Source organism: Polaribacter sp. WD7 (genome assembly GCF_003335085.1).
Classification (GTDB): Bacteria; Bacteroidota; Bacteroidia; order Flavobacteriales; family Flavobacteriaceae; genus Polaribacter.
Genome location: NZ_QPEJ01000018.1, coordinates 57,672 through 115,342, shown reverse-complemented (window position 1 = coordinate 115,342; position 57,671 = coordinate 57,672). Strand labels below are relative to the sequence as shown.

Here is a 57,671-nt window from a genome sequence, read left to right as displayed (position 1 = left end):
AGTCATCCTTGGAATAAAGATGAACTTTCTCTAGAGTTGTCTAAAGTTGTAGCATTAACTATAAATTTTTTAAATGCGTAACTACGACTTCAGTAAAATTTTCTTGTTTATAATACCATCTTTTGTTTTTAGCTGCACTACATAAACTCCTTTTTTAAGAGTATTTAGAGAAACTCTATCAGATTGAATATTCTCTTTTACTAAAGTTAGTTTTCCTAAAACATCATATATGCTTAGGTTGTATTTTGTTTTTAAATCTCCTAAAATAATTAGCTCTTTTTGATTGACATAAACAGATAAAGTATTTGTAAAATCGCTATCAGTACTCAACGATTTAGATTTTGTGTGTAAGTAAAAACGGCTTAAATTGTTCTGGGTTTCATTTATATCAAGAGTTATAGCGTTTAACTCATCCAGCTTTGTAAAAGAATTCTGCAACCTGTCTTCTAGATAAATGGTAATACCCTCAGGTTTATTAACCGTAGAAATAGAAAGAGAAATTTCTTTGTTAGCAACAATATGTAAAGGAACTTCTATTGTTTCTAATTTGGTTTTGGGTAAAGATTGAATAGCCAAATTTTTATCAGCTTCACCTTCCACTAGTTGACTGTAAATATCTAAGTCTGTGTTTTGGCTAAACTTAGAACTGTCAAAACCATTATCAAACTGCATTGTTGCGTTATCAAAATAAAAAACATCTGTAAATCGTGTTAAGTTATCTGTATTTGTAACAGAAAGCCGTATTCTAAATGGTTCTGTATTTGATTTGAAAAAAACTTCTGAAGTTTGATGACTTTGCCAATCTTCTAAAATAGTAAAAGCACCTCCAGAAGAAGTAGAACTCACAAAAAAACCTTGACTAGGAGCAACATAAAAAGCGGGAGAAGCATTGTTTATAGTTGCATAATCAGAGATAGTATTGTCCCAAAAATACAAAGTTTCTTCACTCAGTATACTTGTGTTGTTGCTTAATAGGTTATTTGCATTTGCATTACTATTTGCAGCAACATAAGATGGAAAAGGATTTCCGATTAAATTGTTAGGATCAGGAGTTATGTTTCCCATTGTACCCTCAGAGATAGAGATGGCACCATCATTAGTTGGCATTGTACCTGTAAAAGAAATATTACCCGCACTAATTTGTGTTCCGTAACCTCTAGCTGATTCAAAAGGACCTGTAGAAGTAGCTTGATAAAAAATAAAGCCAGAACCCGCAAAACCACTAGTTGTATTATTATTATAATAAAACAAGCCAATGTTACTATTGCTTCCTACAGATAAAGAGTTGTTAGTAATATAATTTTCTACTGTCTCGTTTCCAACAGGTGAAGCAACATTGTACCATTCGTTTACATTGGGTAAATCTCTATTGTAGGTTAAGTTTCCTGTAGATGTGCCTTCAACAATGATAGAGCCACCAGAATTTAGGATAAGACCATCGTTAGTTGTTAAATTTCCTTGTACAGTTAAACCACCCTCTATGGTTAAGGTAGCACCAGCATTTATGGTAACATCATTAGCCGTAAATATATCTGTTGCGTTTATTATAGGGTTATTTGTTGTGGTAGGTATTACAACATCTAAAATACAATCTGTATCGTAGCCATCTTGCCAATTCGTTGAGGTATTCCAATCTGTGTTGGTATCACCTGTCCAAACAAAAGAAGTCAATTCTCCTCCATCAATAAAAGTCCATCCATCAGATGCCATCATGTTAGCTCTTGCAGCAATAGCGGCAGGAGAACAGAATGTAGAACTACCAGCGTGTAAAGTTTCATTTGGTTGAAGTGATTGCGCATTCCAACCAATAAGAAGAGCATTGTAATTGCTAACAGATAACCTAGAATTAACAAACATATTTGTAAAATTAGTTACGTTAGATACATTCCACCCACCAATATCTTGATCAAAGGCATTATTATTATCTCTAAACATAGATCCCATGTTGGTAACATTAATGGTATTCCATCCACCAATATCTTGGTTAAATGCATCTGCATCTCTAAACATTCCATTCATTAAGGTTACTGCTCCAGTATTCCACCCACTAATATCTTGGTTAAAACTACTTGCGTTTCTAAACATATTCGCCATATTGGTAACATTAAGCGTGTTCCACCCACCAATATCTTGATTAAAACTAACAGCATTAAAAAACATAGAGTTCATATTGGTAACAGAAGTTACAATCCAGCTTCCTATGTTTTGATTAAAATTTGTTGCTTCTCTAAACATTCCAGACATATTAGTTACAGATAAAGGCGTCCACGAACTTATATTACCATTAAAGGGGGTGTTTCTAAACATTTCGCTCATGTTGGAAACGTTAGCAACATTCCAGCTATTTAAATCTTGATTAAAACTAGTAGCATTTCTAAACATTTCGTCCATATTACCTACAGAAGTAACTATCCATCCATCGATATTCTGGTTAAAATTTGTAGCATCTCTAAACATAAAACCCATAGAAGTAACTGCGCCAGTGCTCCAACCTCCAATATTTTGGTTAAAATTTGTAGCTCCATTAAACATTCTAACCATATTAGTAACTAAGGTTGTATTCCAAGAAGCTATGTTGCCGTTAAAAGCAGTAGCGCCTCTAAACATATTAGACATATTGGTTACACTAGCTGTATTCCAATCATTTAAATCTTCATTAAAAGAGGAAGCGTCTCTAAACATTTGAGTCATGCTTGTAATATTAGAAACGTCCCAATTGGTCCAATTAGTAGCTAAACCATTACCAATAGAAGAAGCATTTCTAAACATTCTTTGACAAGAGGTTGCTACAGATAGGTCTGGTACGTCAGATGCATTATTTACTAGATTTGTACAGCCTTCAAAAGCACGACTCATGGAAGTCCATAATCTTCCTACACCCCATTGTTCTATAGATTGTATTTTTTCTGGATTACCAGGGTAAGTATTTGCAATTCCATCAAAAAAGATTCTTCTAAAAGTTCCAGTAATGGTAACAGTATACGTTCCTGCAGCGGTATATATATGTGAAACATCTCCCGTAACTCCAGTATTATTAGGGCTACCATCTCCCCAATTTACATCATAATTTAAACCACCACCTGCGGTAGGAATAACAATTGTTTCATTAGGGGTTGTAGTTCTCCATGTTGTGATGAATTCTGTTTGTGAAAAACACAATAAAACACTACAAAAATTGAGCAAAATAAAAGGAAGAATTCTTTTGAGATACATTTTTTAATTTTTTTCTTTTTAGCAATGCAAAGGTAAAAAAAATATAGATTGTATTTTTATACAATGAAACACTCAAAACCTCCTTTTAGAAAAATTATTCATGTAGATATGGATGCTTATTATGCGTCTGTTGCACAATTGGATAATCCAGAATTAAGAGGTAAAGCTGTTGCTGTTGGTGGTGGAGGTGATAGAGGTGTGGTTTCTGCTGCGAGTTATGAAGCAAGAAAATACGGCGTAAAGTCTGCAATGAGTAATGTAATGGCAAAACAGAAATGCCCTCATATTATTTTTGTAGAGTCAGATTTTGCAAGATATAAAGAGTTGTCTGCTCAAATTCGAGAAATTTTTTATGAGTATACAGATTTAGTAGAGCCACTTTCTTTAGATGAGGCTTATTTAGATGTTACAGAAAATAAAAAAGGAAATCCGTCTGCAAACGATATTGCCAGAGAAATTAGACAGCGTATTTATGATGAAACAGGTTTGAGAGCATCAGCAGGAATTTCCATTAACAAGTTTATTGCAAAGGTAGCTTCTGATATTAATAAACCGAATGGGCAGAAAACCGTTCATCCAGAAGAGGTTATTAGTTTTTTAGAAGAATTACCTGTTCATAAATTTTATGGAGTAGGTAAAGTTACCGCAGCAAAAATGTACAATCTCGGAATTTTTGTGGGTAATGATTTAAAGCAAAAAACGTTAGAAGAGCTAGTTTCTCTTTTTGGTAAATCAGGTGCTCATTATTACAATATTGTTCGTGGTATTCACAACAGCCCTGTTAAGCCCAATAGAATAAGAAAATCTGTAGGAGCAGAAAGAACGTTTAGAGAAAACATATCTTCGGAAGTGTTTATGTTAGAAAAGTTACATGATATTGCAGATGAAATAGAAAAACGAATGGAAAAATCTAAAGCCAAAGGAAAAACCATTACATTAAAGATTAAATATTCTGATTTTACACAGCAAACAAGAAGTAAAACTGTACAACATTTTATGTACAAGAAAAAGGATTTTTTTCCCATAGTAAAAGAGTTGTTATATCAAGAAAAATTAAAAAACTCAGTTCGTTTATTGGGGATATCTTTTGGAAATTTAGATACCATTAAAAAAGACCCAGTTTGGGTACAGTTAAAATTTGAATTTTGACGAAAATACTTCTTTCATTAATTTGAACTTGTTTCAGAATCACATTATCATAATTATGAATTTAAAAATAATAAGAACCAATTCAGCAAATAAAGATTTTATCAACTTGGTAAAAAAATTAGATGCGTATCTTAAAATTACAGACGGAGACGAACATGATTTTTACAATCAATTTAACACTATTACTGTTTTAAAAAATGTGGTGGTAATTTATGCTGATAAAACGCCTATTGGTTGTGGCGCTATGAAACATTTTGATGATAAAACTGTAGAAATAAAAAGAATGTTTGTTGATCAATCTTACAGAAACCTGGGAATTGCAAAATTAGCCCTACAAGAATTAGAAAATTGGGCTAAAGAAATTGGGTGCGATACTTGTGTTTTAGAAACAGGGAAAAGGCAAATAGAAGCAGTACATTTTTATCATAAATGCAACTATAAAATTATACCTAACTATGGGCAATATATAGCTATGGAAAATAGTATTTGTTTTAAAAAAAATATATAAATGCAGCAAGTTAAAAACACCTCAAAAGATTTTGAAGTCATCATAATTGGTGGTGGTTTAGCAGGTTTGTGCAATGCTATTCATTTATCAAAATATGGAAAAAAAGTAGTATTGTTTGAAAAAAACACATATCCAAGACATAAAGTTTGCGGAGAGTATATTTCTAATGAAGTGTTGCCGTATTTAGATTTTTTAGAAATCAACCCTTTCCATTTTGGAGCAGTACATATAGAAGATTTTCAATTGTCTACAACCAATAACAAATTGATATCAGCAAAATTACCTTTAGGAGGTTTTGGTATTTCTAGATTTACATTAGATTTTCAATTGTCCAAAAAAGCACTTCAAAATGGAGTAACCATAATACAAGATACTGTAAAAAATAGTTTTTTTAAAGAAGATGTTTTTACGGTTACAACTAAAAAAAATGAAGCGTTTACAGCAAAAATTGTAATTGGTGCTTTTGGCAAACGATCTGGTTTAGATGTAGTATTACAAAGAAATTTTATTCAAAAAAAATCTCCTTATTTAGGTGTAAAAATTCATGTTAAAGGAGAGTTTCCTGAACAAAGAGTTGCGCTTCATAACTTTAAAGGAGGGTATTGTGGTGTTTCTAAGGTAGAAAAAGACGCTATAAATCTTTGTTATATTACTAACTTTTCATCTTTTAAAAAATATAAAAATATAGACGATTTTCAAGAACAAGTAGTGTATCAAAATACGTTTTTAAAAAAAATATTTAGAAATTCAACTCCTATTTTTAGGCAACCGTTAACCATCAGTCAAATTTCATTTGAATCTAAAAAACAAATTGAAAACCACATGATTATGTGTGGTGATGCAGCAGGAATGATTCATCCACTTTGTGGAAACGGAATGAGTATGGCTATACAATCTGCACAAATTGCATCTAAACTGATTCTAAATTATTTAGAAGGTACAATTTTAACAAGAACACAACTAGAAAAACAATATATTAGACAGTGGAAAAAAGAATTTGGTTGGCGTTTAAAAGCGGGTCATTTTATTGCAAAATTGTTTAGAAATAATACTATTGCAAATCTAATGTTACAAGTACTACAAAAACTACCCTTTTTATTGCCAATTATCATTAAACAAACCCACGGTAAACCCATAAAATTATAATGGATTTTATAGTAAGCACCAAACAAAGAACTGACAAAGAAGAAATTATGGACGATTTCTCTATTGGGGGCGATTTGTTAAGAGATACGTTAGATAAATTAGAAAACATAAACCGTTGGTTGGGTGGTAATAAAGTAACCGTAAACGGATTAAAAACTATTCTAAAAAACCATCCAAAAGAACAAGAAATTACCATTGTAGACATAGGTTGTGGTCATGGAGATATTTTAAGAGATATTGCCATTTTTGGTAGAAAAAACGGATACTTATTCCGTTTAATTGGTGTAGATGCAAATCCTACAGCAATAGCGTATGCAAAAGAACTGTCTGTAGATTTTTCTGAGTTAGATTTTAAAACAGAAGATATTTTTTCTGATGAGTTTAAAAACCGAAAAATAGATGTTGTTGTGGCCACCTTATTCTTACATCATTTTAAAGAAAAACAACTCATTTCTTTTTTAAAAAGTACGTTGCAACAAACTAAAATAGGTATTGTTGTTAACGATTTACATCGTCATAAATTGGCATATTATTTATTTATGTTATTGGCTTTTTTTATTAAAAACAAAATGATTGTTGAAGACGGATTAACCTCTGTTTTAAGAGGATTTAAACGACAAGATTTAGAGAAAATAGCATCAAAAATTAATATAAAACCACAAATTCAGTGGAAATGGGCATTCCGTTTTTTGTGGATAATAAAAAAATAAATGGCTGTAAAAATTATTTCAGTGGCAAAACAATTGCCAAAATATTATAAAGAAACCAAAGATATTATTCCGTTTGTACAATTATGGATGCAAGGTCAAGAGGAACGTTTTCAGCGCAAAGTCATTAAGCTTTTTGAGGGTGCAGGTGTAGATAAACGTTACTCTATTATGAATCCAGAAGAAGTCTTTACAGCCACATCTTTTGAAGAAAAAAATAACATTTACAAAAGAGAAGTCGTACAATTGGCAGAAAAATCGCTTCAAAAATCTTTAAACAAAGCAAATATAAAGCCCACAGATATAGATTATATTATTACAGTGAGTTGTACAGGAATCATGATTCCTTCTGTAGATGCATATCTAATTAATTCTTTAGGAATGAAACAAGATATTGTACGTTTGCCAGTTACAGAAATGGGGTGTGCAGCAGGTGTATCCGGTATTATTTACGCAAAAAACTTTTTAAAAGCAAACCCCAATAAAAGAGCAGCAGTTGTAGCTATAGAAGCACCAACAGCAACTTTTCAGCTTAACGATTATTCAATGACAAACATTGTAAGTGCTGCTATTTTTGGAGACGGAGCCTCATCTGTTATTTTGTCTTCTTTTGATGAAGATGAAGGCCCAACTATTGTAGATGAAGCAATGTATCATTTTTACGATGCTACTAAAATGATGGGGTTCAATTTGGTAAACACAGGTTTACAAATGGTGTTAGATAAAGAAGTACCACAAAAAATATCCGATCATTTTCCTGCAATTATACATCCATTTTTAGAACAAAATAATTTAAAAATTGAAGATATAGATCATTTGATTTTTCATCCTGGAGGAAAAAAAATTGTGCAAACTGTAGAAGATTTGTTTGGAGTATTAGGAAAAAATATAGACGATACCAAAGAGGTTTTACGCTTATACGGTAACATGTCTAGTGCAACAGTGTTATATGTTTTAGAACGATTTATGGATAGAAACCCTAAAAAAGGAGAACGAGGAATTATGTTAAGTTTTGGCCCTGGGTTTTCTGCACAACGTGTTTTGTTAGAATGGTAAAATCATAAAAATGAAATCATCAGAAATCGTAAAATATTTACCTTATCAAAAACCCTTTTTGTTTGTTGATGAAGTTATAGAAATATCAGAAAACGGAGTTATAGGAAACTACACATTTCAACAAAACGAATTTTTTTACAAAGGTCATTTTAAAGATAACCCAATTACACCAGGTGTAATTTTAACAGAAACTATGGCGCAAATTGGAGTGGTGTGTTTGGGTATTTACTTACTAAAAGATAAAATTTCAATCTCTAAAAAACCGCAAATTGCACTAACCTCTCAACAGGTAGATTTTTATTTGCCTGTTTTACCAAATGAAAAAATAACTGTAATTTCAACAAAAGAATATTTTAGGTTTAACAAATTAATGTGCAAAGTACAAATGATGAATGCAAAGAATAAATTGGTTTGTAGAGGTAGCATATCAGGTATGATCGTAACAAAATAAGATGAAAAATAGAGTTGTTATAACAGGTTTAGGCGTGGTTGCACCAAATGGAGTTGGGTTAAACGAATTTAACAAGGCAATACAAGAAGGTAAATCAGGAATTTCATTTCATCAAAATTTAAAAGATAAAGGATTTTCGTGTTGTATTGGTGGTATTCCTGAAATTTCAGAAGAAAAAATTGCCGAATATTTAACACCTTTACAGTTAAGAGGTTTTCATAGTACTTCTATTTTGTACGGAATTATTGCTGCAGTAGATGCATATAAAGACGCTGGTTTTGCGGTTCATGAAAACTCAACTTTAGATTACGATACTGGTTTAATTTTTGGAACAGGTACATCAGGAATAGAAAAATTTAGGGAAGCTATTTATAAGATAGATGACCAAAATGTAAGACGTTTAGGAAGCACCTCTGTTGTGCAAACCATGGCTAGTGGTATATCCGCCTATTTGGGCGGAATTCTAGGATTAGGTAACCAAGTAACTACAAACTCATCTGCCTGTACTACAGGTACAGAAGCATTATTATTGGGTTTTGAGCGTATTCAAAACGGAAAAGCAAAACGAATGTTAGTAGGTAGCTCTAGTGATAGTAGTTTATACACCTGGGGAGGTTTTGATGCAATGCGAGTAATGACCTACAAACACAATGAAACTCCCAAACAAGGCTCAAGACCTATGAGTGCCACTGCATCTGGTTTTGTACCCGGAAGCGGTGCAGGGGCTTTAGTATTAGAATCTTTAGAGAGTGCTTTAGCAAGAAAAGCTACTATTTATGCAGAAGTTTTAGGCGGAAACGTTAATTCTGGAGGGCAAAGAAATGGCGGAACGTTAACTGCCCCAAATGCTGAAGCTGTTCAAAAATGTATTACAGATGCAATTGCAGATGCAAAAATTAAATCGTCAGAAATAGAGGTTATAAATGGGCATTTAACAGCAACCTCAAAAGATAGTTTAGAAATAGAAAATTGGACAAAAGCACTGAAAAGAAAAGGGGTTAATTTTCCATTTATAAACTCGCTAAAATCTCAAGTTGGGCATTGTTTGGCTGCTGCTGGAGCAATAGAATCTGTGGCCTCTGTATTACAAATTAAGCATAACTTCGTTTTTCCTAATATTAATTGTGAAGATGTTCACCCAGAGATTTTAGAGTTAATTACAAAAGAGGTAATACCCACAAAAAAAATACAAAAAGAGATCACTATTTTAGCAAAAGCAAGTTTCGGTTTTGGTGATGTTAATGCTTGTGTTATCTTTAAAAAATATAAAGAATAGAATGACAAAAGAAGAAATTGTATCAAAATTAACCACTATTGTAAAACCATATGTTCAAAATGAAGAAGGTTTTAAAAAAATGTCTGAAGAAACAGATTTTATTAACGATTTAGAAATAAACTCTGCAAATTTGGTAGATATTATTTTAGATGTAGAAGATGAATTTGATATCCATATAGATAATGATTCAATGGAAAAAATGTTATCTGTAAAGGCAACTATAGCCATTATTCAAGAGAAGATGAATGCATAGTATTGGTAATGATATTGTTGATTTACATTTGGCAAAAACCCAAAGCAATTGGCAACGAAAAGGCTTTTTACAAAAGCAATTTACAGAAGAAGAACAAACAGTTATCTTAACTTCAAAAAACCCTTTTCTGCAAGTTTGGTTGTTTTGGTCTATGAAAGAAGCGGCCTATAAATGCTACACTCAAAAATATCAAAAACGTTTTTTTGCACCTCAAAAATTTTTGTGTAAAAATCTTTCAAATTCAGAAGGTGTTGTAAAAATTGGGTCAGAAGTTTATGTTATAAAATACAGTATAACAGATGGTTACATACATTCTATTGCGCAAAAGCATATATCAGAAAAAATGGTTTCAAAAATTATTTTTACTAAAAATTGTTTGTCATCCACCAAAATGATTACGCAAAGTGTGTTGTCTCATTTTTCTGCAGAGGTATCTCTCAAAAAAAATAAAATTGGTATACCTTATTTGTATCAACAACAAAACAAAATGCCTAATTCTATAACAATTTCACATCATGGAAATTATGGGGCTTATGCAATTATTGGTTAGGTATGGAAATTAAAGAAATATTGTACCAAAAATGTAAAGATTTTGTAGACAAACGTTTACAAACAGTTCAAGAAATCATATCATCCAATCAAAAAGCTTTACAATCAGAAACCAAAAGTTCTGCGGGTGATAAGCATGAAACAGGTAGAGCAATGTTGCAGTTAGAAATGGAAAAGGCAAGCCAACAATTGGTAGGCATTTCTCAAATGCAGCAAATCTTGTCAAAAATTAATATTACCAAAACTACTAAAAATGCGCATTTGGGCAGTATCATTAAAACCGATAAAGCAAATTATTTTTTAGTAATTTCAGCGGGTAAACTAGTTGCCTTTGACGAGGAGTATTATGCAATTTCTGTTTCATCTCCAATAGGTAAATTATTGTTAGGAAAACAAAAGGGAGACGTGTTAACTTTGAATGCCCAAACTATTGAAATTAAAGAAATCATCTAATTAACGTATGAAAAAAGTCCTTTTTTTATTCATAATTCTAGTATGTATGAATGTAAATGCTCAATCTAGTTTTAAAAGTTTTTTTGAACTATCGCCTCCAAAAAGAACTTGGGTATTGTTTCATCCTTTTAAAGCAAAAAAATCGTTAGCAATATCTAAAGAAACCAATAGAGTATCAGACTCTATTGCTAAAACAATTTTGTTAGATGGCGATAAATCTGGGGGTCAAGTAGATGCTTTTAGGCATGCATATTGGATGGCAAGGTTGCACCAAGAAATAGGAGAAAAAGCTGCCCGCTCTTTAGGAAAAGCTCATGAAAAAGAGAATTATTTGACCTTTAAAAAAAATAAATTAGAAGACGGAGTTGTGCCAGATGAAATTTCTTCAGAAATGGATTTACACAACAATGAACAAGGATTAAAATTGATCTCTAGAAATAGTGGTTTAACTAGAAAAGCGTTAATTTATAAGATTATAAACGCAATCAAGAAAGGAGAGATGAAAATTATCAAAAAAGATAAAAAAGGAAATTTTTTGACTTGTGAAGGTAAAAGAATAGCTAAGAGTCAATTAAAAGGGAAGTGGAAAAATAATAAATGTTTAACCAGTTCTAATAATACTTAGTAAAATACTTAAAAATATACGTATTTAAATACGTATATTTTTATTTATAACAATTCTAAATACCAAACAAAATAGTTCGCAAAGTTTGTTAAGCAAGTAGTTTAACCTTATTTTTGTGTAAAATTTTAACTACTTATACAATGAGCGGATTTTTTAAATCTTCTATCGGAAGAAAAGTGTCGATGGCTTTATCGGCCTTCTTTCTGATGATATTTTTGCTACAACATTTGGCAATAAATACTTTATCTGTTTTTAGCCCAGAGCTTTTTAATGAGGTTTCTCACTTTATGGGTACAAATCCATTAGTACAATTTGCGTTACAACCTGTATTAATTTTTGCAGTGGTTTTCCATTTTGTAATGGGTTTTATTTTAGAGCTAAAAAACAAAAAAGCAAACGGGGCAGGATATGCTAAAAACAATGGAGCTGCAAATTCTACTTGGTTTAGTAGAAATATGATTTGGAGTGGGCTTACCATTTTAGCATTTATAGCATTGCATTTTATAGATTTTTGGTTTCCAGAAATCAATACAAAATTTATTCAAGGAGATTGGTCTGGAACAGTACAAGGAGTAGAAGGGTACCGTTATCATGAAGAACTGGTGCACAAATTTGTAAATCCAGCAAGAGTTATAGCGTACGTTGTAGCGTTTGTTTTTTTAGGGTTGCATTTGGCACACGGTTTTACTTCTGCATTTCAATCTGTAGGAGCTGCCTCTTTAAGAAAAAAACTAGAAAAAGTGGGGGTAGCGTATTCTATACTGATACCTCTAGGATTTATATTTATAGCACTATATCATCACTTTAACCATTAATCTTAAACATTATGGCTTTAGATTCAAAAGTACCTCAAGGTCCATTAAAAGATAAATGGACAACTTATAAAGACAAAATTAACTTAGTAAACCCTGCCAACAAACGTCATATAGATGTAATTGTAGTTGGTACAGGTTTAGCAGGTGGTTCTGCTTCTGCAACGTTAGCAGAGTTAGGCTACAATGTAAAAGCATTTGCTTATCAAGATTCTCCACGAAGAGCACACTCAATTGCAGCTCAAGGTGGAATTAACGCAGCAAAAAATTATCAAGGAGATGGAGACTCTACCTATAGATTGTTCTACGATACAGTAAAAGGAGGAGATTACCGATCTCGTGAAGCAAACGTATATCGTTTGGCTGAGGTTTCTGCCAATATTATTGATCAATGTGTGGCACAGGGTGTTCCTTTTGCACGTGATTATGGTGGATTGCTTGATAACCGTTCTTTTGGTGGAGTTTTAGTATCTAGAACTTTTTATGCAAAAGGGCAAACAGGTCAGCAATTATTATTAGGAGCTTACTCTGCAATGAACAGACAAATTGCTCGTGGTAAAATAGAAATGTTTAACAGACATGAAATGTTAGACGTTGTTGTGGTTGATGGAAAAGCAAGAGGAATTATCGCCAGAAACTTAGTAACAGGAGAAATAGAGCGTCATTCTGCGCACGCAGTTGTTATTGCTTCTGGTGGATACGGAAACGTATATTTCTTATCAACCAACGCAATGGGTTCTAATGTAACTGCTTCTTGGAAAATTCATAAAAAAGGAGCATATTTTGCAAATCCTTGTTATACACAAATTCACCCAACTTGTATTCCACGTTCTGGAGATTATCAATCTAAATTAACGTTGATGTCAGAATCGTTACGTAATGACGGACGTATTTGGGTACCTAAACATTTAAAAGATGTTGAAGCTATTAGAGCAGGTAAATTAAAGCCTACGGATCTAAAAGAAGAAGATAGAGATTATTATTTAGAAAGACGTTACCCTGCGTTTGGTAACCTAGTACCTCGTGATGTTGCATCTAGAGCCGCAAAAGAACGTTGTGATGCTGGTTATGGAGTTAATGCAACAGGTGAGGCAGTCTATTTAGATTTTGCAGCGGCTATTGTTCGTTATGGAACAGAGCAGGCAAAAATTCAAAATATTAACAATCCTTCTGATGCTAAAATATATGAATTAGGTCAGAAAATTGTTGAAGCAAAATACGGTAACCTGTTTCAAATGTATGAAAAGATTGTTGATGAAAATCCGTATGAAACACCAATGATGATTTATCCAGCAGTACACTATACTATGGGTGGTATTTGGGTTGATTATAATTTGATGACTACTATACCTGGTTGTTATGCCATTGGAGAGGCAAACTTTTCTGATCATGGTGCAAACAGATTGGGGGCCTCTGCTTTAATGCAAGGTTTAGCTGATGGTTATTTTGTATTACCATATACTATTGGAGATTATTTAGCTGATGATATTAGAACTGGAAAAATTTCTACGGAAACTCCAGAATTTGACAAAGCTGAAGCTGAAGTTAAAAAACGCATTGATTTCTTTGTAAATAATAAAGGAACGCATTCTGTAGATTATTACCACAAAAAATTAGGTAAAATCATGTGGGACAAATGTGGGATGTCTCGTAACGAAGCTGGACTAAAAGAAGCTATTGAAGAGATTTCTGCCTTACGTAAAGATTTCTGGGAAAATGTAACTGTACCTGGAGAAGCTAACGAATTTAATGAGCAATTGGCCAAAGCAGGTCGTGTAGCGGACTTTTTGGAGTTAGGAGAGTTGTTTGCAAAAGATGCTTTAGTAAGAGAAGAATCTGCAGGAGGTCATTTTAGAGAAGAACACCAGACAGAAGAAGGAGAGGCAAAACGTTTAAAAGAATATCAATTCGTTTCTGCTTGGGAGTATAAAGGAGAACCAAAAGATGCTGTTTTGCATAAAGAAGATTTGGTATACGAGAATATAGAAGTAAAAGAAAGAAGTTATAAATAATATAGTTGATGGTTGATGGTTGTTGGTTTCTGGAAACAAAAACTAACAACAAACAACTAGAAACCAAAAACTAAAAGATATGAATTTAACACTAAAAATTTGGAGACAGAAAGACGCTAGTTCAAAGGGTCAAATGGTGGATTACAAAATATCTGATATTTCAGAGCACATGTCTTTTTTAGAAATGATGGACGTTTTAAACGAAGAATTGATTTCTAAAGGAGAAGAGCCAGTTGCTTTTGATCATGATTGTAGAGAAGGTATTTGTGGTATGTGTTCTATGTACATCAATGGAGAAGCTCATGGTCCTGATAGAGGCGTTACCACTTGTCAGTTACACATGCGTATGTTTAAAGATGGTGATACCATTACGATTGAACCATGGAGAGCAGCAGCTTTTCCTGTAATTAAAGACTTAGCTGTAGATCGTTCTGCTTTTGATAGAATTCAACATGCAGGGGGTTATATTTCTGTAAATACTTCTGGTAATACACAAGATGCAAATGCAATTCCTATTGCTAAAGAAGCTGCAGATACAGCAATGGACGCAGCAACTTGTATTGGTTGCGGAGCGTGCGTAGCAACTTGTAAAAACTCATCTGCAATGTTATTTGTGGGGGCAAAAGTATCGCAATATGCGTTGTTGCCACAAGGGCAAGTAGAAGCTGCAGACCGTGTTAAAAATATGGTAGCTCAAATGGATTTAGAAGGTTTTGGAAATTGTACCAATACTGGAGCTTGTGAGGTTGAATGCCCTAAAGGAATTTCTTTAGATAACATCGCAAGAATGAATAGAGAATTGATGAAAGCGTCTATCTAATTTACAATAGAATAGATTAAATAAAACCCTACAGCTTTTAAGTTGTAGGGTTTTTTATTTAAAAAAGATCTTTTGCATCAATGTTTAGATAATGTGCAATCTCAAATAAACGCATTAAATCTAGTTTAGACTCTCCCTTTTCTACCTTAAAATAACCACTAATAGTCATGTTAAGTTGATGTGCTAGTTGGGTTTGAGAAATACCTAGTTCTTTTCTTCTCTTGACAATTTTAGACAAAACATCGTACGACTTAGATTGAAGTGCTTCAACTGATATTTTTTCTTTCATTCTGCTTTTTCTTAATCGACATCAAATATAATGCAAAAATGGATTTTTCAACTTTCCATTTTGGATTAACGGAAAACCGTGAGAAAAATTACCTCACGGTTTTCCGTTAGTCGAAAAAGAGAAAGCCTATTTTTTGAGGAAATAAAAAAAAACATCAAATTTGTCATGTGGGAACAATTGCTATGAAAAAAATGTATCCTTCAAATAAAAGCTGATAATTTAGTAAGTGGTAAGTTTAAAGTAAAACTTTTTAGTTAAAATTTTAATTTTGCTTACTGCTTACTGCTTACTGCTTACTGCTTACTGCTTACTGATAAAAAAACCTCCGCTTACGGAATTAAGAAGTACAAAACTACAAAACCATTTCTAACTTAAAACTAATATCTATATGAGCCAAGACATGACAAGTAAAGAATGTCTTAAAAGTAAGCCTTTTTCTACAAGTTTTTTATAGAATTTTAGACTTGTTAAATCATTTAGAATTTTAAAATATTTTTGATCAGCAAAAGGAAACAAAATTATCATTTAGTTTTTCGTATGATTTGTCTATTATAGATTACAATAATGCCTTTGATAATTTTCTAGATTTAAATTTAGATTACAAAGTTGGGGCCAAAAATTCATATACATCTATTGTTTTAGATAATTATGAGTTTTAATATGGGAACTTTTTAATTCTTTAATTACATAAAATTACCCAAAACCAACCCAATCTACTTCCGCCCAAAGTCAGCAGGAATTTCTCCCCAAGCTTTGGTTTCCCATTTTAGAATAGGGTTTTTAAAAGTGTTCTCTTTCAGCCATTTTTCAGCTCTTTTAATGAGTTCTAAGAGTTCTTTGTTAGAAGCATCAAAGTTGATGTTGGTTTTACAGCGTTTTTGTGTAATCCAACTCATGGCAATTTTAGAATCTGAATAAATGGGAATATTTCCTTTATTTCTTTGTTTTAAAAAAGCAATACCATGCACTAAGGCTAAAAATTCACCAATATTATTAGTACCTTTTTCAAATGGACCTTTTCTAAAAATTTCTTTTTGATTATGCGTTAGAACACCTCTATATTCTAGTTTTCCGGGATTTCCTGAACATGCAGCATCTACGGCAATACTTTCTAAATTAGGGTTGCCATATTTTTCTTTTTCAAAAGAAGATAAAACAGGTTTTTTAGTGTTTTTACCTTTATAATCTTCAAAAGTTTTAGAAGCTGCAATTTCAGCCTCGTCTAGACTGGTAAAAGATTTGTATTGCGCACCTTCAAAACCATCAATTTGACGTTTGCATACATTCCAAGAAGTAAAAACACCCGTTTTCCTTCCCTTCCAAACTACATAAAATTTCTTTTTAGCCATTTTGAGATGCAATAACTTCTTCAATAACTTTTGGGAAATACTGTTGTTCTAAAATATGAATTTTAGCAGCAATAGTTTCTGGAGTGTCTTGAGTGTTTAAATTAGTCTTTGCTTGAAAAATGATAGCACCCTCATCATAATTTTCATTTACATAATGTATGGTAATTCCAGTTTCAGTTTCGTTATTTGCTGCTACAGCTTTATGCACATGAGCACCATACATCCCTTTACCTCCATACTTTGGTAACAAAGCTGGATGCACATTAATTATTTTATTAGGAAAAGCATCAATGATTTTTTCAGGAATTTTCCATAAAAAACCAGCAAGAATAATATAGTCTGCTTTTTCTTGCAAAAGGGTCAAAATTACATCTGTTTTAAAAAACTCATTTCTATTAAAATGGAGACATGCTATCCCAAGGCTTTCGCATCTTTTAAAAACTTTGGCATGTTCATTGTTACACAGCACTTGAGTAACAATGGCTGTTTTAGTTTGATTAAAATACTTTATAATGTTTTCTGCGTTCGAACCAGAACCAGAAGCAAAAACAACAATACGCTTCATATACTATAAATCTAGGTTACAAAAAAAAGAATAATTATTAACAAAATGATAGATTTAAAAGGAAGATTCAAATAATTTCTTTACTTTTAGTAATCATTTTTAGGACAAATATTAGTTATAATTATAAAGATTTGTATTTTTGTCCCCGATTTAAATTTTAAAAAACAGAAAATTATGTCAGACATTGCATCAAGAGTAAAAGCTATTATCGTAGACAAATTAGGAGTAGACGATAACGAAGTAACTGCAGAAGCAAGCTTTACTAATGATTTAGGAGCGGATTCTTTAGATACTGTAGAGTTAATTATGGAGTTCGAAAAAGAATTTGACATCCAAATTCCAGATGACCAAGCAGAAAACATTGGTACAGTTGGTCAAGCAGTAAGCTATATAGAAGAAGCAAAAAAGTAATTTATATATGCAATTAAAACGAGTTGTAGTCACTGGACTTGGCGCATTAACGCCAATAGGTAATAATATAGAAGAATATTGGAACGCTTTAATTAACGGAGTTAGTGGGGCAGCACCAGTTACATATTATGATGCTGCCAAGTTCAAAACTCGTTTTGCTTGTGAGCTTAAAAATTTTAAAGTTACTGACTTTATAGATCGTAAAGAAGCTCGAAGAATGGATCGTTTTACGCAATATGCTATGGTAGCTTCTGATGAAGCTATAGCAGATGCTAATTTAGATCTAGACAATATTAACAAATTACGCGTAGGTGTAATTTGGGGAGCAGGAATAGGTGGTTTGGAAACGTTCCAAAATGAAGTGTTAAACTTTGCAGCAGGAGACGGAACACCAAGGTTTAATCCATTTTTTATTCCAAAAATGATTGCAGATATTGCACCAGGAAACATTTCTATTAAAAATGGATTTATGGGACCAAATTATACTACAGTATCTGCCTGTGCATCATCTGCAAACGCAATGATAGATGCACTAAATTACTTACGCTTAGGTTATTGTGATGTAATTGTAACTGGTGGTTCTGAAGCCGCAGTAACCATTGCAGGTATGGGAGGTTTTAATGCAATGCATGCCTTATCTACCAGAAATGAAAGTCCAGAAACAGCATCAAGACCTTTTGATGCAGAACGTGATGGTTTTGTTTTAGGAGAAGGAGCAGGAGCTATTGTTTTAGAAACATACGAACATGCCAAAGCTAGAGGAGCTAAAATTTATGCAGAAGTTATTGGAGGGGGCCTATCTTCTGATGCACATCATATGACAGCGCCACATCCAGAAGGAATAGGTGTTATAGAAGTGATGAAAAACTGCTTAGAAAACGCTGGTATTACACCAGAAGACGTAGATCATATCAACACACACGGAACCTCTACACCTTTAGGAGACGTTGCAGAATTAAAGGCAATTTCTAAAGTTTTTGGAGACCATGCCAAAAATATAAATATCAACTCTACAAAATCGATGACTGGTCATTTGTTAGGAGCAGCAGGAGCCATAGAATCTATTGCTTCTATATTAGCCATGAAACATGGTATTGTACCACCAACAATAAATCATTCTACCGTAGACGAGAATATCAATCCAGAATTAAACCTAACATTAAACAAAGCGCAAAAGCGAGAAATTAATGTGACTATGAGCAATACGTTTGGTTTTGGTGGGCACAATGCGTGTGTAGCATTTAGAAAGTTAGAAGACTAAGATACTGTATGAATTTTATTCGTAAAATAGTGAAACCTCGTTCTAAGGAGGATGAACAATTGTATCACGAATTAAAAACAGTACTCAACTTTTCTCCAAGAAGCCTTAATAAATACAAAAAAGCATTTACACATAGATCTGTACAAATTATAGATAAGAAAGGAATACCTATTAATTATGAACGCTTAGAATTTTTAGGAGATTCTATTTTAGGTTCGGTAATAGCAGCATATTTGTATAAAAAAGTACCTACAGGCACAGAAGGATATCTTACTCAAATGCGCTCTAAAATTGTAAGTAGAGAGCACTTAAATGAATTGGGTAAAGATCTAAATTTAATTCGTTTTGTAAAAAGTAATATAGATCAGGCTAATGTTGGTGATAATATTCACGGTAATATTTTTGAAGCCTTGGTGGGCGCTATTTACCTAGACAAAGGATATAACAAGTGCCAAAAATTTATTCATGAAAACGTAATTGATCCTTATGTAGATATTGAAAAGTTGGAAGGAAAAATTACAAGTTACAAAGGTTTAATTATAGAATGGTGTCAAAAACAAAAGAAAAAATATACTTTTGATACATATGAAGATTCTGGAAACGAACCTGTTAAACACTTTAGTGTTAAAATTAGTATTGATGGGCAACAAATTGCTAAAGGAAGAGCTACTTCTAAGAAAAAAGCAGAAGAACAAGCTTCTAAAAGAGTATATTACGCATTTCAAAACCAAATTACTTTAAGTTAAATAACGAAAACGTTATCGTTAAATTAACACGCAACTCGTAAACTAATTCGTAAATTAGCTTATTCATAAAAACTATAACTCGTTATAATTTATGCAAGTTTACGCTTTAGAAATGGATGATTTTTGCGAAGAAGAATATTCTTTAATAGGTATCCATTCCACTTTAGAAGATTACAAACTTGCTTATTTTTTAAACAGAAATTTAAATGCTAAGCTTTCTAAAACTGCAAAAGATTTAGAATTCATTAGGAGGCAAAAAAAAGCAACATTTTCGCTTTACAGCTATGATTGTAATAATGGATACTGTTGGTCTTTAATTGCAAATAGTTATAGAAGAGAAAACCAAACCGTTTCTAACGAGTTGTTATTAACAACAGAAACAAAAACATACCTAATTCCAGAAAAGAAAAAAGTAGACTTTTTTTTAAAAATATGCGGATGCTTAGAATATGAGTTTGTTTTAGAAACAATACAAAAAATTAAGAAGATTGATAATGTAATTACAGCATATTCAATTGATAAAAACACCCTAAAGTCTAAAGACTTTTTAATATTTTAAATATGGATTATTACAAGAAAACTAAAATAGTTGCTACATTAGGACCCGCAACAGACTCTAAAGAAACCCTTACACAGTTGGCTATAGAAGGTGTTAATGTTTTTAGAATAAATTTTTCTCATGCAAATTATGATATTGTAAAAACTCAAGTACAGCGCATTAGAGAAATTAATGCAGAAAATAACTTTAATGTTGCCATTTTAGCAGACTTACAAGGACCAAAATTAAGAGTTGGTGTTATGGAAGATGATGTTGTTTTAGAAGATGGTGATACATTTACTTTTACTACAGAAAAATGCGTAGGAACTAAAGAAAAAGCATTTATGACGTACCAACGTTTTCCTAAAGATGTAAAAGTTGGTGAGCAAATTATGGTAGATGATGGTAAACTTTTGTTTGAAGTTTTGTCTACTAACAAGGAAGACGAAGTTGTTGTAAAAGTAATTGTTGGCGGACCTTTAAAGTCTAAAAAAGGAGTAAACTTACCTAATACAGCTATTTCTTTACCTGCATTGACAGAAAAAGATAGAGAAGATGCAGTTTTTGCCTTAGGACAAGAAGTAGACTGGATTGCACTGTCTTTCGTAAGAACTCCAGAAGATTTAAGAATGTTGCGCGATTTAATAGATGAACATTCTGATTTTAGAGTACCAGTAATTGCAAAAATTGAGAAACCTGAAGCGGTTGCTAATATGGATGCGTTAATTCCTTATTGTGATGGTTTAATGGTTGCTCGTGGAGATTTGGGTGTAGAAATACCAATGCAAGATGTTCCGTTAATTCAGAAAAAATTGGTAAGACGTGCTAAAAGAGCAAGAATTCCTGTAATTATTGCTACTCAAATGATGGAAACTATGATAGATAACTCTGTGCCAACAAGAGCAGAGGTAAATGATGTTGCCAACTCTATTATAGATGGTGCAGATGCGGTTATGCTTTCTGGTGAAACATCAGTAGGAAAACATCCTGTAAGAGTTATTCAGAAAATGACAGAAATTATTAAAGCTGTTGAGAATTCTAGAATGATTAAAGTACCTCATGAAGCACCACATATTAGAACCAATAGGTTTATTACAAAATCAGTTTGTCATCATGCTGCATTAATGGCAAATGATATAGATGCTGCTGCAATTTCTACACTAACCAATAGTGGTTATACTGCATTTCAAATTTCTGCTTGGAGACCACAATCTAAAATTTTAGCCTTTACCTCTGAAAAAAGAATATTAGGAAAACTAAATTTATTGTGGGGTGTAAAAGCATTTTATTATGATAAACATTTAAGTACAGATGATACCGTTGTGGATATTAATAAAATTTCTAAAGAAAAAGGATACGTAAAACCTGGAGATTTAATGATTAACCTTACCTCTATGCCAGTAGAAGCTAAGGGTATGGTAAATACCATGCGAGTATCTGAAGTAGAATAAGCACATATTAGAATAGAAATAGTAAAAAGAGCATCTTACTACAGTAAGATGCTTTTTTATAAATTTAACTTTTTAGAGATAATAATAGCATCATTGGTTACAAACGGCATGGGCATCATTTTTTCTGTTCTGGGTGTTATTGTAAAGTTATTATTGTCTAACAAATCATATGAGATTTGATTAACTACAATGTCAAAATTGTATTCTTTAGCTACAGAGAAAGAAAGTGTAACTTTTTTATCTTGATTTGCTAAATGATACACTAAAAAAGTGCCTTTCTTTTTCTCATATGTATTACCATTATTTACCAAAGTATTATTTACCTTAAATTGATGTAGGAGAAGTTTTTTATGAGTTATAAATTCTAATTTATTTAATTTTCTTTCAGAAGATATTGTCAATTCTAAAAAACGTTTATCGCCTATAATAGTGTCTAGTTCGGTAATAATATTGGCTGATTTTATGTCTCTAAATTCAGTTCTTTTATGATAGGTAAAGCGTGTATTGTACTTGCTTTTAGTTTCTGCGTTAACAATACTTCCTTTGGTAGAACTTTTATCAAAAATTTGTTTGGTATAGTTGTCTAAAACATTGTTATAAGTACCAAAATAGGCTGTTTTATCATCAGAATTTTGAACATAAACAATACTGTTAGGTTTTTTATTATCTATAGAAAAACCACTATTATACGTTGCTATCATAAAAAAAAGAATAGATAAAATGGCGACTGTTTTTTGCATCCAAAATGTCTTTTTTTGATGAAACGAAAATATCATCAATCCAAAAATAAGCGCAATAAAAACACCACTTACAAATAGTATTTTTAGCCCTAAACCTACAGGAAACATTTTTATTAATGGAGCAAAAATATATAGCGTTGGTATAGATAAAATGGTAAATAAAATACGTTTAGATTTTGCTTCTAAGTCCATAAAAATAACTACAGCAAGAATAATTAAAGCGCATATAACAGGAATAATAAAAAAGCCAGCTCCCTTTAAAAAATTACAAATTAACAAGTTTATAATTAACCAAATTAACAAGGGACCAATTAGTAAATCTGAAGATTTATTATGCTTAGAAATGTACTTGTAACATTTAAAAAGTATCCAAAGATTTAAAAAAACAAAAGCAAAAATATATTGGTAACCATTATAGGTAAAACCATGTAGAATATCTTGGTAATGAGGGTGAATGATTAAAATCAATTTCCATAAACCATAAGAGATTCCTCCACATAAAATAAGTGAAGCTAAAAAAGCGAGCATTCCTTTTCCAATTCCTTTTAAAGATAGTTTGTTTTTAACAAACCCAAATAAAATTAAGATTATAAAGAGAATACAAGATGCAATAAACAAGGGAAAAACCCATGAAAAAGGATAGGTAAGTAAACCAATAAACGGAAAGTTAACGTACACAAAATCTTCATCAGAATTTAAATTTGTCAAGTCAGAATTTGCAAAATAAGTAAAGGTTGTTGTAAAATAATCTGCTTGATGTAAAAGTGTTTCCCTATCTAATCTTTCATACGAATCTTGTGCTGTATGATAATCAAAATGATCTCCAATAAAGGCAAAATTAAAACCGTTGATGTTGGCATCTTCTCTAAAAATAGTCAAATCGGTATCATTAGGTAACTTTTTGTAAATACTATACATCAAAGAATTGGCTGCAGGAAAGTTAGGTTTTGCAGATAAAAATTCTGATAATAACTTACTGTTTTTGCCATTCGTTTCCATTAGCATGTAACTAGGGCCTCCACTTCCTCTAGCTTCAAAATTTAGAACCAAACCAACATCTTTACTCCAAGGGTGCTTATCTACAAAGGCTTTTGCACCCAATAGGCCCAATTCTTCAGCATCAGAAATTAAAATGATGATATCGTTTTTAGGTTTTTTGTTTTCAGCTAAAAAGGCTCTTAACCCCTCTAAAATAGTAACCACACCAGAGCCTGCATCACTAGCCCCTAATGAAGAGTGTGGATTAGAATCGTAATGAGTTAACAAAAGTAACGCCTTACCTTTTTCAGTACCTTTAATTCTTGCTATTATATTTTCTGCTGTTGTGGCTGCAACCCACTTAGAGTTTATAGCGGTTAGTAACTGTGTATCAGATTCTAACCCCATTTTTTGAAATGCCTGTAAAATATAATTTTGAACATCCTTGTGGTTTTTAGAACCAACAAAATGTGCATTTTTACTTATATTTTTTAGGTGATATAGGGCATTGTCTATAGAAAATGTAGTCTTAGAAATATTTTTTTGAGAAGATAATGAAGGCTTCATATCTGAAAAACTCCAGTAGATGATACCTAAAATAATGAGACTAGAAATTAAAGAAGAAAAAGATTTCATAAGTTATATTTTACTTCCTATAAATGTAAGTAAATAAAAAAACTTAAGCTATTTGTTGGACAAAACAGAAAAATCAGTAAATTTAAAACAATCTAAAACAAATAATTATGGGTATTAAAAACTTTCAAGGAAAAAGAGACACCAGTCAAAAAAAAGAAGATGCTCAAATTTTAGTGTCAGACTACATGACTAAAAAACTTATTACATTTAAAGCAGAAGATTCTTTAGACCATGTAATACATCAGTTAATTACGTATAAAATTTCTGGAGGCCCAGTTGTGAATGATAGGAATGAATTGGTAGGTATTATATCTGAAACCGATTGTATAAAGCATATTTCTGAAAGTAAGTATTACAATATGCCTTCCGATACAAATAATACTGTAGGAAAGTATATGGTAACAGACGTAGATACCATTGATAAAAACATGAATATTTTTGATGCTGCTTTTAAATTTATTAGTTCTCGTAGAAGAAGATTTCCTGTAGTAGAGAACGGAAAATTAATAGGGCAATTGAGTCAGAAAGATGTGTTAAATGCTGCTTTAAAGGTTAAAGGAAATACTTGGAAATAAACAATTTATTATACAATAATATAAGAATTTCATAATAAAACCGATATATTTTTTGTTTTACAAAAATAATGTTATTCTTTTGTTATAAATATACCCCTATTGATACCAATAATAAAGCCCTTTTTACCACCGCAAAAAGAATACAATTCGTTAATTTCTAAAATTTGGGAAAATAACTGGTTAACCAACGATGGGCCTCTCGTAAAAAAACTTGAATTTAATCTAAAATCCTATTTAGGTACAAACAATTTTTTGTTTGTTAATAACGGTACAAATGCCTTAATGTTGGCAATCAGGGCACTAGAACTTAAAGGTGAAATTATTACAACTCCCTTTTCTTTTGTAGCCACTACCTCTTCAATTGTTTGGGAACATTGTACTCCTATTTTTGTTGATATAGAACAAAAAACATTAAATATAGACGCAAATAAAATAGAAGCCGCAATTTCAGATAAGACTTCAGCAATTTTAGCAACACACGTCTACGGCAACCCTTGCGAAGTAGAAAAAATAGAGGCTATTGCAAAAAAACACAACCTAAAAGTAATCTATGATGGTGCACATGCTTTTGGGATTAGATTAAATGGAAAATCTATTTTTGAATACGGAGATATTAGTATTTGTAGCACACATGCTACAAAGGTTTTTCATACTACAGAAGGTGGTTTTTTGGTAACCCAATCTGAAGAAGTATTTAAAAAACTAGAATCGATGCGGAATTTTGGGTTTAAGGATTCCACCTCCTTTTCTTGTTTAGGAATTAATGCAAAAAACAGTGAATTTCATGCTGCTATGGGATTGATAAATTTAAAGTTTCAAAGCCAAATTTTTGAAAAAAGAAAAGCCCTAACAAATTTATATGACAGCAACCTTTTTACAGAAAAACTGCCATTAGAAAGTATATTAGATAAAGAACATAGAAACTATTCTTATTATGCTATTCTTTTTGAAAGTGAAGAGATGTTACTAGAATGTGAGAAAGCTTTAAAACAGCAACAAATTTTTACAAGAAGATACTTTTATCCTTCATTAGCTAATTCTTTACCTTATGTAGATACCACTAATGAATTGCCAATAGTAGAGGATATATCTAAATGCGTGTTGTGTTTACCGCTTTATTTTGATTTAAAATTTTCTGAGGTTAATTTAATTTGTAGTATTATAAAGGATGTTTTGGTTAATAAATATCAAAAACCTAGCATATGTCTGTAAAAAATCAATTAAAATCTGGCTTATTCTGGGTCTTTATTGATACTGTTTTTTTAAGAAGTTTTTCTTTTTTAATCACCATTGGTTTAGCTAGAATTTTATCTCCGGAAGATTTTGGACTGATAGCATTAATATCGATCTTTATTTTGTTAGGTTCATCTATCGTAGATAGTGGGATGGGTAACTCAATAATACGGGACAAAGAAGCCACAATTACAGATTACTCTTCAGTATTTTATGGTAATTTAATAATTAGTTTCGGTATATATCTATTACTATTTTTATCAGCTCCTTTAATTGCAGCCTATTTTGAAAAATCAATTCTTATAGATTTGGTCAGATGGTATGCACTAAGTTTCATTTTATCAGCACTTTTTAACATTCAGCAAAGCGTTTTGATAAAAAATATGAACTTTAAAAAAATAACGTTTTACAATCTGCCAGCAACAGTTATAGGGTCTTTACTCGGTTTAGGTTTAGCGTATTATGGGTACGGAGTTTGGAGCTTAATTTTTATGAATTTAAGCACTACGTTAATAAAAGTGATTATATACTGGGTAAATTCAGATTGGGTACCTCAAAGAAAAGTATCATTACTAAAATTAAAAAAACATTTCTTATTTGGGTATAAATTAATGCTATCGTCACTTTTAGACACTTCAATGAAAGAGGTCTATTCTTTTTTAATAGGTAAAAAGTTTTCTATTGATACCTTAGGCTATTTCAGGCAAGCAAAATCTGTTCGTAATTATCCAGTAAATTTATTCACAACAGTATTGTCTAAGGTAACCTACCCGATGCTGTCTAAAATACAAGATGATAAAGAAAAAACGGCAAAGGCCTATAGCGCTATTATTAAAAGTATTTTTTTTGTCATCTGTCCTGCAATGTTTTGTTTAATTGTTGTTGCAAAACCTGTATTTGTGTTACTATTTACAGAAAAATGGCTACCAGCAGTACCTTACTTTCAAATCTTAGCAATTTCTGGTATGCTAATACCAATTCATTCATTTAATATAAATATATTAAAGGTTTATGCAAGAACAGATTTGTTTTTAAAGTTAGAAATTATAAAAGTTACTTTAACTTTAATATCTATTACTTTTGGCTTGATTTATGGCATTTATGGGTTGTTAATTACTATCGTAGTTACTTCTTTTTTAGCACTATTTATAAACACCTACTATAGCGGAAAATTAATAAGCTACTCTACTATAGACCAATTAAAAGATATGATTCCAATTCTTTTAATGGCTTCGATGGCAATAATAATCAGCTATTCTTTTAGTTTACAGGTGTTAACTATACCTCTTGTTTTACAAATTTTAACGGTAGCTTTAGTATTTATAAGCAGTTATGTTTTGCTGTCTTTAGCACTCAATAAAAAGGCCTTTTTTGAAGTAAAAGAAATGATTGTTATGATGATAAAAAGATGAAAATTAGACCCAATAAAATATGTACATAGAAAAGTAGCAAGTATTTTTTAAAACGATTACATTAGAAATGAACACACCACAAGATCTTACAGAAGAGCAAATAAAATTACTACCAACGGAAGAAGAAATTAAAAAATACGAAGAACTAGGTTGGTATATTAGTCCTGTTGTTATTCCAGAAAAAATAATTGATGAATCATTAAAAGGAGCAATGTCCTTTTTAAATGGAAAAGTAGATTTTAAACATCCTGACATAAAAGGGCCAGCAAATGATTCTAACGACGGTAAAAGAACACTTACAAATAACGAGTTTGCATCACTCCAAAAAAAAGAAATAAAAGACTTAATCAATTATCCTATTGTTTCTGCAATTGCAGCAAAATTAAGTAGAACAGAAGAGATTAGACTTTTTGCAGATGCGTTAATGTGTAAATTTCCTGAGAAAGAGCAAAACAGTAGTGCATTTGGTTGGCATACAGACAAGGCTTATTGGCCATCTTGCACCTCTAATGATATGCTTACGGCATGGATACCTTTACAAGATGTAACTATAGATATGGGACCTATGATTGTTATTGAAAATAGCCATAAATGGGAATTAGATGACGAATTAAAAAAATACTGTGCAGCAGGTAACAAAGATTTACAAGGCTTAGAAAGTTACTTAGAACAATCCAAAAAGAATTACAAATACATTCCCATGACCCTAAAAAAGGGACAATTAAGTTTTCATAATGGAAACTCCTTTCACGCTAGTTCTGTAAACAAGAGTAACTTAAATAGAGTAACACTTACCATTCATATGCAAGACAAAAAGAATGAATATAAAGCGGCTTATAATGAAAACAAAGAAAAAATAATTATAGGGTACGAAAGAATGTGTAGAAAAGACAGTAATGGTAATCCAGATTATAGAGATCCAAAAATATTTCCTGTTTTATGGGATGGCAAACTATAAACATCTCTTATGGATAAAGAATTATTAATTACAGCTGTAGGTAACTTTATAGCAGATAAAAAAGAATATTACCAAAACTGGGTATTTGATACACCTATAGTAGCGAGTAACAAGCACCATAAAAAGCTACTCAAACTCCATGGTATCATGCATAAACTTATTTTACATTTTGTAAATAATTTTGAAGATTATAATCAGCTTATGATGTTATCTAATAAGGTTATTGAAATAACAAGAGCTTTACAAGATGTAAATTATAAAGTAGGTACATTTAGAACCGATTTTGTTTATGATGATAAACAGCAACCTAAACTCATAGAAATTACCTGTAGGTTTGCCTTAAATACGTTATTTGTTTCTTCAATTTTTGATGCTATATCAAAAGGGTATCATCAACAAAAATATAAAGACCTATCTATAATAAATCCATACGATAATCTATTACCGTATTTAGCCCAATTAAGTAAAACAGGCATTATTTATGTGTTAAAAGGAGAGGACAAAAAAAATGAATCACACTTTTTTAAAGGAATTTTTGAAGATGCAGGCAGAACAGTGGTATTGTTACATTATAAAGACATTAAAACACACGTAAATAGTATCTCTAAAGAAGATTGGATTGTTAGCGAATTAACCATTAAAGAAATTGAATCTTTAGAAATTGATACAATTAAAAAATTATCTCAATTAAACTTGATTAACGATTTTAGAACAGCTTTATTAATTCATGACAAACAATTTTTCTCTGTGTTAGTAAATCAAAAGTTTCAAGAAGATTGTCTAAGTAATGAAGAAATTATATTTTTTAAAGAGTTTTTAATTCCTACCTATAATTTTGATCAAAGAAAAGACTTTTGGAAACAAGCAAAAGAAAATAAAAATAACTGGATTTTAAAGCATAAAGCTCTAGGTAAAAGTAAAAGTATTTATGCAGGTATTGTAACACCTCAAGAAGAATGGGATGCTATTTTTAAGACAGATCTTAACGATTATGTTTTGCAAAAATGGGTACCACAACAAAAAACCAAAGGAACCATTAAAAATAAAGAATACAATGATTATGTAACAGGAACGTTGCTCTTTTTTGATGAATATTTTTTTGGATTAGGACTCTATAGAACCTCTTCTTACCCTGTAACCAATATAGGTGATGATAGAAAAACTGTTGCGCTAATTTTAGATGAGAATAATCAAGAAAATATAGAAAAATATCCATTTATGAATTATATAGATTCTTAAGAAGTTATGAAATTAGGTATTATGCAAGCTTACTTTTTTCCATATATTGGCTATTTTCAACTCATAGACAGTGTAGATACTTTTGTGCTTTATGAGCATGTTACTTTTAGAAAAAAATCTTGGATAACCAGAAATAGAATTTTAGATAAAGGAAAAAAAGAACCTGTTTATATTACAGTGCCTGTTGTTGGACAAAGTTCTTATAAAATCATCAAAGAAATTAATATAGTTGATGATAAAAAATGGAAAAAGCAAATACTAAACCTCATTTATTTCAATTACAAAAAAGCCCCTTTTTTTGAAGAGATGTATCCTTTTTTAGAAAACTTAATCTATCTTAAAGAAGAGACTATACACAATTATAATTCAAAAATTTTAATAGCACTTTGTCGCTTTTTTGACATTAGGACAAAGATTATATATCAAAATTCTGATAATATTGAGAAAACTCTTTATGAAACTTCAGCAACAAATAACTTAGAAGAAAAAGTAAATAGGATATTTGAAATTGCTAAAACTCATGATTCTAAACACATTGTCAATGCAATTGGTGGGCAAGCTCTATACGATAAAAAAACCTTTAAAAAACATGGATTTACTATAGATTTTATAAATACTAAAGAATATAAATATAATCAATTTGGGTTGGCTTTTCAACCCCATTTATCGATTATTGATGTCTTAATGCAATTAGGTAAGAAAGACACTCAAAAGTTGATTAAAAATTACGAAATAGTCTAAAATACTTTTAAAAATGGAAAATTTAACCTACCAAATAAATGATAAAGAACACAGTGTTTCTATAAAAGAATCACCTGTATTTCAACATGGAAAAGATGAAATATTGTCTTCTAAAGAAACAGATATTACCTATACTCAAGATTGGTATAGTGAAGGTTTTACAGAAGTTGATTTTTTAAATGAAGAAGAGTTTAAATCTCTACAGGAAGGGCTATCAACAAGTATTTCCAAAATAATTTCTAAAGACTTAGCAATAGATACAGAAGGGTTTAGTTTAGAAAGCTACCACAAATTTGTTAAAACGGATACAGATCATTTTAAAATTGTTTCTAAAACAAGAGATTTATTTGCAACAGATTTTAATTTTCCAATTACAAAATTATACAAAAGATTGTCTGAATTGGTTGGATTTGAATTGACAGATATTAATACACAAACCAATGATAAGGTTCATATTATTGTAAGAATTAATAGACCTGGTTCTAACGATTTTAATCCACCTCATAAAGATATTTATGAAGGAGTAGATAAAAAATCAATAATTTTTAAATTCTTAAATTTTTGGATTCCTATTGCAGGAGTTACCAATAAATCTGCATTACCTCTAGCTCCTGAAAGTCATAGGTTAAATGAAAATGAAATAGTAAGAACTTTTGATGGCGGTACTATGCAAGGAAATAAATATAGAGTAAGAACTATTAAATCTTGGGCTAGAGAAAGCAAGCTTATGAGATCTGCAGTTAAGTATGGTCAGGTTCTGATGTTTTCTGGACATCTTATTCATGGTTTAGCTGTAAACGAAGAAACCGATAAAACCAGAGTGGCATTAGAATTTCGTCTTTTTAAGAAAGAAAAGTAGATAAGAACAATGGATTTTTCTGAGTTTAAGAAAAAATATAGTAAAGTACCTGTAGTAGAACATCCAAATAACAGAGAGGGCAAAGTACCTTTAGTTACTGTTAAAGTAGTTACTTACAATCACGTAAACTATATCAAACAATGTTTGGATTCTATTTTGATACAAAAAACAAATTTCGATTATGAAATTCTAATTGCAGAAGATGATTCTAATGACGGTACAAGAGAAATTTGTATTAAATATGCAAAAAAACACCCTGATAAAATTAGACTTCTCTTAAACTCCAGAGAAAATAACATTATTATAAATGGCAAACCAAGTGGTACCTTTAATAGTGTATATGCTAATTTTTGTATTCATTCAAAATATATTGCTTTTATAGAGGGAGATGATTATTGGACAGACGAAACCTCATTGCAAAAAAGAGTCGATTTTTTAGAAAATAATCCAGATCATGTTCTATGTTTTCATAATGCTAAGCTCTTCTATGAAGATACAAAAGAGTTTGATAAGAAGTTAAAAAGTAGTTTTGATAAATCTCAAACTTTAGAAAAAAATAGCTTTAAGAACGTTACATCAGCAACACTAACATATGTGTACAGAAATTTTCTCGTAGATATTTTTGATAAAGAGATGCTAAATATTATTTCTGGAGATACAATACTAATTGCTAAACTAGAAAATTTTGGGAAAATAAGATACATACATGAAATCAAACCAGGAGTGTATAGAATTCATAATAAAGGTATTCACAGTTCTTTAAATTACAATAGTCAAAAACTAGCAAGAATAACTGCGCTAATTTATATTTATGAGTATTACCAAAAGAAAGGTTGGCATATAGATTTATTACATGAAAACTTGTTTAACTTATATATAAACAAAATAGTTAATCATGCTCAAATACTAAAAAAATTTAGGATCAAAGACTTGATAAAAGTATGCAAGCATTTTTATGCCTGTAACCAAAAATTTTATGCAGTAAAGATATTTACCAAAAATTTAAGAATATCGTTAAAACAAAATAAGTAATGGAACTTAATATTATAGATTTTGAGGTTTTAAGAGAAAATCAAAATAAACTTTTACAAGAAATACAAAAGGGATTAGTAGAAGTTGGCTACATCATCATCAAAAATTTTAAAGTAGATACATCTAATTTAGAAGACTGTAGAACTAAGTTTTTGGCAATTTCAAAACAAATAGGCACACCAATACCTCACGACGCTAACGGAACCATAATTTGGGATATAAAATCTAATGCCACCTCTAAGAGTTTAATAAAAACATATTCAGAGCACTCCCATGAAGCAGAGTTACATACAGATAGTCAGTATAGCGAATACCCTGAAGATTATTTTGGATTATTAACCTTAAAAAAAGCAAATTGTGGTGGTGGTATTTCTTATGTTTTAACGTTAAATGATATTTTATCAGAATTAAGAACATTACCAAACGGTAAAGAAATAGAAACCATTTTAAGAGAAACAAATTTTCCTTTTATAGTTCCTAATGTTTTTAAAAAGAGTAAAAATAAAAATCACGAATTCAATTTTGGGCCTATTTTAAGAGATAAAGAAATTAGATTTAGAGTAGATACTTTTGAAAAAGCATTAGATTATGACAGCACACTATGTACAGAAGAGCAATTACTAGCCTATAGAGCATTAAAAAAAATAATTTTAGAAACAAACAAAACAAAAAAGTTTTATCTAGAAGATAGAGATTTGATTTTTTTAAATAATAAAACGTTATTGCATGGGCGTAGTATGTTTACAGACGAACAAAGACATTTGTTAAGAATACGTTTAAACAAATTTAAACATCTTTCTTAATAAGCAAAAACGTTTCATTTTCTAAGACTAAATACCCTTGGTCATAAATATAAAAATAGGTATTTCCTGTTTTTGTAGTATATATTGAGGTTATAAAATTAAAATCAAAACCTCTATCATATAACTTAGTTCTCGTTACTTTTACTTTTCCTGTAGTATTTAATTCAGATAGAATTTTGTAGTTTTTACGTAGTCTGTTATTTATATTTCTGATAAGATTTTTACTGTCTTTATTTACTTTATTATTGTAAGCATTTCTACAATAATCAGTACAAAATTTTTTATCAATTCTACCTTTAACTGGCTCTCCGCATTCTAAACATTTTTTATTTTTCATACAATTTAGTGTCTTAGTAACTAATATAATAAAAAAGACAATTAATTTTTACTAATATAAACTACTTCTTAAAAAGATTTTTTTGTAGGTAATCTTACAAAATAAAATTATTTAAAGAACTAATTAATAATTAAATTTTTGCTTATTATACTTCCTTTTTTCTGCTTTTCTAAAGAATATTGAGAGCTACCTACAGATATTAAATACTCCCCAGGTAGAATTACTTTTTTTCCATCTTTGTTTACAGAAGTTAATTGCTCTTTATCAATTGTAAAACGGACTTCTTTTTTTTCACCCGCTTTAAAAAAGGTTCTTTTAAAGCCAGCAAGTGTTTTATGAGGATTAAGTTTATCTGCATTTAGATGATGTACGTAAATTTGGATAACCTCTTCACCGTCAAAATTTCCTGTATTTTCGACATCAACAGAAAGTGTAAAATTTTCGCCGGAATTGATAGTTTCTGGCATTTTTAGATTTTGATAGTTGAATGTGGTAAAGCTTAAACCAAATCCAAATTCATAAAGCGGCTCTCCTTTAAAATAACGATAGGTTTTTCCTTGCATTTTATAATCGCTAAACGCAGGTATATCCTTAATATCTTTATAAAAAGTAACTGGCAATCTACCAGCAGGATTGTAATCTCCAAAAATTACATCTGCAATAGCAGTTCCACCTGCTTGCCCTGGATACCAAGCTTCTATAATTGCAGGAATATTATCATTTTCCCAGTTGATAGACAAAGCACTTCCATTTAATAATACAAGAATGGTAGGTTTTCCTAATTTTTGTATTTTTTTAATCAATTCAGTTTGCGTTTTTGGTAATTTTGTGTGTACACGATCTCCACCACTAAAACCGTCAACTTTTACTTTCATTTCTTCTCCTTCTAATAAAGGACTAATTCCCATACACAAAACTATTGCGTCTGCATCTTTACTTATTGCAAAGGCTTCTTTTGCTAAATTGTCTTTTGGAGATTCCCATAACAACCTCATAATAGAATGTTCTGTATTGTCTTGAACACATTCAAAACGTATGGTATACTTTTTTCCAGCTTCTAACGTAACATATTTGTATACTTTTTTAGGATGATGATTGTTATGATAAGTAATCAAAGGTTTTCCATCTAAAAACAATTTCATAGCAGAAAAAGCTTCTCCACCTAGCGCATAGTTTCCTGTTTTGTTTACAGATAACACTCCTGTCCAACGAACAGCATAAGCATCATAACTCATATCTTTAAACGGAGGAGTTGTTCTCCAAGTAAAGTCTATGGTTTTATCAATACGAGTGTGCTTTGGCTTACCTTTACATTTAATATTGTCAAAATATTCTCCTTTTAATCCGCTTACTTTTAAAGAAGAATCGGTAAATAATACAGACGCTGGCATTGCTTCAAAAACAGGAAGCCCTTCAGCTAATTTGCTACCTACAGCATAAGACACCTCTGCATTTGGTAATTTACGTTTTAAGCCTTCTAGCGGGGTTATTGGATTTGTAGGATAGCCATTGTAGTTTCCTAATAGTACTTCTAAATCGTTTGCATTAGAACCAATTACCGCTATTTTTTTAATACTATTTTTATTAAGAGGAAGCGTATTGTTTTCATTTTTTAACAACACCATAGATTTACGAGCGGTTTCTAAAGCAGCTAATCTATGTTTTTCAGAATCTACAACATCATAAGGTATTTTTTCATAGGTAACATCACCTTCAGGAGCAAATAAACCTAATCGCAAACGAGCCACAAAAAGTCTTACAAGAGATATATCTAATTCACTTTCTGTAATTAAACCATCTTTTACAGCTTGCACTAATGCAGGATAAGAATTTCCACAATTTAAATCTGTACCCGCTTTTACCGCTAAAGCAGAAGCCTCTTTTTTATTGGCAGTTATTTCGTGAGTTCCTTTGTCATAAAAATCTCTAACAGCCCAACAATCGGATACAATGTACCCATCAAAACCCCAATCATCACGCAGTAAGCTACTCAAACTTTTGTTTCCACAACAAGGTTCTCCATTGTAGCTATTATAGGCACACATAATAGAGTAAACTCCAGCTTTTTTAACTACCTTTTCAAAATGCGGGCTATATGTGTTTAAAAAATCTTGAGGACTTGGAGTTGCATTAAAACGATGACGATCTACTTCTGGACCACTATGTACTGCAAAATGTTTTGCTGTAGCTACTAATTTAAAGTAGTTAGGATCATCTCCTTGCAATCCTTTAATAAAACGAACTGCTAATTCTCCTGCTAAGTAAGGATCCTCTCCATAGGTTTCCATTCCTCTTCCCCATCTTGGATCTCTAAAAATATTAATATTTGGTGTCCAATATGTAAGTCCTTGGTAGATGCCTCTTTTTCCTCTAGAAGCAAATTCGTGATGTTTTGCACGAGCTTCATCAGAAATAATAGTAGATATTTTAGACATTTGATCTCTGTCAAATGTTGCTGCTAAACCAATTGCTTGAGGAAAAACCGTTGCTCTACCCGCTCTTCCAACTCCATGTAAACATTCGTTCCACCAATTGTATTCTGGAATACCTAATCTTTCAATTGCTGGAGATTCGTGGCTCATTTGAGAAACTTTTTCCTCTAGGGTCATTTTAGATACTAAAGCTTTAGCTTTAGTATTAAAGTTGATGATTTTGTCATGCTTAGGATTTAAATTATCTGCACAATTGTAAAAAAAAAGTAATATAGTGGTAAATAAAAATAGTTGAATTGAGATTGATTTTTTCATTTTTAAAAATTGCGATAAACTTTATTTTAGCTCAAATATAGCTTTTAAATCTGCATTAGAATCTGTACCCACAAAAATTTCAAATTCTCCCTCTTCAACTAAAAAGGTACCTTGGTTATTGTAAAAACCAAGTTCTGCCTTAGACAACTCAAAGTTTATGTTTTTAGTTTCTCCCCTTTTTAATGCAACCAACTCAAAACCTTTCAATTCTTTTACAGGTCTTACAGTACTAGCAAATTTATCTCTTATATAAAGTTGCACTACTTCTTTACCGTCGTAATTGCCCATGTTGGTTAAATCTACAGATATTTTTATAGTTTCTTCTTTAGAAAATTTTAATTTGTTTATTTGTAAATTATCGTATTGAAAAGAAGTATAACTTAATCCGTAACCAAAAGGATACAGTGGAGTATTTTCTACATCTGAATAATGAGACCAAAACACATTATTTTGAGTATTACTTCCTCTTCCTGTGCTTTTGTAATTGTAGTAAATAGGAATTTGCCCAACGTTTCTAGGAAACGTCATCGGAAGTTTTCCGCTTGGATTATAATCTCCGTACAACACTTGTGCAATGGCATTTCCTGTTTGTGTGCCCAATTGCCATCCCATTACAATAGCAGGAATGTGTTCTTTAGCCCAATTGATAGCAAGTGGTCTTCCTGCTTGTAAAACCAATACTATATTAGGATTAACCTTATAAACTGCTTCTAGCAATTCTTGTTGTAAACCAGGTAAATCTAAATTGGTTCTTGTTCTACCTTCTCCACTTTGAAAACCATGCTCGCCTAAGACCATAACAACTACATCGGCATTTTTTGCGGTTTCAACAGCTTCTTGTATTCCTTTTCTATTTGTCGTATTAATGTTTACTTCAGTCACAAAAGTAGGGTTGCCATTATATAATTCTACCCCTTTTTCATAACTTAAAGTGTTGCCTTTATAGGCTTTCATACCATCTAAAATTGTAACTGCAGAATGGTCATCAGAAGCCAACCTCCAACTACCTAAAGGACTATTATCATCATCAGCTAAATGACCAATTAAGGCTATTTTCTTTCCCTCTTTTTGTAGCGGGAGCAATTGGTTCTGGTTCTTTAATAAAACTATTGACTTTTTAGCCATATCTAGGACAGCATTATGGTGAGATTGCTGACCAATTATTTTCTTCTCTCTATCTTCATTACAATATTTATAAGGATCATCAAAAAGCCCTAATTCAAATTTTACTTTTAAAATTCTCCTTACAGCGTGGTCTAAAATAGTTTCATCAACTTTACCATCTTTTACAAGATTAGCCAGTTCTTTTATATAAACATAACCTTCCATATCCATATCAGAACCTGCAGTAGCTGCTAAGTAAGCAGCTTCTTTTTTATCTTTAGCTTGTCCCCAAAAAATGGCTTCGTTTATAGAAGCCCAATCTGAAACAACAAAACCATTAAAATTCCATTTTCCTTTTAAAATATCTCTTTGTAAAAAAGTATTTGTACTTGCAGGAATTCCGTTTAAATCGTTAAAAGCATTCATAAACGATCTAACACCAGCATCTTTAGCCGCTTTAAAAGGAGGTAACACCGTGTTGTATAATGTTGAATTACCAATACTAACAGTATTATATTCTTTACCAGCTTCTATAAATCCGTATGCAGCAAAATGTTTTGCGGTAGCAATAATTGTGTTTTTAGCAGAAAGATTTTCTCCTTGAAAGCCTTTAACTCTAGCTACTGCAATTTTACTTCCAAGATATGGGTCTTCACCTCCGCCTTCCATAACACGTCCCCAACGAGCGTCTCTAGAAATATCAACCATCGGTGCAAACGTCCAATTGATTCCTGCTGCAGAAGCCTCTGTTGCGGCAACTCTTGCAGATTTTTCTATCGCCTCTAAATCCCAACTTGCCGACTCTGCAAGTGGTATTGGACTTAAAGTTTTATACCCATGTATTACATCAAAACCAAATAATAACGGAATACCTAATCTAGTTTCTTCTACAGCAAATTTTTGTAATTCTCTTGTTTTATCGGAGCCCTTAACATTTAGCATTGCACCAACCCATCCCTTTTTTAAATGTTCATACTTTGTTTTTGCATTTCCTTTTTTAGGAACCGGGCCTGTAGCATCCCAAAAACCATTGTACAAGTTCATTTGACCCACTTTTTCCTCGACGGTCATTTTAGCTAATAGTTCCTCGATTTTTTTTTCATAAGTAATGCTGTTTTGTTCTTTTGTATTTTGCCCAAAAGAACTACAGGAAAAAAAAAGTATGGTTAAACATACTGTAAAATAGTGTTGCATTTTTTTCATATGAATTGGGTTTTCACGTTTTTATCAATTTAGCCAGCCTAAAGTACTCATAGTTTCAGTATTCAAAAGAATTAATTCAAAAAAAAGAAGTTTATGCAACATTAAGAGTAGCTGAGTGCAACATTTTAACTACTGCTCTGAAAAAAAGTTACGATTTTCTTTATTGAAGATTTCTTTAGAAACGATAATATAATTCATAGCATTATTATTCAATTTTAAACGTTTACAAACATTTACAACCGAAAGTAATTGTTTTGTAACCGAATACAACTTGTATGCTGTTTCATCTTTGCTGTGTTGAATGGAACTAACGAAATTCAGCTTTAAATAAAAAACTTATCTTATGAATACGTTAAGAAACAAAGTACAATTGATTGGTAGATTGGGTCAAGATCCAGAAATTAAAACCTTTAAAGATGGCAACAAATTAGCAAAGTTTTCTTTAGCTACTGATGATAGTTATAAAGACAAAAACGGTAACAAAGTTGAGCGTGCTTATTGGCATTCTATAGTAATAAAAGGAGGCTTAGTAAATGTAGTTGAAAACTATGTAAACAAAGGTCAAGAAATTGCAGTAGAAGGCAAATTAACAAATAGAACTTATCATACAGAAACAGGAGAAAAAAGATACATAACAGAAATTTTAGTAAACGAATTATTACTACTTGGAGGGAAATAGATGAGGGAGATTTGCTGTGAAAATGAAAGCCTGTTCTATGTAGAACAGGCTTTTCTGTTAAATGATTCTTAAAGTAAATTCAAAACAAGTAGAAAAATTTTTAAAGTTGCAATTTTTTGTAAATTACCAGATGAAATTTAAAAGCAACTAATTATGCCAATGTATACATTAACTATTAATGGAGAACAACGCTCTGTAACTGCAGATGCAGATACACCTTTGTTATGGATTCTAAGAGACGAACTGAATTTAGTAGGTACAAAATTTGGTTGTGGTATAGCACAGTGTGGTGCATGTACTGTTCATATAGATGGTGTTGCCACAAGAAGTTGCCAAATGCAAGTTTCTATTTTAAATGATGCAAAAATTACGACTATTGAGGGTTTATCAAAAAACGGTACACATCCTGTGCAAGAAGCTTGGAAAGAAATAGATGTACCCCAATGTGGATACTGTCAAGCAGGTCAAATAATGACAGCTTCTGCATTTTTATCAGAAAATAAAAATCCATCAACTGAAGAAATCAGAGAAGCAATGCACGGAAACATTTGTAGATGTGCTTCATATAACAGAATAGAAAAAGCTGTAAAGGTAGCTGCAGAAAAAATGTCTTAACCAATCAAACTACAACAAAATGAAATCTCAAAAACATATAAATTTTAGTAGAAGAAATTTTCTTAAAACTTCTGTTTTAGCAAGTGGTGGTATGTTAATTGGTTTTAACTTTTTAACGGCCTGTAAGGCTGATGCAAAAATGCCTGTTGCTATAGAAAACTTAAATTTTAACGACTTTAATGCATACATTAAAATTTCTGATGAAGGTTATGTTACAATTTTTTCGCCTAACCCAGAAATTGGTCAAGGCGTAAAAACATCTATGCCAATGATTATTGCTGAAGAGTTGGATGTAGAGTGGAATAAAGTAAGTGTAGTTCAAGGAAATTTAGATACAAAAAATTTTACAAGACAAGTTGCAGGAGGAAGTCAATCTATAAGAAGTAGTTGGACTGTTTTAAGACAAACTGGAGCTACTGCAAAACAAATGTTAATTAATGCTGCAGCTTTAAAATGGAATGTAGATGCAACAACTTGTAAAGCAAAAAAAGGCATAATTACCAACGCTAATGGAGATAAACTAGGTTACGGAGATGTAGTAAAAGAAGCGGCTCTTTTAGAAGTGCCAGAAAATATTAAATTAAAAAAAACTAAAGAGTTTACCATTATTGGTAAAGACGCAACAAATGTAGATATAGATAAAATTATTACAGGAAAACCACTGTTTGGTCTAGATTATAAAAAAGACAATATGATGATTGCCTCTGTTTTAAGACCACCTGCTTTTGGACAAAAATTAATTTCTTTTGATGATAGCAATACTAAAGCGATTTCAGGAGTTAAGGAAGTAATTCAATTTGGAGATAAAATTGCAGTTTTAGCTTCGTCTACTTGGTCGGCAATGAAAGGTAAGAAAGCTTTACAAGCAAAATGGAAAGACAAAAAACTAGAATCTACAGAAAATCATGATAAAATTTTAAATGAAATTTTAAATCAAAAAAAATTAAAGGTTAGAAGAGAAGATGGTAATATTAAAAAAGCTTTTGCTACAGCAGATAAAGTGATAGAAAGAACATATCATGCGCCTTTTTTACCACACAATTGTATGGAGCCTATGAATTTTTATGCTAATGTTACTGATACTAAAGTACATCTAGTAGGCCCTATTCAAACTCCTGAATGGACAGTAAATAGAGTTGCAAAATTGCTACAAAGAAAAGTAGAAACCATACAATGTGACATGACTAGAATGGGTGGTGGTTTTGGAAGAAGACTCTATGGAGATTTTGCTCTTGAAGCTGCAGAAATTTCTAGTGTAGCAAAAAAACCTGTTAAAGTAGTTTACTCTAGAGAAGATGATATGACTGCTGGCAGGTACAAACCTTCAGTTAAATATAAGATAGCAGCATCATTAAAAGATGGAAAAATTACAGGTTATCATTTAAAAGAAGCAGCAATTAATGGTAATATGTATGGTTTAATTCCTAATTTTTTTCCTGCAGGATGTATTCCTAATTATAAAGTAGAAACCAGTAATTATAAAAGTAATATAACCACAGGGGCTTGGAGAGCACCTTACACTAACTTTTTAGCATTTGCAGAACAAAGTTTTTTTGATGAATTGGCTACTGAACTTAATAAAGACGTAATTGAGTTACGACTAGAATTGCTACAAAAGGTAAAAAACACTACTGATGAAAGTATAGAATATTCTGGACAACGTATGGAAGATGCAATTGCATTGGTAAAAGAGAAAGCCAATTGGGGTAAAGTACCTTCTGGAGTATATCAAGGTTTTGCAGCATATTACAGCCACAACACTCATGTTGCAGAAATTGCAGATATTGTTTTAAAAGACGGATTTCCTGAAATTAAAAAAGTTACAGTTGCTGCAGATTGTGGTATAGTTGTAAACCCAACAGGTGCTATAAACCAAATTCAAGGGGGTGTTTTAGATGGTATAGGACATGCTATGTATGCAGATTTTTCTTTTAAAGAAGGAAAACCAGTGCACAAAAACTTTGACACATATAGGTTAATTAGAATGCAAGAAACACCAAAAGTAGAGGTGCATTTTGTAGAAAATAATTTATCTCCATCAGGTTTAGGAGAACCAGGTTTACCACCAGCAGGGGGCGCAGTAGCAAATGCAATTTATGCCGCTTTAGGCAAACGTTTGTATAAACAGCCTTTTATTAATGGCTTAAAAAAAAGTAATGTTTTAGGTTAACCAATTAGTAAAATCTATACTTTAACTTCTTTTTTATGCAAAAAGCGAGTCAGTTTCATAGAAAGATCTAACAAGATAATTTTAGCATTACCATTTCGTTCTATATGATATATGGCTTGGTTAAGTTCTTGTTCTATATCAAGAATATTTCCAGAATGAACAAAAGGCGCAAATTTTGATAAATCAAAACCAGACTTTGTTTCTATAAAAACCAAGTTTGTAGATTTATAATTAAGAAGTAAAGCTTGTCTAAAAAATTGCAAGCAATATTCTAGAAAACGCTTTTGTGTTTCGCGTCCGCTTTTAGCAATGATTTCAGACCATTTAACTAATTGTTGTACTACTGCTGCATTGCCTTTAGCTTTAAATGCAGTTCGTATCCAAGTAATAAACCATTCTTCAAAAATAAGATCAGAAGAGTTGTCATAAAATAAATGAAGTGCCTTGTTAAAGTTTCCTTCTGCTTGGTGTGCAATTTTAGCAGCTTCTTTATCTTCTGCCTGATGATTTACTACCAAGGCATTTGCAATATCTTGTTCACTTAATGTAGGAAAATGTAGTGCTTGACAACGTGATTTGATGGTATTTATAATCTGCTCTTCATGCTCAGTAATTAGTAAAAAAACGGTTTTGCTTGGAGGTTCTTCTATAAGTTTTAACAATTTATTAGCTGCAGCAATATTCATTTTTTCTGCCATCCAAATAATCATCACCTTAAAACCACCTTCATAGCTTTTTAATTTTAATTTTTTTACAACATCTTCGGCTTCATCTACACCAATAATTCCTTGTTTATTTTCTACACCAATATGATGCAACCAATTAAATAAACTTCCGTAAGGTTGTGTTGTAATAAATGTTCTCCAATCTTCAAGAAATAGACTACTTACAGGGTGTTTTTTTACATTTTCGTTGGCAGTTACCGGAAAAGCAAAATGCAAATCTGGATGCTGTAATTTGTCACATTTTAAGTTACAAATATCAGCAGCGTCAGAAAAATTACACAATAAAAATTGCGCATAAGCAATTGCCATAGGTAAAGTACCACTACCTTCTTTACCTACAAACAATTGAGCATGCGGAATTCTACCATTTTTGGCAGAAACTTGTAGATGTTTTTTTATGTGATCTTGACCTATAATTTGGTTAAAAAGCATAAGCAAATATAAGATTTTAGAAAGTCTTAACTTTAAATTTTGTTACTTTAGTAGATAAAAACAAGTATATCTGTATGAAAAAATTACTTCAAATTTTAAATGGTGTTGCCTTTATTTCTGTAGTTATTGTCAATTATTTATCAAATACAGGAATGTTAAACAATACTACTATTGGTAAAATTTCTAGAGGATTAAATTCGTTATTTACTCCTGCAGGTTATGCGTTTTCTATTTGGGGGTTTATTTATTTTTTATTGCTGGGTTTTGTTATTTATCAAGGTAAAAGTTTATTTGTAGCTGTTAAAAATGATGAGTTTATTAATAACATAGGTGTTTGGTTTTTAGTTTCTTGTATAGCTAATAGTGCTTGGGTTTTTGCATGGATTTATGAATACACTGGCTTATCTTGTTTGTTTATATTCGGGCTCCTTTTTTCGTTATTAAAAATAGTAATGAATACAAAAATGCAATTAAAAAGCGTTTCAAAATCCATGCAGTTTTTTGTATGGTTGCCTTTTGCAGTGTATAGTGGTTGGGTGTCTGTGGCTAGTGTTGCCAACGTTTCTTCTTATCTTGTTAAAATAGGATGGAATGGTTTTGGAATTTCTAATGAAGTTTGGACAATTGTCATGATAATTATAGCAACAGCAATCAATATTATAGTTTTATGGACAAGACATATAAAAGCTTTTGCATTGGTGGGTGCATGGGCATTAGTTGCTATTGGAGTTGCTAATGAAACCCGCGTAAATGTTATTAATTATAGTGCTTATGTTGCTGCTTTTATTTTGGTTTTAAATGCAACACTTCATTTCTTTAAAAACAGAAATATCAATATAAAATAGTTACGCAAACGTTAACTTAGATTTTATCAACCAAAATTAAAATTACCTAAATAAATCGGTATTTTTGTTGAAAATAGAATTCACAAAAAAATGAAAACACTAAAAGACTTTAACTTTAAAAATAAGAAAGCATTAATTCGAGTAGACTTTAATGTGCCTTTAAATGATGCTTTAGAAGTAACAGACGCTACTAGAATTCAGGCAGCAAAATCTACAATAATTGATATTTTAGAACAAGACGGAAGTTGTATTTTAATGTCTCATTTAGGACGCCCAAAAGGTTTTCAAGATGAATTTTCTTTACGTCATATAGTAAAAAAAGCAACAGAAATTTTAGGTGTTCAAGTTAAATTTGTTTCTGACTGTGTTGGTAGTAAAGTGGAAGAAGCAGTAGCAAATTTAGAATCGGGTGAAGTATTGTTGTTAGAAAATTTGCGTTTTTATGACGAGGAAAAAAAGGGAAATGTTGCCTTTGCCGAAAAACTATCTAAACTAGGAGATATTTATGTAAACGATGCTTTTGGTACTGCGCATAGAGCACACGCATCTACAACAATTGTTGCACAATTTTTCTCAGAAAATAAATGTTTTGGAAATTTATTAGCCAAAGAAATTATAAGTATAGACAAGGTTTTAAACAATTCTAAAAAACCAGTACTGGCAATTTTAGGAGGAGCAAAAGTATCTTCAAAAATTACAGTTATTGAAAATATTTTAGAAAAAGTAGACCATTTGATTATTGGAGGAGGTATGAGCTTTACTTTTGTGAAAGCACAAGGTGGTAAAATAGGAAACTCTATTTGTGAAGACGATAAACAAGAATTGGCATTAGATATTTTAAAACAAGCAGCGGCAAAAGGAGTTCAAGTTCATATTCCTGTAGATGTTATCGCTGCAGATGATTTTAGTAATGACGCTAATACACAAATTTGTGATATTAATGAAATTCCTGATGGATGGGAAGGCGTTGATGCTGGTCCAAAATCTCGTGAAATTTTTGACGAAGTTGTAAATAAATGTAAAACGATTTTATGGAATGGCCCTTTAGGTGTTTTTGAAATGGAATCTTTTGCGGGCGGAACAATAGCCTTAGGAAATTCTATAGATACAGCTACACAAAACGGTGCATTTTCTTTAGTTGGTGGTGGAGATTCTGTTGCGGCTGTTAAACAATTTGGTTTTGCAGACAAAGTAAGTTACGTTTCTACTGGTGGTGGTGCTATGCTAGAAAGTTTAGAAGGAAAAACCTTACCAGGTATTGATGCAATTATGAAGTAAAATATTGCTTTAAAAATGTAAGTTAAATTTATAGAAATCTACGATACATAATCTTAAAAAACGTGTAATTAATATAATTACACGTTTTTTTGTTGGATGTAAAAGTGAAATATTTATTAAAATGTTGAGCTTATTCTTTTATTCGGTTTTAAGTTTTTAATTTAGTTGATTCAATATACATTAAAATAAGATTACACAGTAACAAATGAAATATACAACCTTACCAAATACAGCTATAAAAGTTTCTAAAATATGTTTAGGAACAATGACTTGGGGAAATCAAAATACAGAAGCAGAAGGGCATCAACAAATGGATTACGCTTTAGAAAACGGAGTCAATTTTTTTGATACCGCAGAGTTATATTCTGTTCCTGCTACTCCAGAAACTTACGGAGCAACAGAAAAAATAATAGGAACTTGGTTTAAAAAAACAGGAAATAGAGATAAAGTAGTATTGGCAAGTAAAATTGCTGGAGGAGGAGATTATACAGCCCATATTAGAAAAGGAGGTATCAACAAAAAAAATATTCTTGAGGCTATTGATAAAAGTTTAGAAAGACTTCAGACAGATTATATAGATTTATATCAATTACATTGGCCAAATAGAGGAGTAAACGTTTTTGGAACTAGAGATTTTCCATTAAATACGGCTAACAGTGAAGTAGAGAATTATTTAGAAATTTTAGAAACGCTGAATGATATAGTAAAATCTGGTAAAATAAGAACCTATGGCTTATCAAACGAAACGCCTTGGGGAACAATGAAGTACGTAGAAGCTTCTAAAAAGTTAGATGTAGCTAAACCCGTTACTATTCAAAATTCATATTCATTAATTCACAGAGGATATGAAGTAGGTATGAGTGAGGTTTCTATGAGAGAAAACATTGGCTTATTGGCATATTCACCATTAGCACAAGGTGTTTTATCTGGTAAATATTTAGATGGCAACAAACCAGAAGGAGCAAGAGGTACCTTATTCCCACGTTTTATTGCACGATATATGGGAGACGGATCTTTAGATGCTGTTAAAAAGTATGCAGACATTGCAGAAAAAAACGGAATTACCTTGACCGAGTTGTCTCTGGCATTTATCAATCAATTGCCTTTTGTAACTAGCAATATTATTGGAGCTACTAAAATGGATCAATTAAAAGAAAATATTGGAAGTATTGATATAGATTTATCTGAAGAAATACTCAAAGAAATTGAAGAGGTACATAAAGCTATTCCTAATCCAGCCCCTTAAAAGCTGTTTTTAAGGTTGTTGTATCTGCTACGTGTTTAGAATTTTGTAAAACAATAAAACGTTTAAGAGAAGTAAAACTTTTTTTACTTCTCTTTTTTAGTTTTTCAGCTGGTACAAAAAAGTCTTTTTTAGAAGCAATAATAGTAATAGGTGTTTGTAGTCTAGCCAAATCTTTCCTTTTAAAATTAGGAGTCATAGAAAAATCTATATTAAAATGTAAGAATACTTCTTTTAGATACATAAATGTCTCTTTATCATAATTATCATATAATTGGTCTAAACACTCTATCAAATACTTTTTGTTTTTTGTTTTTTGAAACCTTTTCATTGGTAACACAAACTTAAAAATAGTTTTTATTAGTTTACCATTAATCAACCCTGCAGGAGAGATTAAAAAAACTTCTTTAACATTATCCTCTTCTATAAAAAGCGATTTTAAAATAGGAAAAGCACCAAATGAGATTCCGCACAAGCTTATATTTTTAAAGGCAAAATAATTAATAATTTCTAGTAGCCACTCTCCATAAGTATTCTCTTTTTTATTCAATCTAATAAAATCACTTTTATTGGGTTGTCCTAAAATATCAATAGCAAAAATTTGGTGCGTTTTTGCTAAAAATAAAACCCTATCAAGGGCAAAAGGAGCGCCAGAATTTAATCCATGTATTAAAAAAAGAGGGGGTTTACTACTATTACCACAAACAATAATATGGGTTTTTCCAAAAGAAGTTAAGATTGTTTTTTCTGTATAATTAACATTAATATTTGTTAGCTTAAGGTGATAACAGGTTAAAAAATTCATTTATAACTTCATGAAATTAATAGGTAAAACTACTTGTTTTTTCCATAAAACAGAAGTTTTGTCGGAAATTTACAGATAAAAAAATAACATCTGTAACTATTTTTACACTTTTCTGATATAATGAAGTTTATAAACGATTCTAATTTAAGTCATTCTTTTTATAAAGATATAACACGAATTAATTACTTGGAAGACATGTCTTCTCAATTAATTAGTGATTATGGATATACCTACATTATGCTTTGTTACGGAACAATAGAAGCGTTTAATTACAAAGGAAAAAAAGTTAAAGTACCCGAAGTTTTTATTAAAGGAACAGGAGACTTTTTTACTGTAAAAGCTTATAAGAATAGTTCTTGGTTATCTTTTGAACTACCAAACCATGTACTACATAATGTTACTAAAATTCATTCTAAAAAAAATAGAAATACATTAATAGATCTTTCTTTATATGTAGAAGAAGAAATTATTCAGAGCCTTTATGAATCTCTAAGAAATGTAAATCAAATTGAAGAAATAACAACAATTGCAGACAATCATTTGCGAGCATACTACAAAGATTGGAGTGTATTATTGCCTTCTGTTGAAATTGTTCAATACATTTTGAGAAAAAAAGGAATGCTCGCTACAAAAGAACTTTCTGAAGTTTTCCCTTATTCAGAAAAATCCATAGAACGAATGTTTAATAAAGAAGTAGGTGCAACACCCTATCGTTTTATTTGTTTGGTTCGTTTCAACTACATTATTAGAGAACTAGAACAAAACAAATACACTTCCCTGACCGATTTAATTACCCAATACGATTACTACGATCATTCTCATTTTGAGAAAGATTTTCAAAAATTTTTAGGACAAAGTATTAAAGATTATAAAAACGACAACAATTCGTTACTCTCTAATGGATTGTCTAGAATATATGTAAAATAGAATTATGAAGAAAATTATACTATTATTTTTAATCATTTCGAGCTCCATAAATGCTCAAAACTTTATCCAAACTGATAAAATTGTAGCTTCTGATAGAGGAGCTGGAAGAAGATTTGGAGAGTTTAATGTAGATATTTCTGGTAATACTGCTATTGTTGGAGACTTTAGAAGAAATAGTTTTGCTGGTGCTGTATTTATTTACGAAAAAGATGAAGTGGGTAATTGGCAAGAAGTACAAATATTAGCAGGAGCTGCAGGCACCAGATTTGGGCGTTCTTGTGCAATTCACGGTTCTTACTTAGTCGTTGGTGCAACTTCAGATGCAACTGATACTACTGGAGCAAATCCTTTAGCAAATGCTGGTGCAGCTTTCGTTTACACAAAAAACACCTCAGGTGTTTGGGTTTTGGTAAATAAAATCGTTTCATCTACAAGAGCAGCGTCACAATTTTTTGGTGTTGCTGTAGATATTACAGATACCACTATTGCTGTAGGTAATTTTAGAGATAGTACAGATGGTTTTAGTCTTAATGGTTCTGTAGAGTTGTATCAAAAACAAAGTTCTGGAAATTGGACACATCTTCAAAAAATTACAGCACCAGACAAGGCTTCTAATCGATTTTTTGGGTTTCCATTAAGTATTTCTGGTAATACATTAGTTGCATCACACAATAGAAATGATTCAAGAGGTGTGTATGTTTTTGAAAAACCTCCTTTTGGCAGTAGTTGGCAATTTACCCAACAAATTCCTAAGGGAACCTTTCAAAATTTTGGAAACAGATTGGCAGTTTCTGGAGACAACATGGTGTTTACCTCTAGAGACCAAGCCAATACCAAAACCGTACTTCAATTTTATCAAAAAGATAGTGGTGGTAACTGGAGCTTAAATGCAAACCATGATATTAATTCTTTAACTGTTTTCTCAGTAGCCATGGATGGCGTAAATGCCATTGTTGGAGACCAAGGCAATGATACAGATGCTAACAATACAACTACTTTAACGGATGCAGGAGCAGCGTTTTATTACAAACTAAGGTGGAGAGAACAAACAAGTCCACTTTCTACAAATAACCCTAGTGAGTGGTTTTTTAGTAAAAAAATTACTCCTAATATTAGAAGAACTCAAGATTTTTTTGGTAGAGCTGTAGCTATTAATGGTAATAGTTCTATGGTTTCTGCTATGTTTCACGATTTTGATGAAAATGAGTCTAATTTTTTATCAGAATCTGGTGCAGCTTATTTTTTTGAAGGTGGAAATCCAGGTGGTATCTCAGATAATTTAGCCATTTGGCTGAAAGCAGATGTTGATGTAAATACTGATGCAAATAGTAATGCAATACAATGGCAAGACCAATCTGCCAATCTTCATATTGCTAATGGACAAAACAACCCTATTAAAGTAGATAATGCTATCAACTTTAATCCTGCAATTCGTTCTCCAGATGACAAAACTACCATATTTCTCATAGATTTTAATGCGCTTATAGGAAGCGACTATACCATTTTAGCAATAGCAAAAAGAAATACTAATGCTAATAAAAATTATTTTTTAGGAACTACAGGTTCTTCATTAAATAGAGGACTTCATTTGGGTTATAGAAATAATACCTCTCTAGCTTTAGCACATTTTGGGAATGACTTAGATTTACCGGTAGATGAATATGATAACCCAGCAATTGTTCCTGTTTTGGTAACAGGAACTTTAGACCAAACTATAGGAAGAACACTTAGAGAATTAAAAGATGGAATTCTAAAAAGTACTTCAGATACCAGTACTGCTCCTTTGGTTGGTAACTCATCAGGTACGCTTAATGGTGTTATTGGAACCGGTTTTGACTTTGATGGTTTTGATGGAGATATTGCTGAGGTAATCATTTATTCATCAACATTAACTAATTCAGAATTACGAAAAATCAACTCTTATTTAGCCATCAAATACGGGTTTACACTGCCTAATGCTTCTGGTGGTACAAATGGAGACTATATTGCGAGTAATGGTACTACTATTTTCTGGGATGCTTCATCCAACGCTACTTATCATAATAATATTATAGCTTTAGCAAAAGACGATCAATCTACATTACATCAAACGAAATCAAAAAGTGTTAATACCAATAGTATATTAACCATTGAAAAATTTGGAGGAATTGTCAATAATAGAAATGCAGTTGTAATGGGAAGTACTTCTAAACCTGCAACCTTTACTAATTTTACAGCTTTAGGATCTTATGATTTGCTAGAAAAATCTTGGAGAATGCAAACAACGGGTAACATTGGCAGAATTACAATGAGTTTTACTGTACCAAACAACACAGGAAACCCAGCTGATTATGCATTAATTATTAACGCTAACAATGCAGATTTCACAACAGGCTCTTCTGCTATTACAACGGCTACTATTTCTGGTGATGAAATTACCTTTACCAACATTACATCTAGAAATGGAGCTTATTATACTTTAGGAAGAGTTGCCACAGATGCACCAGGAGGTATTAGAGAAAACATAGTATTATGGATTAAACCTGGAACAAACAGCATAAATAATACTTCTGGTAATGCTGCTACTAATGGTGAAACTGTAGAAACTTGGAAAGATGATTCTAATGATGGCACAAAAACTTTTGTAAATGGATCTTTACAAGCACCCGTTTTGTTAGATAATGCAACAGATAACATTAACTACAATAGTGTAGTAGATTTTTCAGGTGATAGTAAAGGAATGTACATTAATAATTCTAATTATATTTTTTCAAATGGATCAGGTTCACAAGACGGATTTACCTTTTTCTCTATAGTAAAACCAACTGACCAAGCTAGCGCTAAAAACCAGCAATTTATATATGATTTTGGTAATAATTCTGGAGATGGATATGGTTTTGCCTACGGTGATGATAATTTGTATATGTATTCTTCAACTAATTTTGGCGGTGTTAAAAGTGCAATTACCAACCATAGCAATAGTACAAACACATCATTAACCAAACATATTATTGATTTTAATGATAATCAAACTGTACACTTAAATTCAAATCCTATCCCTTTAAAAACAGATGCTATTACTTTATCAAAATTAACAGCAGATGAAATTAATGAACATCCTGTAGGTGGTTTTCAAAATGCTGCTGGTGCTTTTACCATTGGTAGACAATCTAAACAAGGAGGATTTGTTCAAAATAATAATCGAAGTTTTGATGGTAAAATAGCAGAAGTTATTGGCTATAGAAAAGTTTTAAATGCAGAAGAAACCAAAAGAATAGAAAGCTATTTAGCTATTAAATATGCACTAACTTTAGACAATTCTGGCAGTGTAACTCAAGGCGATTATTTAGATTCTGAAGGTAATATAATATGGGATGCTTCTTTTAACCCTCCATCACATAACAAAATCATAGGTATTGGTAGAGACGAAAATCAGCGATTACTACAAAAACAGTCGCACACAATTAACGATAGTATCCGTGTTTATATTGGCAATTTAGCTGCTACAAATTCGTTAAATACAGGAACTTTTAGTAGTAATAAATCCTATGTAATGGTTGGAGGTTCTGGTAAATTATGTGCAACACCTCTTTCAAATTCAGAAGTACCTTCAGTTAATATCACAAGAATGGAACGTGAGTTAAAAGTTACAAAATCTAACTTTGATGATACGTTTAGTATTGATTTTACTATGGCAGCTTGTGCAAACATTATCATTAATAAAGTAAGGTTGTTGGTAGATACAGATTCAAATTTTGATAATGGAAACACAACTTTATTTGCAAATGGAGATCATGGGTTATCAATTACCTATAACGCTCCTGTAATTACAGTTTCTGGTATTTCATCTACTCATATACCTAACAATAGTATTCGCTGGATAACCTTATCAGATATAAATATAACTTTAGCAAATACAACAACTGCAGATGCTACTTTAATTAACGGTTCTTTTGCAACTTTAGGTGGAGAAGTCTTAGGTTTAGGAGGAACATCTGTAACCGAAAGAGGTATTGTATATTCATCAACCAATACAAATCCAACTATTGGAGGTACAGCTGTTATTCAAAATGAAAACGGAACAAATCTAGGCCCTTTTTCAGAAGTAATTACAGGTTTAAATTTAAGTACAACTTATTATTACAGAAGTTATGCTATAAATACATCTGGAATTGCCTATGGTGAAGTAAAAAGTTTTACAACCTTAGCAAATAACACCAATAATTACTCAAGTATAAGAGGAGGGCAGTGGTCTGATGTAAGCAAATGGAGTTTAGGTAGAATACCGGTAACGACGGATAATGTGGTTATTACATCAGGTAGTGCTGTAAGTGTAGATTTACCGAATATAGAAGTGAATGATTTAACTGTTTTAGGAAGAACAATTATAAGAACAGACGCTTCGATTACTGTAAACGGAGATTTTTCAAATTCTGATGAGTTTATTATTACTTCTGATGAAAACGACAGTGGAGTTTTATTGGTAAAAGGAAGTACTACAGGAACAATCAATTATGCAAGAGGAGGCTTATTGGCTAATAGATGGAGTTTAGTATCTCCTGTAGTTCAAAATCAATTGATAGTTCCTTTTGCTCAAAACGCAATCAATAATATTCGTGTTAACACAGCTGCTAATCCAGATAGGTATGCAATTGGGTATTATGAAAGCTTAAATGCACCTGGTAATAGATGGCAATATTTTAATGAAAACACCAATAGTAGTAATGCATTTGAAGTAGGAACAGGATATATTGTTTCTAGAGCTACTGACGGAGCTGTTATTTTTACTGGAAACTTACATGTAGATGATATTAATAAAAATGTTATTGGAAATCAATGGAATGCTATTGGTAATTCTTTTGCAGCCTATTATCCTTTAAATAAAAATAGCGGAAACAATTTTTTAACAGAGAATGCATCAAAGCTAGTAATTCCTGCAGCCTACACTTGGGATAATTCTCAATCAAAATATGTAGCTACTACCAATTTAGTTACATCTACTGAAAAGTTTTTACCTCCAGGACAAGGTTTTTTTGTAAGACCAAATGCGAATACTATTTTACTTTTTGATGAGCAGAAAAGAAGTACTAAACCCAGTTCTGGAACTCATATTTTTGCAAAATCATCAGCTACAACACCATTTATAAAATTATCAGTTTTAGAAGATAAAACTACCGTAAATACAGATATTATTTTTAGTAAAACCGCCACTAAAGGCTTTGATAAAAATGAAGATATTGAAAATTTTAATGGTGCTTCTTTTGATGTAAATACACATTTGATTGAAAATTCTGATGGTAAAAATTACACCATTCAATCTTTACCATTTTCAACCATAGAAAGTACTATTATACCAATACATATTACAGCAAAAAAAGATAAAGATATTATATTCTCTATAAATGCTGTTGATTTCCCAGAAAATATAGACATCTATTTAGAAGATAAAGTAACAAATGCTTTTAAAAAGTTGAATTCGACTAATGATAATAGTTACAGAGTTACTTTACAAGAAGATGTAAATTCAATTGGGCGATTTTATGTACACACTTTAGCTAAAACATTAAAAAATAGCTCAGAAAATAGCTCTTCTATTCAATTGATTAAAAAAGACAATAATCATTTGAGTATTACTGGAATAGTGAATCAAAAAGCAGCAATTAATATTTACAACACTTTAGGTAAAGAAATTTTTAAAACTTCTATCACTGGAAAAACCAACAATATTATAGGCTTACCTGATATAGCTTCTGGGGTTTATATTGTAAAAGTTATTTCTGAAAAAAGAAGTATCACTAAAAAAATAATTATTGAGTAGTATGAAGAAGAAGAACAAAGAAATTTCAAGAAAAGAAGCTTTAAAAAAACTAGGTAATTACGGCAAATATGCAGCACTTACCTCTTTAGGTACGTATTTAATTTTAAATCCTAAAAGAGCTCAAGCACAAAGTATTGACACTCCTGGTGGAGGGTTTGACTCTTTCTAGCATATTAGCATAAAAAATCGAAGCCTTTTTATGGCTTCGGTTTTTTGATTGCTTTTTTTAAGGATTATTCTAAAACAATACTACTTGCTAAAAACTTACCGTTCTCTACTTTACCTGTAACTTTCCCTTTTCTAACAACGTTACAAAAACCGGTATGTTTATCGTGGGCGTCGCCAAAATCATCTATATCAAAACCCGTAACGTAATATGCTTTATCATCAAAACAAACCGCTAAACTACAGCCTTCACCTTCAAGATTAAACTGACATTGACCGCAAGATATTTCTGCATTTTTAGATTGCTGTTGTTCTTTACTGCAAGAGGTAAAAATTATTAAACTCAATAAAATTAGTTGTTTCATTTTATTGGTCTCTAGATTTTAGTTCTATTTTAATCTTCTTCATTGTGGTAAATTGAAGTGGTAAAATAGCGCCACATGAAATACCTACAACAAATAAGGCTAAAAAAGTAGCATTGTTTTCTTTAACAATTAAACCATAGATTGTAGTAGATAACAGAGCAAAAATAACAATAGACAAAGATGTAGATATGATTTTCATCATTTTTAAAGTACCTTTTAACTCTTTGGTAGATTTATGACTAAAATTATTTTCCATACAAATACTGCTTTAAATTTATTACAAAACGTACGCTACTATTCTAAATTACTTTTTTCCATTTCCCCAAGAGTCTCGCAAACCTACTGTTTTGTTGAATACTAATTGTTCAGAAGTGCTATCATCATCAACATTAAAATACCCCAAACGTTGAAACTGAAAACGCTCTCCAATTTTTGCAGTTTGCAAACTTGGTTCTACAAAAGCATTAATTACTTCTAAAGAATTCGGATTTAAAAAATCCATATAGTCTTTGTCTTTGTGGGCATCAGGAGCTTCATCTAAAAACAATCTATCGTAAGCTCTTACTTCTGCTTTTACAGCATGTTTTACAGAAACCCAATGCAAAGTTCCTTTTACTTTACGCATACTTTCAGGAGTTCCACTTCCAGATTTTGTTAACGGGTCATAGGTACACTGAATTTCAGTAATAGTTCCATCAGCATCTTTTGTACAGCTATTAGCAGTAATAAAGTAAGCGTTTTTTAAACGTACTTCTTTTCCTAATTTTAATCGAAAAAACTTCTTATTCGCTTCTTCTCTAAAATCTTCTCTTTCTATATAAATCTCTCTTGAGAAAGGAACTTTTCTGCTTCCAAAACCTTCTTCATAATCATTATAACTTGCATCTAGCATTTCTTCTTCACCTTCAGGATAATTTGTAATTACCACTTTTACAGGATCTAAAACTCCCATAACTCTAGGAGCGTTTTTATTTAAATCTTCTCTTATTTTAAATTCTAATAAAGCAACATCAATAACATTTTCTCGCTTAGAAACACCAACAGTTTCTACAAAACTACGTATAGAAGCTGGTGTATAACCACGTCTTCGTAAACCAGATATTGTTGGCATTCTAGGATCATCCCAACCAGAAACTATGTTTTCTTCTACCAATTTCAGCAACTTTCGTTTACTCATTATAGTATAACTCAAATTTAAACGAGAAAACTCACGTTGTTTTGGTGGTAATGGGTATTTATCTGAACTGTATTCAAAAACTAAATCTCTAAACCAGTTGTACAATTCTCTATGAGGTTTAAATTCTAGAGAACATAAAGAGTGCGAAATTTGTTCTATATAATCGCTCTCACCATGAGTCCAATCGTACATTGGGTAAATACACCAATCGTTACCAGTTCTATGATGATGCTTGAACATAATTCTGTACATTAAAGGATCACGCATTAACATATTAGGCGATGCCATATCTATCTTTGCACGTAAGGTATGTTCTCCTTCTTTAAACTTTCCCTCCTTCATTGATTGAAACAATTGTAAGTTTTCTTCAATACTTCGATTTCTGAAAGGACTATTAGTTCCAGCTTGTGTAGGCGTACCTTTTTGAACGCGCATTTCTTCAGAAGTTTGGCTATCTACATAAGCCTTTCCATCTTTAATCAATAAAATTGCCCAATCATACAATTGCTGAAAATAATCTGAAGAATAACATTCGTTTGCCCAAGTATATCCTAGCCACTTAATATCACGTTTAATAGCATCTACATACTCTTGCTCTTCTTTAGCAGGGTTAGTATCATCAAAACGCAAGTTTACAGGTGCACTATATTTTTCGCCCAAACCAAAGCTAATACCAATGGCTTTAGTGTGCCCAATATGCAAATATCCATTAGGCTCTGGCGGAAAACGAAAACGCAAATTATCTTTTGGCATTCCGTTAGCCAAATCATCCTCTATAATATGCTCTATAAAATTGAGCGATTTAGTTTCTTCAGACATCATGTTAAAATTGAAATGCGAAATTACATAAATATTATGGTTTATTTAAGCGATTAAGAGTGCTTTCCGCTGCAAAACATTACTCATTTTGTAGCATATACTTTCTGTATAATTGGTAAACGTTTGCAGTTTATAAAACAGTTGTTTTTACCAGAATTGTAACAAAAGTTGTAAATGAACTACTTATATATAAAAATACCCATTATGAGTAATCAAATAAGAAATTACACCTGCCCTAAATGCAATGCTAAAACATACAAACTAGGACAAATGCGGGCAACAGGAGGCACGTTATCAAAAATTTTTGACATTCAGAATCAAAAATTTACAAGCGTAACTTGCGAGCGTTGTACGTATACCGAATTCTACAAAACCAAAACAAGTGCAATAAGTAACGTTTTTGATTTTTTTACCTCTTAATTTTAGGGCGTTCCCTTTCAGGTCGCGCTTTCGGTTTTATCTCTGAAACAAGTTCAGGTGATGTCACTGCAATCGCTAACGCGGGCGTATTTGCCAGTTAAAGTTTTCTAAAAGGAAGATTTGGTACTTATTTATTATCGTATTTTTGTATTGTTAAATAAAAGTATGCTTTCCTTTTTATTAAATCATATTGCGCTGTCTGTCAAAAATGTTGATGAGTCTGTTGCTTTTTATAAAAAAGTACTTCATTTAAAAGAAATTAAAAACACAGCATCAAATTCTAAAACCAGATGGTTGTCTTTAGGAGAAGGCAAACAGCTGCACCTTATTCCGCGTCCTAATCTAGAAATAAAAACCAACAAAGCGGTTCATTTTGCATTGTCTACACCAACGTTAGTTGATTTTGTAAAACATCTTGAAAGTTTAGAAATAGACTATTCAGATTGGACAAACACCGTAAATAAAGATTATGTTAGAAAAGACGGTATACAACAGTTTTATTTTCAGGATTTAGATGGATATTGGATAGAAGTAAATAATGCATAGACATAAAAAAGAGGTATCATTTTAAAAGTAAATTTGTAGGTAATGAAGAAAGAAAATAAAAAACCAGATTTAGTTGTCTTTAATGAAGAAAGTCAACAATATGATGCCGCTTTAAAACCTTATGGTACTTCAGCAAGTTCGCCAGTAATTAAGCCACTAAACACAGCTAGTTGGAAAAATGATGGCATTCAGCGGGTAAATAAGCAATTTAAATCTAAATTTGATGAGGTAAAGCAGCAATATGAAGAGTTGATGCAAAAGTTTCAATATAACGATTTAGTGTACAATGCTAAATTTAGTTTTGAACCCAATATTGGCGAAACCTATCATCTATATAAAAATAAAAAAGAAGAGTCTTTTTTATCTATCATTTCACCAGATCAATGTAATTTTGAGCACTTAGGTTCTTTTAGATTAAATTCTGAT

At 31.4% G+C, this 57,671-nt stretch carries 54 protein-coding genes (2 of these 54 cut by a window edge); 41 read left to right on the top strand and 13 right to left on the bottom strand.

The window, feature by feature from the left end:
• Positions 1-81 carry the 3' end of a S9 family peptidase gene (locus tag DUT90_RS09720; protein WP_114426992.1) on the top strand. It extends 762 nt beyond the left edge of the window, so only the last 81 of its 843 coding nucleotides appear in the window; the start codon falls outside the window, past its left edge; the stop codon is at positions 79-81.
• On the opposite strand, the gene DUT90_RS09715 is transcribed toward DUT90_RS09720, so the two are convergent.
• Positions 82-3,213: a BspA family leucine-rich repeat surface protein gene (locus DUT90_RS09715; RefSeq protein ID WP_114426991.1), complete on the bottom strand. Its 3,132-nt coding sequence runs from the start codon at positions 3,211-3,213 to the stop codon at positions 82-84.
• Positions 3,214-3,276: 63 nt separating this feature from the next.
• On the opposite strand from DUT90_RS09715, the gene dinB reads away from it, so the two are divergent.
• The 14 genes from dinB to DUT90_RS09645 all read left to right on the top strand — a co-directional run bounded on the left by dinB (position 3,277) and on the right by DUT90_RS09645 (position 15,030).
• Positions 3,277-4,362, top strand: a complete 1,086-nt coding sequence (gene dinB / locus DUT90_RS09710; RefSeq protein WP_114426990.1) for a DNA polymerase IV — start codon at positions 3,277-3,279, stop codon at positions 4,360-4,362.
• A 55-nt stretch (positions 4,363-4,417) separates the two neighbouring features.
• A complete protein-coding gene (locus DUT90_RS09705) occupies positions 4,418-4,870 on the top strand; it encodes a GNAT family N-acetyltransferase (RefSeq protein WP_114426989.1) in 453 nt (150 codons plus the stop codon).
• The gene (locus DUT90_RS09700; protein ID WP_114426988.1) at positions 4,871-6,016 is read left to right on the top strand and encodes an NAD(P)/FAD-dependent oxidoreductase; all 1,146 of its coding nucleotides are present in this window, start codon (positions 4,871-4,873) and stop codon (positions 6,014-6,016) included. It begins immediately after the preceding gene.
• A complete protein-coding gene (locus DUT90_RS09695; RefSeq protein ID WP_114426987.1) occupies positions 6,016-6,726 on the top strand; it encodes a methyltransferase domain-containing protein in 711 nt (236 codons plus the stop codon). Before DUT90_RS09700 ends, DUT90_RS09695 begins: the two co-directional genes overlap by 1 nt.
• The gene (locus tag DUT90_RS09690) at positions 6,727-7,779 is read left to right on the top strand and encodes a type III polyketide synthase (RefSeq protein WP_114426986.1); all 1,053 of its coding nucleotides are present in this window, start codon (positions 6,727-6,729) and stop codon (positions 7,777-7,779) included.
• Between the two features lie 10 nt (positions 7,780-7,789).
• Positions 7,790-8,230, top strand: coding sequence for a 3-hydroxyacyl-ACP dehydratase FabZ family protein (locus tag DUT90_RS09685; protein ID WP_114426985.1), 441 nt, complete (start codon positions 7,790-7,792; stop codon positions 8,228-8,230).
• 1 nt (position 8,231) lies between these two features.
• On the top strand, positions 8,232-9,506 hold the full coding sequence (locus DUT90_RS09680; RefSeq protein ID WP_114426984.1) for a beta-ketoacyl synthase: 1,275 nt from the start codon (positions 8,232-8,234) through the stop codon (positions 9,504-9,506).
• A 1-nt stretch (position 9,507) separates the two neighbouring features.
• On the top strand, positions 9,508-9,759 hold the full coding sequence (locus DUT90_RS09675; protein ID WP_114427655.1) for an acyl carrier protein: 252 nt from the start codon (positions 9,508-9,510) through the stop codon (positions 9,757-9,759).
• Positions 9,752-10,309 carry a 4'-phosphopantetheinyl transferase superfamily protein gene (locus tag DUT90_RS09670; RefSeq protein WP_114426983.1) on the top strand — a complete coding sequence of 186 codons (558 nt, stop codon included), beginning with the start codon at positions 9,752-9,754 and terminating at the stop codon, positions 10,307-10,309. Before DUT90_RS09675 ends, DUT90_RS09670 begins: the two co-directional genes overlap by 8 nt.
• A gap of 2 nt (positions 10,310-10,311) precedes the next feature.
• Positions 10,312-10,761 (top strand): GreA/GreB family elongation factor, encoded by a 450-nt coding sequence (locus tag DUT90_RS09665; RefSeq protein WP_114426982.1) that lies wholly within the window; start codon positions 10,312-10,314, stop codon positions 10,759-10,761.
• Positions 10,762-10,807: 46 nt separating this feature from the next.
• Positions 10,808-11,386, top strand: coding sequence for a DUF6973 domain-containing protein (locus DUT90_RS09660; RefSeq protein ID WP_258848539.1), 579 nt, complete (start codon positions 10,808-10,810; stop codon positions 11,384-11,386).
• A gap of 140 nt (positions 11,387-11,526) precedes the next feature.
• Positions 11,527-12,201, top strand: a complete 675-nt coding sequence (locus DUT90_RS09655; RefSeq protein WP_114426980.1) for a succinate dehydrogenase cytochrome b subunit — start codon at positions 11,527-11,529, stop codon at positions 12,199-12,201.
• 11 nt (positions 12,202-12,212) lie between these two features.
• The gene (locus DUT90_RS09650; RefSeq protein ID WP_114426979.1) at positions 12,213-14,210 is read left to right on the top strand and encodes a fumarate reductase/succinate dehydrogenase flavoprotein subunit; all 1,998 of its coding nucleotides are present in this window, start codon (positions 12,213-12,215) and stop codon (positions 14,208-14,210) included.
• A gap of 79 nt (positions 14,211-14,289) precedes the next feature.
• Entirely contained in the window at positions 14,290-15,030 is a 741-nt protein-coding gene (locus DUT90_RS09645) for a succinate dehydrogenase/fumarate reductase iron-sulfur subunit (RefSeq protein ID WP_114426978.1), read from the top strand.
• 58 nt (positions 15,031-15,088) lie between these two features.
• On the opposite strand, the gene DUT90_RS09640 is transcribed toward DUT90_RS09645, so the two are convergent.
• The 3 genes from DUT90_RS09640 to DUT90_RS09630 all read right to left on the bottom strand — a co-directional run bounded on the left by DUT90_RS09640 (position 15,089) and on the right by DUT90_RS09630 (position 17,233).
• Positions 15,089-15,319, bottom strand: coding sequence for a helix-turn-helix domain-containing protein (locus tag DUT90_RS09640; RefSeq protein ID WP_114426977.1), 231 nt, complete (start codon positions 15,317-15,319; stop codon positions 15,089-15,091).
• A gap of 713 nt (positions 15,320-16,032) precedes the next feature.
• Positions 16,033-16,668 (bottom strand): viroplasmin family protein, encoded by a 636-nt coding sequence (locus tag DUT90_RS09635; RefSeq protein WP_114426976.1) that lies wholly within the window; start codon positions 16,666-16,668, stop codon positions 16,033-16,035.
• Positions 16,661-17,233: a phosphoribosylglycinamide formyltransferase gene (locus tag DUT90_RS09630; RefSeq protein WP_114426975.1), complete on the bottom strand. Its 573-nt coding sequence runs from the start codon at positions 17,231-17,233 to the stop codon at positions 16,661-16,663. The genes DUT90_RS09635 and DUT90_RS09630 overlap by 8 nt, the downstream gene beginning before the upstream one ends.
• Positions 17,234-17,407: 174 nt before the next feature.
• Between DUT90_RS09630 and DUT90_RS09625 the strand changes: the two genes are divergently transcribed.
• From DUT90_RS09625 to pyk, 5 genes are all read left to right on the top strand, one after another.
• Positions 17,408-17,644, top strand: a complete 237-nt coding sequence (locus DUT90_RS09625) for an acyl carrier protein (RefSeq protein WP_114426974.1) — start codon at positions 17,408-17,410, stop codon at positions 17,642-17,644.
• A gap of 7 nt (positions 17,645-17,651) precedes the next feature.
• Positions 17,652-18,905: a beta-ketoacyl-ACP synthase II gene (fabF, locus tag DUT90_RS09620; RefSeq protein ID WP_114426973.1), complete on the top strand. Its 1,254-nt coding sequence runs from the start codon at positions 17,652-17,654 to the stop codon at positions 18,903-18,905.
• 8 nt (positions 18,906-18,913) lie between these two features.
• Complete coding sequence (rnc, locus tag DUT90_RS09615; RefSeq protein ID WP_114426972.1) at positions 18,914-19,651, top strand: ribonuclease III; 738 nt, start codon at positions 18,914-18,916, stop codon at positions 19,649-19,651.
• Positions 19,652-19,742: 91 nt separating this feature from the next.
• Positions 19,743-20,210, top strand: a complete 468-nt coding sequence (locus DUT90_RS09610; RefSeq protein ID WP_114426971.1) for an IPExxxVDY family protein — start codon at positions 19,743-19,745, stop codon at positions 20,208-20,210.
• Between the two features lie 2 nt (positions 20,211-20,212).
• Positions 20,213-21,640, top strand: coding sequence for a pyruvate kinase (pyk, locus tag DUT90_RS09605; protein ID WP_114426970.1), 1,428 nt, complete (start codon positions 20,213-20,215; stop codon positions 21,638-21,640).
• A gap of 56 nt (positions 21,641-21,696) precedes the next feature.
• Here pyk and DUT90_RS09600 read toward each other — a convergent pair whose 3' ends face one another.
• Entirely contained in the window at positions 21,697-23,994 is a 2,298-nt protein-coding gene (locus tag DUT90_RS09600) for a M20/M25/M40 family metallo-hydrolase (RefSeq protein ID WP_114426969.1), read from the bottom strand.
• Positions 23,995-24,101: 107 nt separating this feature from the next.
• Here DUT90_RS09600 and DUT90_RS09595 point away from each other — a divergent pair, with 107 nt between their 5' ends.
• From DUT90_RS09595 to DUT90_RS09555, 9 genes are all read left to right on the top strand, one after another.
• Positions 24,102-24,569, top strand: a complete 468-nt coding sequence (locus DUT90_RS09595) for a CBS domain-containing protein (protein WP_114426968.1) — start codon at positions 24,102-24,104, stop codon at positions 24,567-24,569.
• Between the two features lie 99 nt (positions 24,570-24,668).
• Positions 24,669-25,781 (top strand): DegT/DnrJ/EryC1/StrS aminotransferase family protein, encoded by a 1,113-nt coding sequence (locus DUT90_RS09590; protein WP_114426967.1) that lies wholly within the window; start codon positions 24,669-24,671, stop codon positions 25,779-25,781.
• Positions 25,772-27,214: a lipopolysaccharide biosynthesis protein gene (locus tag DUT90_RS09585; RefSeq protein ID WP_114426966.1), complete on the top strand. Its 1,443-nt coding sequence runs from the start codon at positions 25,772-25,774 to the stop codon at positions 27,212-27,214. Before DUT90_RS09590 ends, DUT90_RS09585 begins: the two co-directional genes overlap by 10 nt.
• Positions 27,215-27,281: 67 nt before the next feature.
• Complete coding sequence (locus DUT90_RS09580) at positions 27,282-28,172, top strand: phytanoyl-CoA dioxygenase family protein (protein ID WP_114426965.1); 891 nt, start codon at positions 27,282-27,284, stop codon at positions 28,170-28,172.
• A 9-nt stretch (positions 28,173-28,181) separates the two neighbouring features.
• Positions 28,182-29,411: a hypothetical protein gene (locus tag DUT90_RS09575; RefSeq protein ID WP_114426964.1), complete on the top strand. Its 1,230-nt coding sequence runs from the start codon at positions 28,182-28,184 to the stop codon at positions 29,409-29,411.
• 6 nt (positions 29,412-29,417) lie between these two features.
• Positions 29,418-30,152 carry a WbqC family protein gene (locus DUT90_RS09570; protein ID WP_114426963.1) on the top strand — a complete coding sequence of 245 codons (735 nt, stop codon included), beginning with the start codon at positions 29,418-29,420 and terminating at the stop codon, positions 30,150-30,152.
• Between the two features lie 13 nt (positions 30,153-30,165).
• Positions 30,166-31,011 carry a phytanoyl-CoA dioxygenase family protein gene (locus tag DUT90_RS09565; RefSeq protein WP_114426962.1) on the top strand — a complete coding sequence of 282 codons (846 nt, stop codon included), beginning with the start codon at positions 30,166-30,168 and terminating at the stop codon, positions 31,009-31,011.
• A 9-nt stretch (positions 31,012-31,020) separates the two neighbouring features.
• Positions 31,021-32,043, top strand: coding sequence for a glycosyltransferase (locus DUT90_RS09560; RefSeq protein WP_114426961.1), 1,023 nt, complete (start codon positions 31,021-31,023; stop codon positions 32,041-32,043).
• On the top strand, positions 32,043-32,846 hold the full coding sequence (locus tag DUT90_RS09555) for a TauD/TfdA family dioxygenase (RefSeq protein ID WP_114426960.1): 804 nt from the start codon (positions 32,043-32,045) through the stop codon (positions 32,844-32,846). The genes DUT90_RS09560 and DUT90_RS09555 overlap by 1 nt, the downstream gene beginning before the upstream one ends.
• On the opposite strand, the gene DUT90_RS09550 is transcribed toward DUT90_RS09555, so the two are convergent.
• From DUT90_RS09550 to bglX, 3 genes are all read right to left on the bottom strand, one after another.
• Complete coding sequence (locus tag DUT90_RS09550) at positions 32,830-33,183, bottom strand: hypothetical protein (protein ID WP_114426959.1); 354 nt, start codon at positions 33,181-33,183, stop codon at positions 32,830-32,832. The two genes, DUT90_RS09555 and DUT90_RS09550, sit on opposite strands and share 17 nt — an antisense overlap.
• 119 nt (positions 33,184-33,302) lie before the next feature.
• Entirely contained in the window at positions 33,303-35,930 is a 2,628-nt protein-coding gene (locus DUT90_RS09545) for a glycoside hydrolase family 3 C-terminal domain-containing protein (RefSeq protein ID WP_114426958.1), read from the bottom strand.
• A 21-nt stretch (positions 35,931-35,951) separates the two neighbouring features.
• Complete coding sequence (gene bglX, locus DUT90_RS09540; RefSeq protein ID WP_114426957.1) at positions 35,952-38,237, bottom strand: beta-glucosidase BglX; 2,286 nt, start codon at positions 38,235-38,237, stop codon at positions 35,952-35,954.
• A gap of 343 nt (positions 38,238-38,580) precedes the next feature.
• On the opposite strand from bglX, the gene DUT90_RS09535 reads away from it, so the two are divergent.
• The 3 genes from DUT90_RS09535 to DUT90_RS09525 all read left to right on the top strand — a co-directional run bounded on the left by DUT90_RS09535 (position 38,581) and on the right by DUT90_RS09525 (position 41,701).
• The gene (locus DUT90_RS09535) at positions 38,581-38,916 is read left to right on the top strand and encodes a single-stranded DNA-binding protein (RefSeq protein WP_114426956.1); all 336 of its coding nucleotides are present in this window, start codon (positions 38,581-38,583) and stop codon (positions 38,914-38,916) included.
• A 153-nt stretch (positions 38,917-39,069) separates the two neighbouring features.
• Positions 39,070-39,531, top strand: a complete 462-nt coding sequence (locus DUT90_RS09530; protein WP_114426955.1) for a (2Fe-2S)-binding protein — start codon at positions 39,070-39,072, stop codon at positions 39,529-39,531.
• Positions 39,532-39,550: 19 nt separating this feature from the next.
• Positions 39,551-41,701: a xanthine dehydrogenase family protein molybdopterin-binding subunit gene (locus DUT90_RS09525; RefSeq protein ID WP_114426954.1), complete on the top strand. Its 2,151-nt coding sequence runs from the start codon at positions 39,551-39,553 to the stop codon at positions 41,699-41,701.
• 14 nt (positions 41,702-41,715) lie between these two features.
• On the opposite strand, the gene DUT90_RS09520 is transcribed toward DUT90_RS09525, so the two are convergent.
• Positions 41,716-42,858 (bottom strand): DNA polymerase III subunit delta', encoded by a 1,143-nt coding sequence (locus tag DUT90_RS09520; RefSeq protein WP_114426953.1) that lies wholly within the window; start codon positions 42,856-42,858, stop codon positions 41,716-41,718.
• Positions 42,859-42,932: 74 nt separating this feature from the next.
• Here DUT90_RS09520 and DUT90_RS09515 point away from each other — a divergent pair, with 74 nt between their 5' ends.
• From DUT90_RS09515 to DUT90_RS09505, 3 genes are all read left to right on the top strand, one after another.
• Positions 42,933-43,703 carry a tryptophan-rich sensory protein gene (locus DUT90_RS09515; protein ID WP_114426952.1) on the top strand — a complete coding sequence of 257 codons (771 nt, stop codon included), beginning with the start codon at positions 42,933-42,935 and terminating at the stop codon, positions 43,701-43,703.
• Between the two features lie 90 nt (positions 43,704-43,793).
• Complete coding sequence (locus DUT90_RS09510; protein WP_114426951.1) at positions 43,794-44,981, top strand: phosphoglycerate kinase; 1,188 nt, start codon at positions 43,794-43,796, stop codon at positions 44,979-44,981.
• 205 nt (positions 44,982-45,186) lie between these two features.
• Positions 45,187-46,227, top strand: a complete 1,041-nt coding sequence (locus tag DUT90_RS09505) for an aldo/keto reductase (RefSeq protein WP_114426950.1) — start codon at positions 45,187-45,189, stop codon at positions 46,225-46,227.
• Here DUT90_RS09505 and DUT90_RS09500 read toward each other — a convergent pair.
• Positions 46,211-47,029: an alpha/beta fold hydrolase gene (locus DUT90_RS09500; protein ID WP_114426949.1), complete on the bottom strand. Its 819-nt coding sequence runs from the start codon at positions 47,027-47,029 to the stop codon at positions 46,211-46,213. The two genes, DUT90_RS09505 and DUT90_RS09500, sit on opposite strands and share 17 nt — an antisense overlap.
• A 120-nt stretch (positions 47,030-47,149) precedes the next feature.
• Between DUT90_RS09500 and DUT90_RS09495 the strand changes: the two genes are divergently transcribed.
• From DUT90_RS09495 to DUT90_RS13380, 3 genes are read left to right on the top strand one after another with little or no spacing between them, the layout of a single operon-like run.
• Positions 47,150-47,956: a helix-turn-helix domain-containing protein gene (locus tag DUT90_RS09495; protein WP_114426948.1), complete on the top strand. Its 807-nt coding sequence runs from the start codon at positions 47,150-47,152 to the stop codon at positions 47,954-47,956.
• A 4-nt stretch (positions 47,957-47,960) separates the two neighbouring features.
• The gene (locus DUT90_RS09490; protein ID WP_114426947.1) at positions 47,961-53,753 is read left to right on the top strand and encodes a T9SS type A sorting domain-containing protein; all 5,793 of its coding nucleotides are present in this window, start codon (positions 47,961-47,963) and stop codon (positions 53,751-53,753) included.
• 1 nt (position 53,754) lies between these two features.
• Positions 53,755-53,922 carry a hypothetical protein gene (locus tag DUT90_RS13380; RefSeq protein ID WP_181858182.1) on the top strand — a complete coding sequence of 56 codons (168 nt, stop codon included), beginning with the start codon at positions 53,755-53,757 and terminating at the stop codon, positions 53,920-53,922.
• A 64-nt stretch (positions 53,923-53,986) separates the two neighbouring features.
• Here the strand turns inward: DUT90_RS13380 and DUT90_RS09485 are convergent, their stop codons facing one another.
• The 3 genes from DUT90_RS09485 to DUT90_RS09475 are packed head-to-tail and all read right to left on the bottom strand — an operon-like array spanning position 53,987 to position 56,279.
• Positions 53,987-54,283: a DUF6370 family protein gene (locus DUT90_RS09485; protein ID WP_114426946.1), complete on the bottom strand. Its 297-nt coding sequence runs from the start codon at positions 54,281-54,283 to the stop codon at positions 53,987-53,989.
• 1 nt (position 54,284) lies between these two features.
• Positions 54,285-54,539, bottom strand: a complete 255-nt coding sequence (locus DUT90_RS09480) for a hypothetical protein (protein ID WP_114426945.1) — start codon at positions 54,537-54,539, stop codon at positions 54,285-54,287.
• A 48-nt stretch (positions 54,540-54,587) separates the two neighbouring features.
• Complete coding sequence (locus tag DUT90_RS09475) at positions 54,588-56,279, bottom strand: glutamine--tRNA ligase/YqeY domain fusion protein (protein WP_114426944.1); 1,692 nt, start codon at positions 56,277-56,279, stop codon at positions 54,588-54,590.
• A 204-nt stretch (positions 56,280-56,483) separates the two neighbouring features.
• Here DUT90_RS09475 and DUT90_RS09470 point away from each other — a divergent pair, with 204 nt between their 5' ends.
• The 3 genes from DUT90_RS09470 to DUT90_RS13375 form a co-directional block, all read left to right on the top strand.
• A complete protein-coding gene (locus tag DUT90_RS09470) occupies positions 56,484-56,699 on the top strand; it encodes a zinc ribbon domain-containing protein (protein ID WP_114426943.1) in 216 nt (71 codons plus the stop codon).
• A gap of 165 nt (positions 56,700-56,864) precedes the next feature.
• On the top strand, positions 56,865-57,245 hold the full coding sequence (locus DUT90_RS09465; protein ID WP_114426942.1) for a VOC family protein: 381 nt from the start codon (positions 56,865-56,867) through the stop codon (positions 57,243-57,245).
• Positions 57,246-57,287: 42 nt separating this feature from the next.
• Positions 57,288-57,671, top strand: partial view of a DUF2452 domain-containing protein gene (locus tag DUT90_RS13375; protein WP_181858181.1) — the 5' portion only. It continues 42 nt past the right edge of the window; 384 of the gene's 426 nt are visible here — the first part of the coding sequence; its start codon is at positions 57,288-57,290; the stop codon falls past the right edge of the window.

Excerpts from the sequence above, each read along its gene's own strand:
- DUT90_RS09715 (WP_114426991.1), bottom strand. The coding sequence starts at position 3,213 with ATGTATCTCAAAAGAATTCTTCCTTTTATTTTGCTCAATTTTTGTAGT.
- dinB (WP_114426990.1), top strand. The coding sequence starts at position 3,277 with ATGAAACACTCAAAACCTCCTTTTAGAAAAATTATTCATGTAGATATG.
- DUT90_RS09705 (WP_114426989.1), top strand. The coding sequence starts at position 4,418 with ATGAATTTAAAAATAATAAGAACCAATTCAGCAAATAAAGATTTTATC.
- DUT90_RS09700 (WP_114426988.1), top strand. The coding sequence starts at position 4,871 with ATGCAGCAAGTTAAAAACACCTCAAAAGATTTTGAAGTCATCATAATT.
- DUT90_RS09695 (WP_114426987.1), top strand. The coding sequence starts at position 6,016 with ATGGATTTTATAGTAAGCACCAAACAAAGAACTGACAAAGAAGAAATT.
- DUT90_RS09690 (WP_114426986.1), top strand. The coding sequence starts at position 6,727 with ATGGCTGTAAAAATTATTTCAGTGGCAAAACAATTGCCAAAATATTAT.
- DUT90_RS09685 (WP_114426985.1), top strand. The coding sequence starts at position 7,790 with ATGAAATCATCAGAAATCGTAAAATATTTACCTTATCAAAAACCCTTT.
- DUT90_RS09680 (WP_114426984.1), top strand. The coding sequence starts at position 8,232 with ATGAAAAATAGAGTTGTTATAACAGGTTTAGGCGTGGTTGCACCAAAT.
- DUT90_RS09675 (WP_114427655.1), top strand. The coding sequence starts at position 9,508 with ATGACAAAAGAAGAAATTGTATCAAAATTAACCACTATTGTAAAACCA.
- DUT90_RS09670 (WP_114426983.1), top strand. The coding sequence starts at position 9,752 with ATGCATAGTATTGGTAATGATATTGTTGATTTACATTTGGCAAAAACC.
- DUT90_RS09665 (WP_114426982.1), top strand. The coding sequence starts at position 10,312 with ATGGAAATTAAAGAAATATTGTACCAAAAATGTAAAGATTTTGTAGAC.
- DUT90_RS09660 (WP_258848539.1), top strand. The coding sequence starts at position 10,808 with ATGAATGTAAATGCTCAATCTAGTTTTAAAAGTTTTTTTGAACTATCG.
- DUT90_RS09655 (WP_114426980.1), top strand. The coding sequence starts at position 11,527 with ATGAGCGGATTTTTTAAATCTTCTATCGGAAGAAAAGTGTCGATGGCT.
- DUT90_RS09650 (WP_114426979.1), top strand. The coding sequence starts at position 12,213 with ATGGCTTTAGATTCAAAAGTACCTCAAGGTCCATTAAAAGATAAATGG.
- DUT90_RS09645 (WP_114426978.1), top strand. The coding sequence starts at position 14,290 with ATGAATTTAACACTAAAAATTTGGAGACAGAAAGACGCTAGTTCAAAG.
- DUT90_RS09640 (WP_114426977.1), bottom strand. The coding sequence starts at position 15,319 with ATGAAAGAAAAAATATCAGTTGAAGCACTTCAATCTAAGTCGTACGAT.
- DUT90_RS09635 (WP_114426976.1), bottom strand. The coding sequence starts at position 16,668 with ATGGCTAAAAAGAAATTTTATGTAGTTTGGAAGGGAAGGAAAACGGGT.
- DUT90_RS09630 (WP_114426975.1), bottom strand. The coding sequence starts at position 17,233 with ATGAAGCGTATTGTTGTTTTTGCTTCTGGTTCTGGTTCGAACGCAGAA.
- DUT90_RS09625 (WP_114426974.1), top strand. The coding sequence starts at position 17,408 with ATGTCAGACATTGCATCAAGAGTAAAAGCTATTATCGTAGACAAATTA.
- fabF (WP_114426973.1), top strand. The coding sequence starts at position 17,652 with ATGCAATTAAAACGAGTTGTAGTCACTGGACTTGGCGCATTAACGCCA.
- rnc (WP_114426972.1), top strand. The coding sequence starts at position 18,914 with ATGAATTTTATTCGTAAAATAGTGAAACCTCGTTCTAAGGAGGATGAA.
- DUT90_RS09610 (WP_114426971.1), top strand. The coding sequence starts at position 19,743 with ATGCAAGTTTACGCTTTAGAAATGGATGATTTTTGCGAAGAAGAATAT.
- pyk (WP_114426970.1), top strand. The coding sequence starts at position 20,213 with ATGGATTATTACAAGAAAACTAAAATAGTTGCTACATTAGGACCCGCA.
- DUT90_RS09600 (WP_114426969.1), bottom strand. The coding sequence starts at position 23,994 with ATGAAATCTTTTTCTTCTTTAATTTCTAGTCTCATTATTTTAGGTATC.
- DUT90_RS09595 (WP_114426968.1), top strand. The coding sequence starts at position 24,102 with ATGGGTATTAAAAACTTTCAAGGAAAAAGAGACACCAGTCAAAAAAAA.
- DUT90_RS09585 (WP_114426966.1), top strand. The coding sequence starts at position 25,772 with ATGTCTGTAAAAAATCAATTAAAATCTGGCTTATTCTGGGTCTTTATT.
- DUT90_RS09580 (WP_114426965.1), top strand. The coding sequence starts at position 27,282 with ATGAACACACCACAAGATCTTACAGAAGAGCAAATAAAATTACTACCA.
- DUT90_RS09575 (WP_114426964.1), top strand. The coding sequence starts at position 28,182 with ATGGATAAAGAATTATTAATTACAGCTGTAGGTAACTTTATAGCAGAT.
- DUT90_RS09570 (WP_114426963.1), top strand. The coding sequence starts at position 29,418 with ATGAAATTAGGTATTATGCAAGCTTACTTTTTTCCATATATTGGCTAT.
- DUT90_RS09565 (WP_114426962.1), top strand. The coding sequence starts at position 30,166 with ATGGAAAATTTAACCTACCAAATAAATGATAAAGAACACAGTGTTTCT.
- DUT90_RS09560 (WP_114426961.1), top strand. The coding sequence starts at position 31,021 with ATGGATTTTTCTGAGTTTAAGAAAAAATATAGTAAAGTACCTGTAGTA.
- DUT90_RS09555 (WP_114426960.1), top strand. The coding sequence starts at position 32,043 with ATGGAACTTAATATTATAGATTTTGAGGTTTTAAGAGAAAATCAAAAT.
- DUT90_RS09550 (WP_114426959.1), bottom strand. The coding sequence starts at position 33,183 with ATGAAAAATAAAAAATGTTTAGAATGCGGAGAGCCAGTTAAAGGTAGA.
- DUT90_RS09545 (WP_114426958.1), bottom strand. The coding sequence starts at position 35,930 with ATGAAAAAATCAATCTCAATTCAACTATTTTTATTTACCACTATATTA.
- bglX (WP_114426957.1), bottom strand. The coding sequence starts at position 38,237 with ATGAAAAAAATGCAACACTATTTTACAGTATGTTTAACCATACTTTTT.
- DUT90_RS09535 (WP_114426956.1), top strand. The coding sequence starts at position 38,581 with ATGAATACGTTAAGAAACAAAGTACAATTGATTGGTAGATTGGGTCAA.
- DUT90_RS09530 (WP_114426955.1), top strand. The coding sequence starts at position 39,070 with ATGCCAATGTATACATTAACTATTAATGGAGAACAACGCTCTGTAACT.
- DUT90_RS09525 (WP_114426954.1), top strand. The coding sequence starts at position 39,551 with ATGAAATCTCAAAAACATATAAATTTTAGTAGAAGAAATTTTCTTAAA.
- DUT90_RS09520 (WP_114426953.1), bottom strand. The coding sequence starts at position 42,858 with ATGCTTTTTAACCAAATTATAGGTCAAGATCACATAAAAAAACATCTA.
- DUT90_RS09515 (WP_114426952.1), top strand. The coding sequence starts at position 42,933 with ATGAAAAAATTACTTCAAATTTTAAATGGTGTTGCCTTTATTTCTGTA.
- DUT90_RS09510 (WP_114426951.1), top strand. The coding sequence starts at position 43,794 with ATGAAAACACTAAAAGACTTTAACTTTAAAAATAAGAAAGCATTAATT.
- DUT90_RS09505 (WP_114426950.1), top strand. The coding sequence starts at position 45,187 with ATGAAATATACAACCTTACCAAATACAGCTATAAAAGTTTCTAAAATA.
- DUT90_RS09500 (WP_114426949.1), bottom strand. The coding sequence starts at position 47,029 with ATGAATTTTTTAACCTGTTATCACCTTAAGCTAACAAATATTAATGTT.
- DUT90_RS09495 (WP_114426948.1), top strand. The coding sequence starts at position 47,150 with ATGAAGTTTATAAACGATTCTAATTTAAGTCATTCTTTTTATAAAGAT.
- DUT90_RS09490 (WP_114426947.1), top strand. The coding sequence starts at position 47,961 with ATGAAGAAAATTATACTATTATTTTTAATCATTTCGAGCTCCATAAAT.
- DUT90_RS13380 (WP_181858182.1), top strand. The coding sequence starts at position 53,755 with ATGAAGAAGAAGAACAAAGAAATTTCAAGAAAAGAAGCTTTAAAAAAA.
- DUT90_RS09485 (WP_114426946.1), bottom strand. The coding sequence starts at position 54,283 with ATGAAACAACTAATTTTATTGAGTTTAATAATTTTTACCTCTTGCAGT.
- DUT90_RS09480 (WP_114426945.1), bottom strand. The coding sequence starts at position 54,539 with ATGGAAAATAATTTTAGTCATAAATCTACCAAAGAGTTAAAAGGTACT.
- DUT90_RS09475 (WP_114426944.1), bottom strand. The coding sequence starts at position 56,279 with ATGTCTGAAGAAACTAAATCGCTCAATTTTATAGAGCATATTATAGAG.
- DUT90_RS09470 (WP_114426943.1), top strand. The coding sequence starts at position 56,484 with ATGAGTAATCAAATAAGAAATTACACCTGCCCTAAATGCAATGCTAAA.
- DUT90_RS09465 (WP_114426942.1), top strand. The coding sequence starts at position 56,865 with ATGCTTTCCTTTTTATTAAATCATATTGCGCTGTCTGTCAAAAATGTT.